Origin of the sequence: Fulvimarina thalattae (assembly GCF_040239565.1) — a bacterium.
Taxonomy (GTDB): Bacteria; Pseudomonadota; Alphaproteobacteria; order Rhizobiales; family Rhizobiaceae; genus Fulvimarina.
The window spans coordinates 1-55,382 of record NZ_JBEHWS010000007.1; the positions used below are offsets into that span (position 1 = coordinate 1).

At 62.2% G+C, this 55,382-nt stretch carries 54 protein-coding genes (1 of these 54 running past the window's edge); 23 read left to right on the top strand and 31 right to left on the bottom strand.

Going from position 1 to position 55,382, the window contains the following annotated elements; translation table 11 throughout:
• Positions 1-458: 458 nt before the first annotated feature.
• The gene (locus ABRA89_RS10675; protein ID WP_349941459.1) at positions 459-605 is read left to right on the top strand and encodes a hypothetical protein; all 147 of its coding nucleotides are present in this window, start codon (positions 459-461) and stop codon (positions 603-605) included.
• A 90-nt stretch (positions 606-695) separates the two neighbouring features.
• Here ABRA89_RS10675 and ABRA89_RS10680 read toward each other — a convergent pair whose 3' ends face one another.
• A complete protein-coding gene (locus ABRA89_RS10680) occupies positions 696-1,184 on the bottom strand; it encodes a YbaK/EbsC family protein (RefSeq protein WP_349941460.1) in 489 nt (162 codons plus the stop codon).
• Between the two features lie 158 nt (positions 1,185-1,342).
• On the opposite strand from ABRA89_RS10680, the gene ABRA89_RS10685 reads away from it, so the two are divergent.
• A complete protein-coding gene (locus ABRA89_RS10685; RefSeq protein WP_349941461.1) occupies positions 1,343-1,657 on the top strand; it encodes an SH3 domain-containing protein in 315 nt (104 codons plus the stop codon).
• Between the two features lie 81 nt (positions 1,658-1,738).
• On the opposite strand, the gene rho is transcribed toward ABRA89_RS10685, so the two are convergent.
• Entirely contained in the window at positions 1,739-2,998 is a 1,260-nt protein-coding gene (rho, locus tag ABRA89_RS10690; RefSeq protein WP_349941462.1) for a transcription termination factor Rho, read from the bottom strand.
• A 406-nt stretch (positions 2,999-3,404) separates the two neighbouring features.
• On the opposite strand from rho, the gene ABRA89_RS10695 reads away from it, so the two are divergent.
• Positions 3,405-3,950: a response regulator gene (locus ABRA89_RS10695; protein WP_349941463.1), complete on the top strand. Its 546-nt coding sequence runs from the start codon at positions 3,405-3,407 to the stop codon at positions 3,948-3,950.
• A gap of 241 nt (positions 3,951-4,191) precedes the next feature.
• A complete protein-coding gene (locus ABRA89_RS10700; protein WP_349941464.1) occupies positions 4,192-4,401 on the top strand; it encodes a YMGG-like glycine zipper-containing protein in 210 nt (69 codons plus the stop codon).
• A gap of 100 nt (positions 4,402-4,501) precedes the next feature.
• Here the strand turns inward: ABRA89_RS10700 and ABRA89_RS10705 are convergent, their stop codons facing one another.
• Together ABRA89_RS10705 and ABRA89_RS10710 are read right to left on the bottom strand one after the other, a co-directional pair.
• Positions 4,502-5,281: a TorF family putative porin gene (locus ABRA89_RS10705; protein ID WP_349941465.1), complete on the bottom strand. Its 780-nt coding sequence runs from the start codon at positions 5,279-5,281 to the stop codon at positions 4,502-4,504.
• A 273-nt stretch (positions 5,282-5,554) separates the two neighbouring features.
• Positions 5,555-6,220 carry a YiaD family glycine zipper/OmpA-like lipoprotein gene (locus ABRA89_RS10710; protein ID WP_349941466.1) on the bottom strand — a complete coding sequence of 222 codons (666 nt, stop codon included), beginning with the start codon at positions 6,218-6,220 and terminating at the stop codon, positions 5,555-5,557.
• Between the two features lie 323 nt (positions 6,221-6,543).
• Here ABRA89_RS10710 and ABRA89_RS10715 point away from each other — a divergent pair, with 323 nt between their 5' ends.
• Positions 6,544-7,455: an aldo/keto reductase gene (locus tag ABRA89_RS10715; protein ID WP_463671279.1), complete on the top strand. Its 912-nt coding sequence runs from the start codon at positions 6,544-6,546 to the stop codon at positions 7,453-7,455.
• Between the two features lie 3 nt (positions 7,456-7,458).
• Positions 7,459-8,151, top strand: a complete 693-nt coding sequence (locus tag ABRA89_RS10720) for a DUF6064 family protein (protein ID WP_349941467.1) — start codon at positions 7,459-7,461, stop codon at positions 8,149-8,151.
• Here ABRA89_RS10720 and truA read toward each other — a convergent pair.
• From truA to rpmH, 8 genes are all read right to left on the bottom strand, one after another.
• Complete coding sequence (truA, locus tag ABRA89_RS10725; protein WP_349941468.1) at positions 8,133-8,918, bottom strand: tRNA pseudouridine(38-40) synthase TruA; 786 nt, start codon at positions 8,916-8,918, stop codon at positions 8,133-8,135. The two genes, ABRA89_RS10720 and truA, sit on opposite strands and share 19 nt — an antisense overlap.
• Positions 8,918-9,877: a methionyl-tRNA formyltransferase gene (gene fmt / locus ABRA89_RS10730; RefSeq protein WP_349941469.1), complete on the bottom strand. Its 960-nt coding sequence runs from the start codon at positions 9,875-9,877 to the stop codon at positions 8,918-8,920. The genes truA and fmt overlap by 1 nt, the downstream gene beginning before the upstream one ends.
• Positions 9,878-9,967: 90 nt before the next feature.
• Complete coding sequence (gene yihA / locus ABRA89_RS10735; RefSeq protein ID WP_349941470.1) at positions 9,968-10,645, bottom strand: ribosome biogenesis GTP-binding protein YihA/YsxC; 678 nt, start codon at positions 10,643-10,645, stop codon at positions 9,968-9,970.
• Positions 10,642-11,289, bottom strand: a complete 648-nt coding sequence (locus ABRA89_RS10740) for a CatB-related O-acetyltransferase (protein ID WP_349941471.1) — start codon at positions 11,287-11,289, stop codon at positions 10,642-10,644. Before ABRA89_RS10740 ends, yihA begins: the two co-directional genes overlap by 4 nt.
• 54 nt (positions 11,290-11,343) lie before the next feature.
• Positions 11,344-11,778 carry a VOC family protein gene (locus ABRA89_RS10745; RefSeq protein ID WP_349941472.1) on the bottom strand — a complete coding sequence of 145 codons (435 nt, stop codon included), beginning with the start codon at positions 11,776-11,778 and terminating at the stop codon, positions 11,344-11,346.
• 24 nt (positions 11,779-11,802) lie between these two features.
• Positions 11,803-13,629 (bottom strand): membrane protein insertase YidC, encoded by a 1,827-nt coding sequence (yidC, locus tag ABRA89_RS10750; RefSeq protein WP_349941473.1) that lies wholly within the window; start codon positions 13,627-13,629, stop codon positions 11,803-11,805.
• Between the two features lie 4 nt (positions 13,630-13,633).
• Positions 13,634-14,020: a ribonuclease P protein component gene (gene rnpA / locus ABRA89_RS10755; protein ID WP_349941474.1), complete on the bottom strand. Its 387-nt coding sequence runs from the start codon at positions 14,018-14,020 to the stop codon at positions 13,634-13,636.
• A gap of 81 nt (positions 14,021-14,101) precedes the next feature.
• A complete protein-coding gene (gene rpmH / locus ABRA89_RS10760) occupies positions 14,102-14,236 on the bottom strand; it encodes a 50S ribosomal protein L34 (RefSeq protein WP_349941475.1) in 135 nt (44 codons plus the stop codon).
• Between the two features lie 262 nt (positions 14,237-14,498).
• Here rpmH and ABRA89_RS10765 point away from each other — a divergent pair, with 262 nt between their 5' ends.
• From ABRA89_RS10765 to ABRA89_RS10775, 3 genes are all read left to right on the top strand, one after another.
• On the top strand, positions 14,499-15,263 hold the full coding sequence (locus ABRA89_RS10765) for a TVP38/TMEM64 family protein (protein WP_349941476.1): 765 nt from the start codon (positions 14,499-14,501) through the stop codon (positions 15,261-15,263).
• 16 nt (positions 15,264-15,279) lie between these two features.
• The gene (locus ABRA89_RS10770) at positions 15,280-16,707 is read left to right on the top strand and encodes a dihydrolipoyl dehydrogenase family protein (RefSeq protein WP_349941477.1); all 1,428 of its coding nucleotides are present in this window, start codon (positions 15,280-15,282) and stop codon (positions 16,705-16,707) included.
• Positions 16,708-16,798: 91 nt separating this feature from the next.
• The gene (locus ABRA89_RS10775; RefSeq protein ID WP_349941478.1) at positions 16,799-18,349 is read left to right on the top strand and encodes a sensor histidine kinase; all 1,551 of its coding nucleotides are present in this window, start codon (positions 16,799-16,801) and stop codon (positions 18,347-18,349) included.
• 235 nt (positions 18,350-18,584) lie between these two features.
• Here the strand turns inward: ABRA89_RS10775 and ABRA89_RS10780 are convergent, their stop codons facing one another.
• The gene (locus tag ABRA89_RS10780) at positions 18,585-19,046 is read right to left on the bottom strand and encodes a YaiI/YqxD family protein (protein WP_349941479.1); all 462 of its coding nucleotides are present in this window, start codon (positions 19,044-19,046) and stop codon (positions 18,585-18,587) included.
• A 136-nt stretch (positions 19,047-19,182) separates the two neighbouring features.
• On the opposite strand from ABRA89_RS10780, the gene ABRA89_RS10785 reads away from it, so the two are divergent.
• Positions 19,183-20,139: a DMT family transporter gene (locus ABRA89_RS10785; protein WP_349941480.1), complete on the top strand. Its 957-nt coding sequence runs from the start codon at positions 19,183-19,185 to the stop codon at positions 20,137-20,139.
• 60 nt (positions 20,140-20,199) lie between these two features.
• Here the strand turns inward: ABRA89_RS10785 and ABRA89_RS10790 are convergent, their stop codons facing one another.
• From ABRA89_RS10790 to ABRA89_RS10820, 7 genes are all read right to left on the bottom strand, one after another.
• Positions 20,200-20,619, bottom strand: a complete 420-nt coding sequence (locus ABRA89_RS10790; protein ID WP_349941481.1) for a hypothetical protein — start codon at positions 20,617-20,619, stop codon at positions 20,200-20,202.
• Between the two features lie 304 nt (positions 20,620-20,923).
• A complete protein-coding gene (hemA, locus tag ABRA89_RS10795) occupies positions 20,924-22,258 on the bottom strand; it encodes a 5-aminolevulinate synthase (RefSeq protein ID WP_349941482.1) in 1,335 nt (444 codons plus the stop codon).
• A complete protein-coding gene (locus tag ABRA89_RS10800) occupies positions 22,258-23,505 on the bottom strand; it encodes a geranylgeranyl diphosphate reductase (protein ID WP_349941483.1) in 1,248 nt (415 codons plus the stop codon). Before ABRA89_RS10800 ends, hemA begins: the two co-directional genes overlap by 1 nt.
• The gene (locus ABRA89_RS10805) at positions 23,502-24,872 is read right to left on the bottom strand and encodes a BCD family MFS transporter (protein ID WP_349941484.1); all 1,371 of its coding nucleotides are present in this window, start codon (positions 24,870-24,872) and stop codon (positions 23,502-23,504) included. The genes ABRA89_RS10800 and ABRA89_RS10805 overlap by 4 nt, the downstream gene beginning before the upstream one ends.
• A complete protein-coding gene (gene chlG / locus ABRA89_RS10810; RefSeq protein ID WP_349941485.1) occupies positions 24,872-25,789 on the bottom strand; it encodes a chlorophyll synthase ChlG in 918 nt (305 codons plus the stop codon). Before chlG ends, ABRA89_RS10805 begins: the two co-directional genes overlap by 1 nt.
• 108 nt (positions 25,790-25,897) lie before the next feature.
• Positions 25,898-27,322 (bottom strand): transcriptional regulator PpsR, encoded by a 1,425-nt coding sequence (ppsR, locus tag ABRA89_RS10815; protein ID WP_349941486.1) that lies wholly within the window; start codon positions 27,320-27,322, stop codon positions 25,898-25,900.
• Between the two features lie 43 nt (positions 27,323-27,365).
• Positions 27,366-28,319: a cobalamin B12-binding domain-containing protein gene (locus ABRA89_RS10820; protein ID WP_349941487.1), complete on the bottom strand. Its 954-nt coding sequence runs from the start codon at positions 28,317-28,319 to the stop codon at positions 27,366-27,368.
• Between the two features lie 344 nt (positions 28,320-28,663).
• Here ABRA89_RS10820 and bchF point away from each other — a divergent pair, with 344 nt between their 5' ends.
• Genes bchF through puhE form a run of 13 tightly spaced genes read left to right on the top strand, consistent with a single transcriptional unit; the run spans position 28,664 to position 44,210 of the window.
• Positions 28,664-29,236 (top strand): 2-vinyl bacteriochlorophyllide hydratase, encoded by a 573-nt coding sequence (bchF, locus tag ABRA89_RS10825; protein ID WP_349941488.1) that lies wholly within the window; start codon positions 28,664-28,666, stop codon positions 29,234-29,236.
• On the top strand, positions 29,233-30,543 hold the full coding sequence (locus tag ABRA89_RS10830; RefSeq protein ID WP_349941489.1) for a ferredoxin:protochlorophyllide reductase (ATP-dependent) subunit N: 1,311 nt from the start codon (positions 29,233-29,235) through the stop codon (positions 30,541-30,543). The genes bchF and ABRA89_RS10830 overlap by 4 nt, the downstream gene beginning before the upstream one ends.
• A 17-nt stretch (positions 30,544-30,560) precedes the next feature.
• On the top strand, positions 30,561-32,129 hold the full coding sequence (gene bchB / locus ABRA89_RS10835) for a ferredoxin:protochlorophyllide reductase (ATP-dependent) subunit B (RefSeq protein WP_349941490.1): 1,569 nt from the start codon (positions 30,561-30,563) through the stop codon (positions 32,127-32,129).
• Positions 32,101-35,871, top strand: coding sequence for a magnesium chelatase subunit H (locus ABRA89_RS10840; protein WP_349941491.1), 3,771 nt, complete (start codon positions 32,101-32,103; stop codon positions 35,869-35,871). The genes bchB and ABRA89_RS10840 overlap by 29 nt, the downstream gene beginning before the upstream one ends.
• Positions 35,871-36,782 (top strand): ferredoxin:protochlorophyllide reductase (ATP-dependent) iron-sulfur ATP-binding protein, encoded by a 912-nt coding sequence (gene bchL, locus ABRA89_RS10845; RefSeq protein ID WP_349941492.1) that lies wholly within the window; start codon positions 35,871-35,873, stop codon positions 36,780-36,782. Before ABRA89_RS10840 ends, bchL begins: the two co-directional genes overlap by 1 nt.
• An 8-nt stretch (positions 36,783-36,790) precedes the next feature.
• The gene (bchM, locus tag ABRA89_RS10850; protein ID WP_349941493.1) at positions 36,791-37,495 is read left to right on the top strand and encodes a magnesium protoporphyrin IX methyltransferase; all 705 of its coding nucleotides are present in this window, start codon (positions 36,791-36,793) and stop codon (positions 37,493-37,495) included.
• Entirely contained in the window at positions 37,492-38,958 is a 1,467-nt protein-coding gene (locus ABRA89_RS10855; RefSeq protein WP_349941494.1) for a BCD family MFS transporter, read from the top strand. The genes bchM and ABRA89_RS10855 overlap by 4 nt, the downstream gene beginning before the upstream one ends.
• 18 nt (positions 38,959-38,976) lie before the next feature.
• The gene (gene puhA, locus ABRA89_RS10860) at positions 38,977-39,750 is read left to right on the top strand and encodes a photosynthetic reaction center subunit H (protein ID WP_349941495.1); all 774 of its coding nucleotides are present in this window, start codon (positions 38,977-38,979) and stop codon (positions 39,748-39,750) included.
• Positions 39,747-40,409 carry a photosynthetic complex putative assembly protein PuhB gene (gene puhB / locus ABRA89_RS10865; protein WP_349941496.1) on the top strand — a complete coding sequence of 221 codons (663 nt, stop codon included), beginning with the start codon at positions 39,747-39,749 and terminating at the stop codon, positions 40,407-40,409. Before puhA ends, puhB begins: the two co-directional genes overlap by 4 nt.
• Positions 40,406-40,903 (top strand): photosynthetic complex assembly protein PuhC, encoded by a 498-nt coding sequence (gene puhC, locus ABRA89_RS10870; RefSeq protein WP_349941497.1) that lies wholly within the window; start codon positions 40,406-40,408, stop codon positions 40,901-40,903. Before puhB ends, puhC begins: the two co-directional genes overlap by 4 nt.
• Positions 40,903-41,205 carry a hypothetical protein gene (locus tag ABRA89_RS10875; protein WP_349941498.1) on the top strand — a complete coding sequence of 101 codons (303 nt, stop codon included), beginning with the start codon at positions 40,903-40,905 and terminating at the stop codon, positions 41,203-41,205. Before puhC ends, ABRA89_RS10875 begins: the two co-directional genes overlap by 1 nt.
• Positions 41,202-42,290, top strand: coding sequence for a magnesium-protoporphyrin IX monomethyl ester (oxidative) cyclase (acsF, locus tag ABRA89_RS10880; RefSeq protein WP_349941499.1), 1,089 nt, complete (start codon positions 41,202-41,204; stop codon positions 42,288-42,290). The genes ABRA89_RS10875 and acsF overlap by 4 nt, the downstream gene beginning before the upstream one ends.
• Before the next feature lie 60 nt (positions 42,291-42,350).
• The gene (puhE, locus tag ABRA89_RS10885; RefSeq protein WP_349941500.1) at positions 42,351-44,210 is read left to right on the top strand and encodes a putative photosynthetic complex assembly protein PuhE; all 1,860 of its coding nucleotides are present in this window, start codon (positions 42,351-42,353) and stop codon (positions 44,208-44,210) included.
• Between the two features lie 204 nt (positions 44,211-44,414).
• Here the strand turns inward: puhE and ABRA89_RS10890 are convergent, their stop codons facing one another.
• The 11 genes from ABRA89_RS10890 to bchC all read right to left on the bottom strand — a co-directional run.
• Entirely contained in the window at positions 44,415-45,803 is a 1,389-nt protein-coding gene (locus ABRA89_RS10890) for a TrkH family potassium uptake protein (protein WP_349941501.1), read from the bottom strand.
• A 284-nt stretch (positions 45,804-46,087) separates the two neighbouring features.
• A complete protein-coding gene (gene pufC / locus ABRA89_RS10895) occupies positions 46,088-47,878 on the bottom strand; it encodes a photosynthetic reaction center cytochrome PufC (RefSeq protein WP_349941502.1) in 1,791 nt (596 codons plus the stop codon).
• Positions 47,875-48,858, bottom strand: a complete 984-nt coding sequence (gene pufM / locus ABRA89_RS10900) for a photosynthetic reaction center subunit M (protein WP_349941503.1) — start codon at positions 48,856-48,858, stop codon at positions 47,875-47,877. Before pufM ends, pufC begins: the two co-directional genes overlap by 4 nt.
• A gap of 11 nt (positions 48,859-48,869) precedes the next feature.
• On the bottom strand, positions 48,870-49,709 hold the full coding sequence (gene pufL, locus ABRA89_RS10905) for a photosynthetic reaction center subunit L (RefSeq protein WP_349941504.1): 840 nt from the start codon (positions 49,707-49,709) through the stop codon (positions 48,870-48,872).
• Between the two features lie 96 nt (positions 49,710-49,805).
• Positions 49,806-49,997: a light-harvesting antenna LH1, alpha subunit gene (pufA, locus tag ABRA89_RS10910; protein WP_349941505.1), complete on the bottom strand. Its 192-nt coding sequence runs from the start codon at positions 49,995-49,997 to the stop codon at positions 49,806-49,808.
• 14 nt (positions 49,998-50,011) lie between these two features.
• Positions 50,012-50,236: a light-harvesting antenna LH1, beta subunit gene (gene pufB / locus ABRA89_RS10915; RefSeq protein ID WP_349941506.1), complete on the bottom strand. Its 225-nt coding sequence runs from the start codon at positions 50,234-50,236 to the stop codon at positions 50,012-50,014.
• Positions 50,237-50,317: 81 nt separating this feature from the next.
• Complete coding sequence (locus ABRA89_RS10920) at positions 50,318-50,545, bottom strand: hypothetical protein (RefSeq protein ID WP_349941507.1); 228 nt, start codon at positions 50,543-50,545, stop codon at positions 50,318-50,320.
• A 52-nt stretch (positions 50,546-50,597) separates the two neighbouring features.
• Positions 50,598-52,043 (bottom strand): chlorophyllide a reductase subunit Z, encoded by a 1,446-nt coding sequence (gene bchZ, locus ABRA89_RS10925; RefSeq protein ID WP_349941508.1) that lies wholly within the window; start codon positions 52,041-52,043, stop codon positions 50,598-50,600.
• Complete coding sequence (bchY, locus tag ABRA89_RS10930) at positions 52,043-53,641, bottom strand: chlorophyllide a reductase subunit Y (RefSeq protein ID WP_349941509.1); 1,599 nt, start codon at positions 53,639-53,641, stop codon at positions 52,043-52,045. Before bchY ends, bchZ begins: the two co-directional genes overlap by 1 nt.
• Positions 53,642-53,651: 10 nt before the next feature.
• Positions 53,652-54,668, bottom strand: a complete 1,017-nt coding sequence (locus ABRA89_RS10935) for a chlorophyllide a reductase iron protein subunit X (RefSeq protein WP_463671280.1) — start codon at positions 54,666-54,668, stop codon at positions 53,652-53,654.
• Positions 54,665-55,382, bottom strand: the 3' portion of a protein-coding gene (gene bchC / locus ABRA89_RS10940) for a chlorophyll synthesis pathway protein BchC (protein WP_349941510.1). 221 nt of this gene lie beyond the right edge of the window; only the last 718 of its 939 coding nucleotides appear in the window; its start codon lies off the right edge, out of view; its stop codon occupies positions 54,665-54,667. The genes ABRA89_RS10935 and bchC overlap by 4 nt, the downstream gene beginning before the upstream one ends.

The window sequence follows — 55,382 nt, forward strand, 5'->3', positions numbered from 1 at the left end:
TGTTCTCTTTCGAGAGATGAAAGATGGACGTAGGATGGCAACGCAACACTCCAATTGGTCTGGACAACCGAGCCGATCATACATCGGCTCTGGGGTGTTGCACTTCGCGCTGGAAATCAGGGACGGGGCCCCCGAGCGACTGTTTTCGGTGCGGACGCCGTCCGGGCAGATTTTTATACTTGCCATCTGCAATTAGGCTCGTGCTGAAAAGACATTACAAAACAAATAGTTAATCTTCGCTCAATTGGCCGTAAGCATTGATGAAGTCGATTTCACGCAAAATTCTCGATCTCGTGATCGTATGCAGCGAAACCTTCCTTCATCCCGTAACGAACATCAAAGCATCTGGCAAGCAAAAGTGATCTTGTCCGGAGGATAAGCCGCAAATTCGGCTGTTTAGAGCGTCGGATCATCATGTCCGCGCGCAAATAAACTTTGTCTCTTGAAAGGAAGAACTCATGAAAACCGCCATAACCGCCGCCATCCTGGCAACGCTTTCGATCTATGCAAGCGCCGCTTCCGCCGGCGGCCTCGTACCCGGCTCCGAAACGAATGAGCGCATGATGGAGGAGATGACCCGTTCGGATATCGCTAGGGGCAAGTAAGCCGGAGTTCGGAACGCAAACTGATAGGCGGCGGCGGGAACGCACATCTCGGCGTCGCCTATCGTTGATTGAACGAAGGCTCTTCGCTGGTTATTTCACCGGACCCAGGATTGCCCCGGTCGCGCTTCTCAGCTGGAGCGGGACGACTTCGAAGACGTCGTTCGGCGTGCCGGCGGCGGCCCAGACGGACGCGAAGCGAAAGAGGTCTTCGTCCATGTAGGCGGTGACCTCTCCGGTTGATCCGAAGGGCGAGACGCCGCCGATGGCAAAGCCGGTCGCCTCGCGCACGAAGGCGGCATCCGGCCGCGCGAGACCTTCCCCCAAAGCACTGGCGACCGTCGTTTCATCGACGCGGTTGTCGCCGGAGACGAGGAGCAGATAGGCCTTGCCGCTGGATTCGCCCTTGAAGACGAGGGATTTCACGATTTCACCGACCGAAACGGAAAGCGCCTTCGCCGCTTCTTCGGCCGAGCGTGTTGTCTCTTCGGTGTGGACGATCTTGGCTTTCACCCCTTTTCCCGCGGCATCGGCGACCACGCGGGCAACGGCGGGGTGGAGCTCTTTGGGGGCTTCGCTCATGAATCTCATTGCGTCTTGAATGGTCTCGAACGTGTGATGCACGGGCGATCGGGACCGGTCAACAAAAAGCACTTTTCGATGCGTTCCAAAAAATAATATTTCCGTTAGGGAAATACGGTGGCAAACTCGATCTGTCTTAAAATGATCCGAGGTGTACCATGCCGCAATTTCATATCGCCGCGACGCTCGGTCTCTTGGCAGGCTTCTTCACTACGCAGGCGGCAGCGCACGACTGGCGCTACCATGTCAGCACCGAAATCGGCTATCGGGTCGTCGGTGTGTCCTACAACGACGTCCTGAACGTCAGAACCGGTCCGTCGACACGCTATCCTATCATCGCCGGCCTTCGGAACGGAGAAGGCGGTCTCTACATCCAGCGCTGCGCCCGTCATGCCACCTGGTGCCTCGTCTCTTTCGGCGGAGGCCGGCAGGGTTGGGTGTCCACGCGCTTTATCGCCGGCTACGCGGATTGAGCAGCGACTTTCTCCAAAAGAAGAGCCCGACCTCGAAGATGAGGCCGGGCTCCAACCATGCCGGACGATCCGATGTCGCGATCAGGTGTTCATCTGATCGAAGAAATCGGCATTGGTCTTGGTCTGCTTGAGCTTGTCGTTGAGGAACTCGATCGCATCCGTGGTGCCCATCTGGGAGAGGATGCGGCGCAGGACGAAGATCTTCTGAAGGTCCGAGCGCTGGATGAGGAGGTCCTCCTTACGCGTGCCGGACTTGAGGATGTCCATGGCCGGATAGGTACGCTTGTCGGCGACCTTGCGGTCGAGCACGATCTCCGAGTTACCCGTGCCCTTGAACTCCTCGAAGATGACCTCGTCCATGCGGCTGCCCGTATCGATGAGCGCCGTCGCGATGATCGTCAGCGAGCCGCCTTCCTCGATATTGCGGGCGGCGCCGAAGAAGCGCTTCGGCCGCTGAAGGGCGTTGGCGTCGACACCGCCGGTCAGCACCTTGCCAGAAGACGGAACGGTGGTGTTGTAGGCGCGGCCGAGGCGGGTGATCGAATCGAGGAGAATAACAACGTCGCGGCCGTGTTCCACGAGGCGCTTGGCCTTCTCGATGACCATTTCCGCGACCGCCACGTGGCGCTGGGCCGGTTCGTCGAAGGTGGATGAGACCACCTCGCCGCGCACCGAGCGCTGCATGTCGGTCACCTCCTCCGGGCGCTCGTCGATGAGGAGCACGATGAGATAGCATTCGGGATGGTTCGCCGTGATCGAGTGGGCGATGTTCTGAAGAAGAACGGTTTTACCCGTACGTGGCGGGGCGACGATGAGTCCGCGCTGGCCCTTGCCGAGCGGGGCGACGAGATCGATCACGCGGCCCGACAGGTCTTTCTTCGAGGTCGGGTCGCCGAGCTCCATCTTGAAGCGCTCGTCGGGATAGAGTGGCGTCAGGTTGTCGAAGTGGCTCTTGTGCCGGATCTTCTCCGGGTCGTCGAAATTGATCGTGTTGACCTTGAGAAGCGCGAAATAGCGTTCGCCTTCCTTCGGTGAACGGATCGGGCCTTCGACCGTGTCGCCGGTCTTCAGCTGGAATTTCCGGATTTGCGAGGGCGAGACGTAGATGTCGTCGGGACCAGGCAGGTAGTTGGCGTCCGGCGAGCGCAGGAAGGCAAATCCGTCCTGGAGAATCTCGACGACGCCCTCACCGATGATCTCTTCATCCTGCGAAGCGAGCTGCTTCAGGATGGCAAACATGAGCTCCTGCTTGCGCAGGACCGAGGCGTTTTCGACCTCGTTCTCCTCGGCGAAAGCGATGAGCTCGGGCGCGCTCTTATTCTTGAGGTCTTGGAGTTTCATGGGAGGCTTCAGACTTGTATCGGGGGTGGGGTTCGGGGCCCGGAAGCAAGCCGTCCGTGGCCGGGAAGGGGTGGCATTTCGAGGAAGGACGTATGCGGTGCACGAGACGTTCCGTCACAATGACGTCGGTCGAGCCTATGATCGTCGTTCGCAGGGCCGGATGATGTAAGGGTAGCGCTAGGTCTTCAAGAATCGACAGAGCGTGAATAGGAAGGAGAGAACGATATAGCTTCGGGCTCAGTTCGAAGCAAGAGGACGAGGCCTGATAGGCTCGGAAAAATCCGACGTTACGGTATGCAAGCGCTGGTTTGGCGGCGTGGACCGAGCCGACTTGGTCCATCCGGTACGCGCCTCGGGTGTGGATAGCCGGTTAACGAAATGATTCTGCCCGTGGACTTCGCTGGCCTTGATCGTTCACGCCTCTCATCCATTATTTCCTCATCAGCGACGGGGACTGGTTTCGGACGCGGTGCAAACACAAGTTTGTGATCGTGACGCAACCTTTTTGCGTCATGCGCGATATAGCGCAATGACCCAACACCCATGCTCTTCCAAATCCATGATTGAGGTTCTTGTCGTCGAAGACGATCCGCTGCTTCGCATGGATGCCATCGATATAGTGGAAGATGCCGGTTATCGTGCTCATGAGGCGGCGAATGCTGACGAGGCAATGGAGCTTCTCTGCGAGCATCCGAGCGTTCGCGTTCTCTTCACCGATGTGGAAATGCCGGGAAGCATGAACGGTCTGGAACTTGCCGAAAGAGTTCATCGTCAGTTTCCAGAGATGGGTATCATCATTGTTTCGGGTCATCCGAAGATCACGAAAGCCTCACTGCCGATCGATGTCGATTTCTTCGCCAAACCCTACCCAGTCGATCGATTTACGGAGACACTAGACCGGGTTGTGAGCCTTTCGATGAAGCAGGGAGAGGGTAGTTACGCGCTCTCGTGAGAACGTGAATTTTGCATCTTGGCCCGGGAATTCACGCTTTCGCGTTGTTCCAGAGCTATGAGGATAGCAGTCAGTTCGACTGGTAACGTTCCAGCCCCGTCTTTTCTGATTGGCAGTCTGTTTGCCGATTGCTCGAACCAATCTGGTCAGCATGAGATCACCGAGAATTGGTGCCGACATTCCCTCTGATTCGTTGTATAATCATGGTCTTGACTGGAGACCTTGAGGAAAGAATCAGACAATGACCATGCGTATGATCTTCACGGCGGTGATCGCCATCGCGCTGGCAGCTTCGGTCGGTTGCAGCCGCACCCAGCGCACTCTCGCAGGCGCCGGCATCGGCGGTGCATCGGGCGCTGTGATTGGTAATGCAATCGGCGGCGATGGCGGAGCGGTCGTGGGTGCTGTCGCAGGTGGCGCGACTGGCGCTTATGTCGGCCGCAATTACTAAGCTTTTTAGCAGCCAATCCCGAATTGATGCGCCGGGACGGATGACCTCCGCCCGGCGCATTTCGTTTTGGTCAAGGAGATTCAGTGAAACCAATCTGAAATCAGTTCCCGCTGGCCATTTTGCTCAGCGCCTTGAGCCCGGTCGTGAAGGTAACGGTTCCGACAATCGTCGCATCACACTTGAAGGCGCCGGTGCACTGGGTGTCGGCATCGAGATCGGTGTCATGATAGCGAACGTCGAAGGAGAAGGTATCCTCGAACGTGTAGGTCAGTCCCGCGTCCCAGACGAGGTGGCGATCGAAGAAACCGCGATCGAAATCCTGATACCCCACCGAGCCGGAGAAGCTGAAATCGTTCGGCAGCGGAACCGAAAGATTGGCCTTATAAAAATAGCCCGTTTCCCGATCGTCGCCGAAATAGTTCGGCGCATAGGCAAAAGTCGCGCCGACCGTGGCGATATCCTCGAAATTGTATGACGCCGTGGAGAAGATTTCTGGATAGTTCAGGTCTTCGTTGTCGAGATAGAAATAGTAGTAAGCTGTGACATCGAACGACCAATTACCAACCGAGGGCCGGTAGGCGATGAAGGGGTCTAACTCGGTATCAGGTTCCGGCGTGCCGAAATCGACGTTCGAGGCAAAGAAGCCCGCGTGGAAATCGTAGAGCGACAGATCGAGGGTGCCTTGGAGGGCGGGGTCGCGCTGCGTCTGGGTGTATCCGCGGAGTGAGACATAATCCGTAACAGCATCGATCGTGATGTTCGCATCGAACGGGCTGTCCTCGATCGACTGCGCCGCGCTTGGCTGGGCGAGGACAAGGCTCGCTCCAAGAGTGAGCAGGGTCGTTGCAGCGCGTGTACCCGTAAAGATATGGAGATTCATGCGTTGATCCGGTTTTCGAGATGGCGGAGCGGAATGCCTCGCCATCATGAGACCGGAAAGACGACTTGCTAACCCCTTGGCGGATTAGTGAAAATTCGATGTTGCAATAAAAGCACGCTTATAGTGGACATCTTGCAACATGCTTGGAGCTGTCATCTTCTGACGCATCAGATGGCTTCCGCTACTGCCAACTACGGCCCCAAGCCAATTATCCGCAAGCGGCGAAACCAGAGTTTGGCGCATGCCGAGCATCCCCGACATGCGCCTTTGATATCAGCGGGTCGAGAGCGGCGAAATCTGCACTTCGACGCGGCGGTTGCGGGCGCGGCCTGCTTCCGTCGAATTGTCGGCGATCGGCTGGCTCTCGCCGTAGCCCTGCGTATTGAGCCGGTTCGGGTTGACGCCGCGGCTGGCGAGGAACTGGCTGACCGACGACGCGCGCTGCTGCGAGAGCGTCAGGTTGTAGCCGTCGCTGCCCTGGCTGTCCGTGTGTCCGTAGACGTTGACGATCGTCTCGTCGAACTTCTGGAGGACGATCGCGACGGAATCGAGCGTCGAGTAGAAGGCCGGCAGGATCTGCGACTGGTCGGTCGGGAAGGTGACGTTCGACGGCATGTTTAGGATGATCCGGTCGCCGACGCGGGTGACCGAGACGCCGGTGCCCTGAAGCTGCTGGCGCAGCTGGGCTTCCTGATTGTCCATGTATGCGCCGATGCCGGCGCCAGCGAGGCCGCCAAGTCCAGCGCCGATCGCGGCTGCGGTCGCTTCGTCCGAACCGGTCGCACGTGCGACGAGATAGCCGCCGGCTGCGCCAAGGCCCGTGCCGAGGCCCGCACCGCCAAGCGTGTTCGAAATCTTCATTTCGCCCGTATAGGGATCGGTCGTGCAACCGGCCAAGGCGACGGACAGACAGAGGACAGTGGCGATCTTCTTGATCATTCTTCAGCGCTCCAGCAGACTCTTGTTTTTTGCTGTGGCCGCGTGCTTTTCGGCGGCCTTTCCTACGCGCGTCTAGAGAGCGCGCGTGTCGCAAATACGGCTATTCAGCGGGCCGTGAACTGAAGCTGAATGCGTTGCAGGCGTGCAACGATCGTGAATGTCCCGTGACCGGATTGCGTCAGCAAGCGCGCAGAACTCTTGCCTCCTCGCTGAGGCACGATGTCCCTTGTCGCAGCGCGGGTGGAGCGAAATTCTTCGTAAAGCGTCATCTCCAGAACCACTGAGCATGCTGAAGAAACACAACGGCTAGGAACGAGCGAACCATGCGCAATCTGAACCGTCGACTTTTCCTGCAAGCGGCTGCGGCTGCCTCTCTATGGCCTCATACGCCTGCCCGCGCGCAGTCGGCAGATGGAATGACCCGGACGGTGCCGGGATCGGGCGCGACATTGCCCGCCGTCGGCCTCGGCAGCTGGATCACCTTCAATGTGGGGAACGATCCGGTGCTGCTCGATGAATGCGCGGCGGTGATGGAGGCGTTCTTCGCGGCGGGCGGTCAGGTGATCGATTCCTCGCCCATGTACGGCTCGTCGCAAGGGACAATCGGATATGGGCTCGAAAAGCTCGGACGCTCGGATGTCTTTTCCGCCGACAAGGTGTGGACGCCGCTCGGCTCGGAAGGGCGCGAGCAGGTGGCCGAGAGCCGGTCGCTCTGGGGTGTGCCTAACTTTTCGCTGCTGCAGGTCCACAATCTGGTGTCGTGGGAAGAGCATCTGCCCATGCTCTTCGAGATGAAGGAAGCGGGAGCGCTAAGCCATGTCGGGATCACGACCTCGCATGGGCGGCGGCATGGCGAGTTTGCCCGGATCATGGAGGAGCATCCGCTGGATTTCGTGCAATTCACCTATAATCCGGTGGATCGCGAGGCGGAGGAGCGCTTGCTGCCCTTGGCCGAGGAGCGCGGCATGGTCGCCCTTATCAACCGGCCGTTCCGGCAGGGCCAGCTGACGCGACGGCTGGAGGGCGAGCCTCTGCCAGGATTGGCGTCTGAGCTCGGGGCCGAGAGCTGGGCGCAGCTGATCCTGAAATTCATCCTCTCCCACCCGGCAGCGACGCTACCGATCCCGGCGACGACCATTCCGGCTCATGCGTCGGAGAACGCGGCGGCCGCTTTGGGACCGCTGCCGGACGAGGCAATGCGCGAGGAGATTGCTGCGGCGATCGCAAATCTCTGAGCCATGGAGACCTGGGCGACCTACCAGCTTCAAGACTTTCTGCTCTTTTCCGAGCGGGTCTATCGACGTCTGTTCGAAGCGCAAAACGAGGCATGGCGGCCGCTGCCGATTGTTCTGACGTTTGTCGGCATCGCCATCGCGGCGGTCTGGCTTTTCCGGTCCCGAAAGAGGATCGCTAGGCTGCGGCAGGCTTCGTGGATCGGCCTGATCTTCATCCTCGTCTTCGTCGCGGTCACATTCCTGCGGTCCCACTACGCGCCGATCAGCCCGATTGCCTCAGTGGGCTACTGGGCCTTTCTCGGCGAGGCACTGCTACTTGCGCTCGTCGCAGCGACCGAGGCATCGACGCGCCGTCTACCTCTTGTGCGTATGGCTATCGGCGGTCTTCTCTCAGCTGTCGGGGTGCTGGTCTATCCGGCGATCGGATACGCACGAACCGGCTCGCTGGCCGGGGCCGAGTGGTTCGCCATGGCACCCGATCCGACGGCCATCGCGTTGCTCGGCATTCTTGTCATGGCAGTCGCCAGCCGGCTCAGGCTCGTCGTGCTGATGATCGTACCGATTGTTTGGCTGTTCCTCTCGACGCTGACGCTTCAAGTGTTCGGCGATCCGGTCTCGTGGCTCCTCTTCGCCTCGATCGCGCTCGCCATTTTCGCGGCCGTCATCCCCGCGCGGCGTCAGTCCTTGCCCGAATAAGGCGGCAGGGTCCGCTTGGGTTCGTTCGTGTATTCGACCGCCGTGAGATAGAGACCATAGGGTGGGGCGACCGGGCCGCAGTCTTTGCGGTCTTTCGCCTTCAGTGCCAGCCGCACGTCTTCGCTCGTCCAGCGGCCTTCGCCGACCAGCTTCAGCGTGCCCGCGAAGGAGCGGATCTGGTTGTGCAGGAAGGACTGGGCCATGGCGACGATATGGATTTCCTCGCCCTCAGCCTTCATGACGTCCAGCTTTTCCAGCGTGCGGATCGGGTTTTTCGCCTGACAATGGGTGGACCGGAAGGTGGTGAAGTCGTGGGTTCCGGCGAGCACCTGTGCCGCCTCGTTCATGGCGTCCGCATCGAGCTGTTTCGACACCCACCACACTTTTCCACGGAGAATTGCGGCCGGGGCGCGGCGGTTGAAGATGCGGTAGCGATACCAGCGCTTGCGGGCCGAGAAGCGGGCGTCGAAATCCTCGGCCACCTCTTCGGCGTGAAGGATCACCACCGGCTCGTCGCGCATATGGGCGTTGAGGGCATCGCGCACCGTGTCCCCGCCATAGGGTTTCGGCAGATCGATATGGGCGACCTGACCCGTCGCGTGGACGCCGGAATCGGTGCGGCCAGCCCCGAACAGCACCGGATTCGTGCCGCAAAGCCGGTGGGCGGCTTCCTCGATCACCGCCTGCACGGAAGGCTCGTCCGCCTGCCGCTGCCAGCCGGCATAGGGGCTTCCGTCGTATTCGATCGTCAGCTTGTAGCGCGGCATTACTCTTCGCCGAGACGCGTGCCGGCCGGGACCGCGACGCCGCGCAGGAGATCGCCTGCCGCCATCGGCTTGCCGCCGGCCCGCTGCACTTCGAGAAGCCGAACGGCACCGGACTGGCAGGCGATCAGGAGGCCGTCGTCGAGCGCCGTGCCGGGCTCGCCCTCGCCATCCTCGGCGCGGGCACGAAGCACCTTCACGCGCTCGGTCTTCTCGCCGATGGGCAGCATGGTCCACGCCCCGGGGAACGGCGAGAAAGCGTTGATCTGCCGGGCAACATCCGAGCCGCGCAAGTGGAAGTCGATCCGCGCCTCGGCCTTGTCGATCTTGCGGGCATAGCAGGCATCGCGTCCGGTGCGCGCGGCGATCGCGTCCTGAGCCTCGAAGTGGAGAACGCCAGCCTGAAGCTTGGAGAGGGCGTCGACCATCAGATCGGCGCACATCGCCGCCATGCGGTCGTGGAGTTCGCCTGCGGTCTCGGTCTCGCCGATCGCAGTTTCCATGGTGCGGGCGACAGGGCCGGTGTCGAGGCCTGTCTCCATCTGCATGATCATCATGCCGGTGGTCGCGTCGCCTGCCTGGATCGCCCGCTGGATCGGTGCGGCACCCCGCCAGCGGGGCAGCAGCGAGCCATGACCGTTGAGGCAGCCATGTTTCGGCGCTGCTAGCACGGCTTCCGGCAGGAGCAGGCCGTAGGCGACGACGACGGCGACGTCGAATTCGTGGGCCGCAAACGCCCAGCGCTCGGCCTCGTCGCGAAAGTTGAGTGGCGTGTGGACGGTGAGCCCCAGCGCCTCGGCCTCGCGCTGAACCGGGGAGGGCGTAACGCTCAAGCCACGTCGTCCAGCCTTGCGCGGCGGCTGGGTGTAGACCGAGGCCACCTCGTGACCGGCCCGGTGAACGGCCTTGAGCGTCGGGACCGCGAAGTCGGGCGTCCCCATGAATGCAAGCTTGAGCAACATGGGATGGTGTTAGCTGCGATGGATGGGGCTGGCAATCGGGATGTTTACTCGGGACCGGGCCCGGGGATGACGAAGGAAGTTTGGGGTGGCCTACTCCGCCAACCTCCCCAGCGCCGCCTGCAAATCATCCAGTCCCGACCGTTTCTCCGACGACGTCGCCAGAATGCCCGGATAGGCAGCCGGACGCTTGCGGATCGCCTCCTCGGTTGCTGCGATGAGCTTCGGAACGCCGGTCGGCTTGATCTTGTCGATCTTGGTCAGCACGATCTGATAGGACATCGCCGCCTTGTCGAGCAGCTTCAGAACCTCCTCATCGTTTCCCTTGATGCCGTGGCGGGCGTCGATGAGGACGAAGACGCGCTTCAGGGTCGGGCGGCCGCGCAGATAGTCGAAGACGAGCTCGGTCCAGGCGTCGACCTTTTCCTTCGGAGCCTGGGCGTAACCATAGCCCGGCATGTCGACGATGGCGATGGGGGGCAGTTCGGTGGTCTCGCCGCCGAAGCCGTCGGGCACGAAGAAGTTGAGCTCCTGCGTGCGGCCCGGTGTGTTCGAGGTGCGCGCGAGGCCTTTCTGGCCGAGGAGCGCATTGATGAGCGAGGACTTGCCGACGTTTGAGCGGCCAGCGAAGGCAACCTCCGGCGGACCTTCCGGCGGGAGGAACTTCATTTCCGGCACGCCTCGCACGAAGACCCATGGCTGGCCGAAAAGCTTCGGGCCCCCGTTGCGGCCGGAATCGGTTTTCGGCGATGGTGCCGACTGGTCGCTCATGGAGTCTCCGAAGCTTGGGTCAGGGCGTTGAGGTCTGCCCCGCGAATGGCATTGAGATTGCGCGAAATCTTGTCCGCCGGCCAGTGCCACCATGCGATCTCGCAGAGCGCAGCGATCGTCCCATCGTCGAAGCGCTGCCGGATCACCTTCGCAGGATTGCCGCCGCTGACGGCATAGGGCGGCATGTCCTTCGTCACAACCGAATGAGCCGCGACGATGGCACCGTCGCCGATTGCTACACCGGGCATGATGACGGCCTTTTCGCCAATCCAGACATCGTTTCCGATGACCGTATCGCCCCGAAGGCCGGCGGTGATGGTCGAGAGATCGAAGCCGTCCTCCCAGCCCTTGCCGAAGATGTTGAAGGGATAGGTCGAAAAGCCTGTCATCGCGTGGTTCGCGCCGTTCATTACGAAGCTGACGCCGGAGCCTATCGCGCAGAACTTTCCGATGATCAGCTTGTCGCCGAGAAAGTCATAGAAATGGCCGACGCAATTTTCGACGAAATGCTCAGGGCCCCGTGGGTCATCGTAATAAGTGAAGTCGCCGATCTCGATCTGCGGATGATCGACGAGCGGCTTCAGAAAGCCGACCCTGTGGTGTCCCGGCATGGGATGGGAATCGGTCGGATCGGGGCCATGCATGGCATTGTCCTCTCAGGGATCGGATCAGGGAGGCCGGGCGTTCTGTCGATCCGCTCAGGCCGGGGCCGGAATCGTCACCCGCCCGGCCTCGTCCAGATGCCAGAACGGATTGTGGGCGAGCTCCCAGACATGGCCGTCCGGATCAGCGTAATAGCCCGAATATCCGCCCCAGAAGACCTTCTCGTGCTCTTTGAGACCGGTGGCTCCGGCGGCGAGCGCCGTGGCGTAGGCCGCATCGACGGATTGGACATCCGCAAAGTTCTGCGCCAGCGTGATCGCTCCGGTCCCGAGTTGGGCTCCGGGTCTGGCCTGATCCTTTGCGAGATCATCGAGACCGAAGAGCCCAAGCGCCAGACCGTCCATTCGATAGAAGGTGACACCGGGCCCTTCGTGAGGCACCGGCTGCCAGCCGAGCGCCTCATAGAAGGACCGGCTTCTCGCCATGTCCCGAACGCCGAGGGTGATCAGGCTCACGCGCTGCGGGGTCATGGCTCGCCTCCGATCAGAGCAGCGTCAGGAGGACGACGTCTTCTCTTTTCGTTTGAACATGCCGCGGAGATTGTCGAAGAGCTCGATCTTTGCGCCGTTGCGCTTCATGATCACGCTCTGCTGAATGATCGAGAGGAAGTTGTTCCAGGTCCAGTAGATCACCAGGCCGGCCGGGAAGGCGGCGAGCATGAAGGTAAAGACCACCGGCATCCAGGTGAAGATCATCGCCTGAGTCGGGTCCGGCGGCGTCGGGTTGAGGCGCATCTGGATGAACATGGTGAGGCCCATCAGAAGCGGCCAGACGCCGATCATCAGGAACTGCGGTACGTCGTAGGGCAGCGCGCCGAAGAGGTTGAAGAGGCTCGTCGGGTCCGGCGCGGCCAGGTCCTGAATCCACCCGAAGAAGGGCGCGTGACGCATTTCGATCGTCACGTATAGCACCTTGTAGAGCGCGAAGAAGACGGGGATCTGGATCAGGATCGGCCAACAGCCTGCTGCCGGATTGATCTTCTCCGATCGGTAGAGCTGCATCATTTCCTGCTGCTGCTTCTGCCGATCGTCCTTGAAACGCTCGCGCAGCTCCATGACCTTAGGCTGGATCGTCTTCATCCGCGCCATGGACTTGTAGGACTTGTTGGCGAGCGGGAAGAATATGAGCTTCAGAACGACAGTGACAGCCAGGATCGCGATGCCGAAATTGCCGACGAGGCGGTAGATGTAGTCGAGCGCCGTGAACATCGGCCGGGTGATGAAGTAGAACATGCCCCAGTCCATCAGCTGGCCAAACTGGCGGATGTCCAGCTGCTCCTCATAGGCGTTGATCTTGTCCACTTCTTTCGCGCCGGCGAAGGTGCGGTTGACCATATTGGCCGACTCGCCCGGCGCGATTGAGACCGGGTCGGATACGAACTCAGTCTGGTAATGGGTTCGTCCATTGGTGCGGTAGAGGAACTGGGATTCGAAATCGCGCCCGACTTCCGGGACCATCGCCGTCGCCCAGTATTTGTCGGTGATGCCGAGCCAACCGCCGCTCGAGGATTTCGGCTGCGGCAAGCGGGTGTCTTCCTCAACTGTCGAGTAGGATACCTCTTCAAGGCCCTCCTCGCCGAAGACGCCCAATAAGCCTTCGAAGAGGATGTATGCTGATGCGACCTGCGGCTTGGAATAGCGGGCGATGCGACCATAGGGAGAAACCTGAACCGCTTCTTCGCCGGTGTTCTCGACCGAGTCTTCGTAGGTGAACATGAAGTTGTCGTCGACCGAGATCGTGCGGGTCACGGTGAGCCCGTTCTCGGTGTTCGCGGTGAGAGTGACCGGCGTATCCTGGGTCAGCTGCGCGCCGTCTTCGGCCTGCCACTCGGTATTCGCGTTAACGAGCTGGCCCGCACCGGTCTGGATCAGGCCGTATTCGGCGAAATAGCCGTTCGGCAGCTCTTCCGGCGAAAGGAGAACGATGGTGGGCGAAGAGTCGTCCACCGTCTCGTGGTAATGCTTGAGCCGAAGATCGTCGAGCCGGGCGCCGGTGAGATTGATGGAGCCTGTCAACTCCGGTGTGTCGATGGCGATGCGGTTGCCGCCAGCAATCACCTCTTCACGCGACTGGTTCTGCGGCAGGTCGGGGCTCGGCACCATGCTTTCGCGGCCGGCCGGCGCAGTCAGGCTCTCCTGATTGGTGCCGGCTGCGGTCTGGGGCGTCTGCAGCGAACCATCATTCTGAGTCGCTTCGTTCTGCGCGATCTCGTTCTGGCGCTGTTGCTCGTCCATCCGCGGGCCGATGACCAGAAACTGCCATCCGACCAGAACGAGGATCGAAAGAGCCATCGCGATCAGGAAGTTGCGGTTCATTTCCATCGGGCTAGACCTCTGACGCGGACGCGCCTGTACGCTGTTTTCTGGACGGCCCGGATTTGACTGGATCGATACGGCTGAACCGCCGGGACAACTCGTCTTTCAGGGTTTCGAACGCGACGTCGAGCACATCCCGACGTGCGACGATCACGTAATCCACACCGTTCTTCATCTCGGTACTTGCAGCAGTGCGGATGGCTTCGCGCAATCGCCGCTTGATCCGATTTCTGACGACGGCATTGCCAACCTTCTTTGTCACCGTCAACCCGAAACGGGGTGCTTCCTCATCGCCGCGAAGATGCGTCTCGATAAAGAAATAAGGGCCGTTCAGACGACGGCCCCGGCGCGCGGCAAGGAATTCGGAGCGTTTGGTGAGCCGCCCGGCCTGGGTCAAACCGTCACTCTCTTAACGCAGGGGAGCCACCTCTGGGACAAGGCCGATGTGTTCCGCCCTGTGGTCGGCTAGCTTCGTGCCTTAGGCCGAAAGGCGCTTGCGGCCCTTGGAACGACGCGAGGCAATGACCTTGCGGCCGCCGACGGTGGACATGCGCGAACGGAAGCCGTGACGGCGTTTGCGAACAAGTTTGGAGGGCTGGTAAGTGCGCTTCATCGATTTTTCCCGCAGTCGAGAAACATGCGGGCCTTTCGTGTCGAATAGTCTCTTGAACTGGTGTGGATCGGCCGTTCGCTGCGCGCAACAAAACCGCGCACGTGGTGCCGTCCGCTCGTGGGGCGCTTATAAGAGCGATCCATCCCGAAAGTCAACGAACCGAATGCCCTCGATCGGGAGGCGAACGTGACTGTATCACGATTTTCGGCTTCGTGCGGCGCAGCGGATGGTCGACAATGGATGGGAGAAGGGACGAATGACGATGTCTGTGAGCGAAGAGCAGGGTGTAGGCACTGAGAAGTCCTGGTTCCAGCGGCTCTGGCCGATCGCCCTGATCTTGGCCGTTCTGGCGCTCGCCTATAGCTTCGGGCTCCATCGCTATCTTTCGCTTCAGGTGTTCCTTGAAAGCCGCGAAGTGCTGAAGAGCTTCGTGACGGACAATCTCCTCATCGCCGGGCTCGGATTTATCGTGCTCTACGCCCTGCTCGTCGCGATCGCCTTTCCTGCGGCCTCCATTATCACGATTGCGGCCGGTTTCGTCTTCGGCTGGCTCATCGGTGGCATCCTGACTGTTGTCGGAGCGACGATCGGCGCTGCGGGTATCTTTCTCGCTGCGCGCCATGCCTTCGGCGACGTTCTGCGCAGGAAAGCCGGGGGCGCGATCAAGCGGTTCGCCGAGGGCTTCCAGAACGATGCCTTCTCCTATCTCTTCGTTCTGCGACTTACGCCTGTTCTTCCGTTCTTCGCGGTCAACATCGCGCCGGCCTTCGTGAACATCTCGTTGAGGACCTATGTGCTTGCGACCTTCTTCGGCATCATGCCGGGGTCATTCGTCTATACGTTCCTGGGGAGCGGCATCGATCAGGCCGTCGCCAATGTCTCCCATGACGGGCCGGTGGTGGTCGGTGATCTCGTGACGACGGAAATGACGATCGCGCTCTTCGGGCTCTGTGCGCTGGCCGTCCTTGGTCTCATCCTCAAGAAGACGTTCCTCAAGGGCCGCGGCCCTGTCGAGAGCCAGGCATAGGAAGGGCGCTGCACACATGGCTTCTGATTCAACCAAGCCCGATATCTGCGTTATCGGAGCGGGTTCGGGCGGCCTGACGGTCGCTGCAGCCTCGGCGGCCTTCGGGGTCTCTGTCACGCTGATCGAGCGCGACAAGATGGGCGGAGACTGCCTGAACTATGGCTGCGTGCCCTCCAAGGCGCTGATCGCTTCAGGCAAGACCGCGCAAAGTTTCCGAAAGGCGGACCGGTTCGGCATCGCATCGGTGGAACCGCAGATCGATTTCGCTGCGGTCAACCGCCATGTCCACGACGTGATCGGCGCGATTGCGCCGAACGATTCGGTCGAGCGGTTCGAGGGGCTCGGCGTTCATGTGATCAAGGGCGATGCGCGGTTTGTCGATGGCGAGACGGTCGAGGTGAACGGCCGCCGGATCAAGGCGCGCCGATTCGTCGTTGCGACGGGGTCCCGGCCGTTCGTTCCGCCGATCGAAGGTTTGAAGGAAACGCCCTATCTCACGAACGAGACCCTCTTCGACCTCACCGAATGCCCCGTGCACCTCATTGTCATCGGCGGTGGCCCGATCGGCATGGAGATGGCGCAGGCCCATCGCCGCCTCGGTGCCAAGGTAACCGTGATCGAAGGTGCCAAGCCCCTCGGCAAGGACGATCCAGAACTCGCCGCAGTGGTTCTTGATCGACTCGAGAAAGAGGGCATCCAGATCGAAGCCGGGGCGAAGGTCGTCAAGGTTGGCGGGGCCGCAGGCGCTATAGACGTGACGGCCGAGCGTGGCGGCGACACGCTCACGGTCTCGGGCAGCCATCTTCTCGTTGCTGTCGGGCGCCAGCCGAACGTGGACACTCTCAACCTCGAAGCGGGGGGCGTCGAATACCAGCGGTCCGGCATCAAGGTCGGCAAGGATCTGCGGACGACGAACAAGCGTGTCTATGCGATCGGAGATGTGGCGGGCGGTCCGCAATTCACCCATGTCGCCGGCTATCACGGCGGCCTGGTGCTGAGGCCCTTGCTGTTCCGTCTGCCTGTCAAGACCAAGCACGAGCAAATGCCGCATGTCACCTATACCGACCCGGAACTCGGTCAGGTCGGCCCGACAGAGCAGGAAGCGCGGGATGCCGGCCAGGATGTGACGACGGTCTCCTGGCCCTATGCCGAGAACGATCGCGCTCAGGCCGAACGCGAAACCGAGGGCCTGATAAAGATCGTCGTCGGCAAGCGCGGCAAGATCGTCGGCGCGGGCGTCGCGGGCGCCAAGGCCGGCGAGATGACCAACCTTCTCGCGCTCGCCGTATCGAAGGGCATGAAGCTCTCCGATCTTCAGGGTTTCGTCTCGCCCTATCCGACGCTTTCGGAGATCGCGAAGCGAGCCGCCACCTCCTATTATGCGTCGTATACGAAGAAGCCGGTCGTGCGCAGCGCCATCGCTTTTTTGCGCCGCTTCGGCTAAATACGGTCTTAGTCTTTGGGGAAAGACTGGAGTTGGGCCGGTATCGAATTCAACGCGGATTCCGGCCCTGCGGGGGAAGGCCGTCGGCGATTTGAGTGATCCTCAAACCAGCGAGTTCGTAAAGCTTGAGCGAACGCCACCAGTGCGTGGCGGCAGGATCGCGCGTTCGCTTTCCGCAAAATTGCTGCTCCTTGCGATCCTAGCGGTGATGCTGGCCGAAGTCGTCATCTTCGTGCCGCTGCTTTCCGGGTTCCGTGACAGCTATCTGAGCGAAAAACTCGAGGGCGCGGCGGTTGCGGCTCTCGCCACTGCGGGACCGGGCCAGCCCGGGGCGAGTGGTGCCGGCGCGATGCCGGGGAACCAGCAGATCGCGTTGCTCGATGCTCTCGGCCTGCGCCTCGTCGCGATTTCCGACGGAGTAAGCAATCGCCTGATCGCTCGTGACCCGACGATCGCTTTGGTCGACCGCACAATCTCTCTCGACGACGAGACCGGTTTTCAAAGCGTGAAAGAAGCCTTCAGCGAATTCGCTTTCGGCGGAGACCGTACGCTCCGGGTTCTCGGAACGACTGCGAACGGCTCCTTCCGGACCGAGGTGGTCCTGACCGACGGCGATCTCCGCAGAGCGATGTTCGCCTATGCCGGCCGGGTGCTTCTGTTTTCCTCGATTCTCGCCGCCGTCACCGCGCTTCTTCTCTGGGCGGTGATCAACCGGATGATGGTCGTGCCCATTCGCCGAATGACGAATGCGATGGTGGAATTCGGCGAACGTCCATCCGATCCGACGCGGATCATCGTGCCGGAAGAGCGGGCCGACGAGCTCGGCATCGCATCGCGCGAGCTCGCCGCCATGCAGGCCAAGCTCTCCGAAACCCTGAAAGAGCAGCGGCGGCTGGCCAATCTCGGTCTCGCGGTGTCGAAGATCAATCACGATATGCGCAACATTCTCGCATCGTCTCAGATGATTTCGGACCGGCTCGTCACGCTACCTGATCCGAAGGTGCAGCGCATGGCGCCGATGCTCATCAAGAGCCTCGATCGTGCACTTCACTATACCCAGTCGGTGCTCGCTTATGGCCGCGCTGTGGAGCGCACGCCGGAATGGCGTCAGGTCGATCTCAAAGCGACCGTCTATGATGTGTGCGATCTGCTGGCGCTGGGCTCGGAGCAGTCCGAGATCGAATTCGTCAACGCCGTTCCCGATCATTTCGAAGTAACGGCCGATCCCGAACAGATCCATCGTCTGCTCACCAATCTCTGTCGCAACGCGGTGCAGGCGCTGATCTCGGACGATATGGAGGGGGTCGGCATTGTGCGCCGGCTGACCGTCGGGGCCGAGCGGCTCAAGAGCGGGCGCGCCCTGATTTCCGTCGAGGATACCGGGCCGGGACTGCCTCAGAAGGCAAGGGACAATCTGTTTCAGGCGTTTCGCGGATCGGCGCGTTCGGGTGGCACCGGGCTGGGGCTCGCGATCGCCATGGAAATCGTCGAAGCCCATGCTGGTGAACTGCGGCTCGCCCAGACCGGGACAACCGGCACACGCTTCGAAATCGAGCTTCCGAGAAAAGCGCCTTCGGGCAATTCCGAAGGTGCTGGCAAGGACGGCGCAGCGGGCAGGCGGAACTCCGAAGACGAAGACTGATACGCTTCAGGATCGATTGCCGATCGGCGGGGCAAAAAGAAACCGCGACAGGAAAACCAGCGCGGTCAAAGTCTAGGGAGGAAACGCCCCGTGAGGCGACAGTCGCGAGACTGTGTCATAACTGTATGCTGCTCTGCACATTGGGTCAATCGGCAAGAAACGATCCGCGGACGGCTGTTGCATTTTTGCGGTTCCGCTGCGGAATGGGTCGCTTCTGCCTGCGTCCAGTCACGCCTTATCCGCGCGGCAATCGCCGCATCAGCACGTCCATCGCGCTCATGAAGCGCGAACGGTCGGCGCCGGTGAAGGCGGCGTTGTAACCCTTCGATACACCGGTCTCTCGCAGATGTTCGGAGAAACTTCGCATGGCGAGGGCCTCGCCGATCGATTCCTGCGTGAACGGGTGGCCGGTAGGGCGCAAGGCGTGTGCGCCCTTTTCCAGCGCACGGGCCGCAAGCGGGATGTCCGTTGTGATGACAAGACTGGTTTCGTCGGCGGCCTCCACGATCCAGTCGTCTGCCGCGTCCGGGCCGGATGCCACGGTCACGATTCTAGCGTCAGGAAAACGCGACGGCCGCATGCCGCCGTTCGATACCAGGATCGGTTGAGCACCATAGCGACAGGCGATGTCGATCGCCTCGTCCTTCACCGGACAAGCGTCCGCGTCGATCAGAACCTTGAGATCGGAGTTCGGCATGCTGGGCGAGGTCCGTCCTGTCTTGTCCATCCATCACTTAAGCCGAAGGCCATATCACGAAATGAAATGGCGGCATGCATGGCGTTTGGCTTCGGGGAATGTCAGGAAGGGTCCTACATTTCCCGGAAGAAGCGTCATGACCCTGCGCGCCGATCTTGCCAACCCGTCTGCCGGGACAATGCGCGGTATCGCAATCCTCCTCGTGGCAACGGCCGTATTCCCGCTGTTGGATGCGGGTGGCAAGGTATTGATCAACAGTTACGGCATTTCGGCTGGAGAGGTTGCGCTCCTCCGGCTGTTGCAGCAGTCGCTATGGATGGTGCCGTTCATGGCGATGCGGGGTGGGGCCGGCATGTTTCGGGTTTCCCAACCGGGGCTCAACCTGTTTCGCGGTGCATTGCTTGGGGCCGGTGGAATCCTGTTTTTCGCTGCCCTCGGCTTCATGCCGCTTGCCGATGCCGTCGCGGTCTTCATGGTCGCGCCGATGCTGCAGGTGCTCCTCGCAGTACCGGTCCTGCGCGAGACGATCGGCTGGAGGCGAATACTGGCGATCGCCATCGGTTTCGTGGGGGCGTTGATCATCATTCGCCCGAGCTATGCAATCTTCGGTCTGCTTTCACTCCTGCCGCTGGCGACTGCGCTCCTGGTCTCGCTCTACATCATTCTCAGCCGTTTCGCTTCACGCGGCGACGAGCCTCTTGCGATGATGTTCTATGCCGGAATCGGTGGAACGGCGACCGTCGCTGCCATAATGCTGATGGCATTGCCACTTGATGTTCCGATCCTCGCCTTCTCCTGGCCGGAAGAAACGCTTGCGATCTGGCTCATTCTCGGGGTCGGTGTCGTCGGCACGATTGGTCACCTCTTGATCGTCGAGGCTTATGCACGGGCGCCGGCAGCAGTTCTCGCGCCCTTCAGTTATGCCGAACTCGTCTTCGCGATCATCGCCGGATACGTCTTTTTCGGGGACTGGCCGGACGGTCTCAAATGGGTCGGAATGGCGATTGTCGTCGGTTCGGGGCTTGTCGTCTACGTGCTGGAACGACGCAGCGCTGCGCGGATCGCAAGACCGGTTCTGACCCGCGCGCAGTAAAAACGGCGGTACGGGGAAGCCCGCACCGCCGTATCGGCTCTATTAGCTTTGAAGGCTAGATTACTGACTGGTTTCCTCTGGATCTTCGGACTCGCTCGCAGCTTCATCCGGGGAGTTGGAAGAACCTTCTCCGCCCGTCGAGCCATCGCCGCTGCCGACATCGGTCGCCATGCTCGAATCGCTCGATCCGCTGTCGCTCGATCCAGTCGTCGAAGACGAGTCGCTGCCGCTCGTTGCGCTGTCACTTGATCCGGTCGCCGCAGCATCCTCGCTCGAAGCGCCGGCAGCCGCATCGCCGCTATCAGCCGAGTTGCCGCTTTCTTCCGTCGCAGCGCTCGAGTCTTCGCTCGTCGCCGATCCTTCGGTCTCGGTTGATTCGGTCGCGGAGTCTTCGCTCGCCTCTTCGGATTCACCGCAGGCTGCGAGGCCAAGGGTAAGCGGAATGACACTGGCAAGCATAAGATGGCGTAACGGGATCATGGAATGTCTCCTGTTGGGTCCTATTAACCGTAGGCCGTAAACAGCGGCGAATGGTGTTTGGTTCCAGCAGGGCAGGTGGGAGTGCTGTCTCTTGCGACCGATCTCGTACAGCCGCGAGGAGATCCAGTTTGAGCGCATAACGCGGGTAGCTCGGCACCTCGGGCTCACCCGCTAAGGGACAATCCAGACCCTACAACAAGAGTAGGGTGATCATCGCAGATCGCGTTTTCTGCCAGCCGTACCGGACGCTTTGTTGGCCCATACCGCCAAGGTAATCCCGAGTGCGAGCCCGGGACTGCAAAACCTATTCGGCTGCCTGCAAGGATGCTTGCTGTGAAGCGAACGGGATTCGAACCGCGTTCCACGTTTCGACGAGGGCATCCTTGAGGTGTTCGATGCGGGTGTCGTCGTGGAGCGGCGTCGGCGTGATGCGCAGGCGCTCGGTGCCGCGCGGTACCGTCGGATAGTTGATCGGCTGGATGTAGATGCCGTGCTTGGCCAGCAGATGATCCGAGGCGCGCTTGCAGAGGTCTGGATCGCCGACGAGGATCGGTACGATATGCGTGTCCGACGGCATGACGGGAAGATCGGCGCCGCCGAGAACCTCTTTGGTGCGCGCGGCCTGGCGCTGCTGGCCGTCGCGCTCGGCCTGTGAAGCCTTAAGATGCCGGATCGAGGCCGTGGCCGCCGCTGCGAGCGCCGGCGGAAGGGCGGTGGTAAAGATGAAACCCGGCGCATAGGAGCGGACCGCATCGATCACGTCCTTCGTGCCGGTGATGTAGCCGCCGAGCGTGCCGAAGGCTTTCGCCAGCGTGCCCTCGATGACGTCGATGCGGCGGGCCTCGCCGTCGCGCTCGGAGATGCCGCCGCCGCGTCTCCCATACATGCCGACGGCATGGACCTCGTCGATATAGGTCATGGCGTTGTATTTCTCGGCGAGATCGCAGATCGCGCCGATCGGGGCGATGTCGCCATCCATGGAATAGACGCTCTCGAAGACGATCAGCTTGGGCTGGTCGATCGGTGCGGCCTTCAGCAGTTCTTCCAGATGTGCGACGTCGTTGTGCCGGAAGATCTGCTTCTTCGTGCCGGCCTTGCGCACGCCTTCGATCATCGAGGCGTGGTTCAGCTCGTCGGAGAGTATGAGGCAGCCGGGAAGGAGCTTGGCGATGGTCGAGATCGAGGCCTCGTTGGAAACGAAGCCCGAGGTGAAGACGAGGGCGGCTTCCTTGCCGTGCAAGTCGGCGAGCTCGCGCTCCAGCTCGACCAGCGGATGGTTGGTGCCGGAGATGTTGCGCGTGCCGCCGGCGCCCGAGCCCATGGCCGAAACGGTGTTCTTCATGGCCTCGACGACATTTTCGTTCTGGCCCATGCCGAGATAGTCGTTCGAGCACCAGACGGTGATCTCTCGCGCTTCGCCCTCATGCCGCCAGATCGCCTGGGGAAAACGGCCTGCGATCCGTTCCAGATCGGCGAAGACACGGTAGCGCTTTTCGGCATGAAGAGCCTCGATCGCTTCCGAGAAATGGCGGGCGTAATCGACCGGCAGAGCAACGCGCTCGTAACCCAGCGGGCAATTCGTCTTCGAGGATTTCGATGTCTTGCCGTGGAGAGCGGCTTCCTTCGTCCAATCGTACATTATGCCGTTCTCCATCCAAGATAGTGTCCGAGATTCTGCCAGAGGATTCGCGCATGCGCCGTCGGGCTCGCCTTCGACATTCGCTTGTGCATGTACGACTCCCATGTCAGTCGCTGTACGTCAGGGTCGCGGCAGATCGAGACGAACCGCTCACGCAGCCAATCGGACCGATACCACACAGTCTGGAGCAATTCCAAAACAAGAAAAATCTTTCCGTGATCGCCCATGAATTGCTTGCGCGCGTTGGCAAGCTCACGGGCATCGCCAGACGCGAGAAACGCGATACCGGCATCCGCGACCATGCGGGCGCTTTCCATCGCGTAGTAGATGCCTTCGCCGGAAGCCGGCGCGACCACGCCGGCTGCGTCGCCCGCGACGATCACGTTCTTCCCGTCGTCCCAGCGTTTCATGGGTTTGAGCGGAATCGGCGCGCCCTCTCGGCGCACCGTGCGGGCCGCGCCATACCCGGAGGCATCCCTTAGATCGCCGACCGCCTTGCGCAGGCCATAGCCCTTTTTCGCGGTGCCGGTGCCGATGCTGACGGTCTCGCCATGGGGAAAAACCCAGCCATAGAAATCCGGTGAGATGGCGCCTTGATAAAAAACGTCGCAGCGATTGGCCCGTGCGGCGGCGGGTTCGGAGGAGCATCCCTTTGCGTCGACGATCTCGTGATAGGCGAAGACCGATTTCGGCTGCTTCTGGTCCGGCAACGCGGCTTTCGCGACCGAAGAGCGGGCGCCGTCGGCGCCGATGACGAGGCGGGCCGAGAGTGTCCGCGTCTCGCCCGATTTCGCCTTGATGCGGATTTGCCGGTCCTCGCCGGATGCCGGCTCCAGACCGTCGAACATGGCAGTGATTCGGGTCACGCCTTTCGAGGCTGCGCGCTCGCGCAGCCATTCGTCGAATTCCTCGCGATCGACCATACCGACATAGCCGCCATCGATGGGCATATCGACGGTCTTCCCCGATGGCGCAATCATGCGGGCCGACGAAATCGCGGCCTTGAGCAGATGGCCGGGAATGGCGAAATCCTCGATGAGGCGAGGGGGAATTGCCCCACCACAGGGCTTGATCCGGCCGCCGCGTTCGACGAGGGCCGTGGAATAGCCGGCTTCCGCTAGCCGAAGGGCCGCTGTCGAGCCGGCGGGCCCGCCGCCGATTACGATGGCATCGAAGCGCTCCGCGCCATCAGGGAAATGGGCCTGTGATGTCGAAGCGGACGAGTGCGTTTCGCCGTGGGGGGTCATGCCGCAGCTCCCGAGAGAGTGTTGGAAACAGGTCTTTGGGTCTTTGCGATCTCGGCGCGATCGCCGACGCAGCGCCAGGCGAGGAGGGCGGAAACCACGAAGCCGATCCCTTCGAGGAGGAAGACGCCGCCATAGGCGTCCGCGTTCGAGCCCGTGAAGTGTACGGTGATGTCGACGAGTGCCGTGCCTGCGAAACCGCCGAGCGCGAAGGCGATGGCCTGGGCCGCGCCCCAAAGTCCCATGCGGATACCATGGCGCGGGCTTTCGTCGGAGCCGCTGCCTGAGGCAAGGCCCATCATCGAGCCGATGGCCGCGACAGCGAAGACCCCATTGAAGAAGCCGAGCGTGGCGACGGTCGGTACCAGCGGAAAATCGTTACCGATCCGAGATGCCGAAAAGAGCGCCGCGAAAGCCACCGCCGAGCCGAGACAGCCCGTGACGCAGAGCAGCCTGAGAAGGCCGGGATGGGTCTTGGCGAAGAGGAAACCGGCGACCGCGACGGCGATCATGCCGATGAAGGTGCCGCCATGCTGCATTCCGGCGAGCTGCGTCGTCTCGCCGGGCGACATTGCGAAGATGAGGCCGGCGAAAGGCTCGAGGACGAGATCCTGAGCGCTGTAGGCGAGCATGGAGATGAAGACGAAGACCGTGAAGCGGCGGGTCGCGCTTTCCTGCCAAACATCCTTGAGGGCGGCCGAGAATTCGCCGGGCGCGGAGCTGCGCGTCTTGCCTTTCGATGGCGCCTTCATGGTCCGCTCGATGCCGAGCGTTGCCAGCGTTCCGACGGCGAGCGCCAAGCATGCCGTGACGGTGGTCACCATGACGAGGCGGCTCTCGGAGAACGGATCGAGGAAACTTCCGGCTATCCCAGCCGTCAAGGCGAAGCCTGCGATCATCAGCGTCCACATCAGGGTCGCGGCCGGACCGCGCCGATGCGGCGCGACGCCAGCAGCGACGAGGGCGAGAAGGTTGGTGCCCGAAGCACCGACGCCAGCACCGATCAGCAGGAAGGCAAAGGTCGCGAGCGACAGACCAAGAATTTGGTCGGAGCCGGCGAGTCCGGTTGCGATCGAGGCTAGCACCGTTCCGAGTGCGAGGATGCATAGCCCGCCGATAATCCAGAGCGTTCGGCTCCTGCCGCGATCGGCGCCGTGGCCAAAGCGGGGACGCAGCATCTGGACGGCATAATGAAGGGCGACGAGTGCACCGGGGATCATCGCGGCAAGGCTGAGCTCGACGACCATGATGCGGTTCATCGTCGAGGTCGTCAGCACGACCATCGCGCCGATCGCGGTCTGGACGAGTGCCAGCCTGAAAATCTGCGGCCAGGTAAAGCCGGCCATTGGATCGGAAACCCGGGACCGCATCACGACACCCCGAGCGCGACGGCGGCGACCATCATGCCGAGCACATAGAGCCCGGTGCCGGTCGCGTTATAGCGGATCGCCTCGGCTTGCGGATCGGCGAGGAACCGGCGCATGAGCGCGAACTGGCCGAGAAGAAGCCCGGAGACGATGAACGCCGCGATGCCGTAACCCCATGCAACGAGGCAGGCGACGACCGCAATCTGGGCGCCCGCCATGACGAGGCAGGCGATCCAGCTGGCGGCGCTGACGCCGTAGCGTGCGGGTAAAGTGCGGATGCCGAAGCGCAGATCGCCCTCGATCGACTTGAAGTCGTTGAGGGTCATGATCCCGTGCGCGCCGAGGGAATAGAGAAGCGCCAGAATAAGCGTTTCGGTAGAGGGCATGCCCTGTGCCACGAGGGCTGCGCCGGTAATCCAGGCTAGGCCCTCATAGGAGATCGCGACGCTGGCATTGCCGTACCAGCCATTTTTCTTCAGGCGGAGTGGCGGTGCGCTGTAGGCCCAGGAAAAGGCGCAGCCGATGGCCGCTGCCGCGAATACGATCGGTCCGAGGAAAGAAGCAAGCAGCAGGGAGGCGGCCGTCCACAGGATCGCAATAGCAAGGCCGGATCGGCCGGGAAGGCGACCGGAGGGAATGGGGCGATCCGGTTCGTTGATCGCGTCGACATGACGATCGAACCAATCGTTCACCGCCTGGCTCGCGCCGCACAGCATCGGGCCGGCGAGGACAAGGCCAAGCAGGACGTCGCGAATGACGAGGAGGTGGTTGCTGTCCGGCCCCAAGGTTCCGAGCGCGGAAATGCCGCCGCAGGCAAAGGCCCAGACGGGCGCGAACCAAGTCACAGGCTTCAGGACGGCGATGAGGGCCGATGCCTGGATGCGAGGCGCTGGGGTGAGTGGGGCGACCGTTCGGCTCATGCCGATGATGCTAGGTCGAATTCGGCCTATGTGTCAACCAAACTTGACATGTTCTAAGTTCGGAACACGATTGCCGATGAAAATCGGCTCGGATGGGCTCAACTGCGCCTAGCCAGCTTCGCCCATGATTCCGAAGCGGCGCAATTTCGTGTAAAGTGCCTGCCTGCTCAGGCCCAAGAGCTCGGCGGCCGATGCCCGATTGTTACCGGTAAGTTCGAGGGCGGCTTCGATACATAGCCGTTCGATAATGTCGGTCGTGTCTCTCACGATATCGCGAAGTGGCATCTGTCCGACGAGGCCGATCATATCGTTAGCCGGGCGCATCTCAGATTTGCCCGACTGCGGAAGCGAGGTCACCCCACGCTCGCTGCGGCGAATAGCGAGCCCATAGAACCGGGATCCATCGACCTCGATCGCTGTTCCGCCGATCTCCACAGGGACTGTCGCGCCGTAGGTCTGGGTCACATAGGTCGTGAGAGTTCGCACGATGCCCTGATTGTCGATCGCATTCTTCAAAACGCGCATCTCGACGCCGCGTTGACCGATCCGATCCGACTGATTCTGGCCCTGGATCTGAGAATGTTCGGCGATCTGGAGCAGATCGAGATAGCTCTGATTGGCCGATACGACGCGCATTTCCCCATCGAGGATGACGATGGCATCTGGCGAGGCTGCGCCGAGACCGGCGAACAATCGCTCGGCGAGATCACCGGAATAAAGATCGCTCGAACCACTTTCCGGCTCGATCTGGATCGACAGGCGGGAATTGCCCAAGTGGCGGAAGAAGCGAAGATTGACGGAAACGCGGCCGCCGTCCTCACCTCGGCGGCGTAGGGTGCCATGCTCGCTTTTGCCGGATGAAAAGGCTGTCGCGATCAGGTGATCAAGCTCGACGAGGTCATGAGGTGCGAAATGCTCTTCGAGATTTGTGCCGACAGGATCACGATCGCAAAAATTCTTGCGCGCAGTGGCGTTCGCTTCGATGATCCTCCGATTTCCGGGATCGACGATCAGATAAAACTGAGTGCTGGTCTCGAACAGAACCCGATACTGTGCTTCGACGCTTCGGACCTGTTCGAACTCGTGGTCATAGGCGACTTGAGCGGAGATGAGGCGTTGCTGGAGGTCCGCGACGGATCTCAGATCTCGGCCAAGGGCGACATGCCCGCTGTCTTTGGTCAGCGGCAACATGACGTAGCTGACAGGGAGGTCGGGCGCGTCCGGTATGGGGTGATTGATCTCGCGCCGCGTCTCGGAGTGATCCGCGCCATCCGCCAGGAGCCGCTTTGCCTTCAGACGGCATTCACTGGTCACAGTCTCGATAAACGGGCGGCCGATCCATTCGTGATAGACTTCCGGGGGGCAGACGTCCTGGCGCATGGCCACGTCGACAACCGTGCCGGCGTCGTCGATCAGCAGAGCGAAATCGGCGGTAGCCGTAACCAGAGACGCAATGATCCCGGGGTCCAAATTGGCGAATGTGCGATCCGGATTGGAAAACGCCCGGCCGCCTTCGGCGAAATTTACTCCCATGGCATACCGGTCCGGTTGCTTGGTCTAGCGAATGCGTGCGCCCTCAGAACCCGAGCTCGAACCGCTCAACGATAGCGTCCATCGCGTTGCGATCTTTGGTCACGACCAGATCGGCGCCGAGGGTATGTAGCGACTCATTGTCCTCCTGCAAAGCCCAGCCGCCGATCATAATGGCAATCGAGCGATTGCGGCTGGTTTCCCGCAGGTCCCTGATGAGCCCTTTCACGAGCGGCAAGGTTCTGTCGCTGTTGCAGGAAAGCCCGACCGCAGCATAGTCGTAAGCCTCCACCTGTTCGCAAAGCTTGCGCGGACTTGCGTCGAGTATCGCATCGGCGCGGTAGCCCTGCGCGATCAGAAGGCTCGAGAGCACGGCCGAGCCGAAAACATGCTGTTCGCCAGGAACTGGCGAAACGAGAAAACGCGGCGCATTGTGCCGGGATGCGATGGACAGTGTCTTGGAGGTGAAGTTCGAGACGGCGGTCTGCATCAGGCCGATCTTAAGGGTGACCTCCGCGAAGCTCATGCGGTCTTCGACCCAGGCAGACCCGATCTCGTTGGCGACGGGGACAACGATATCCTCGATCAGGGCGCGCACAGGCACCGCTTGTTCATGAAGATCGTTGAAGAAAGCTTCCTGAGCCGAGGTCTGTCCCGAAAGCACAAGGCGTAGGAGCTGATCGACCGCACCATTGGCGATGATGGCCTGAGCTCGATCTTCGAAGGGGGTGCGCTCCGGCGGCTCTTCGGCGTGCCGCATGCGCTGGGCATATAGACGCGGAATGACTGCCTGCCTGACAGCGTCTTCGAGGCTGCGGCACGCACCCTCGCGGCCACCCTTTTCCACGTGCAGGTCGCCGATCTCGATCGTCTTCCGTGAGCGATCCTTTTCGGTTTTCGCCCCGGTGTCACTCGTGTCAATGTCGGTTGACGCGATCGAATGCTTGCCCCCCTCTCTTGCAGGTCGGGAAAGCTGGGCACCATTGGCGAAGTATGCCATAGCGTTCCTCCCGCTTCGAAGATGACGGTGAGCTGATCTTTATTGCAAGCGATCTCGTGTCACGGACCGCGATCTTGCTCTCATCGAATTTCCAGCCAAAGCCTTGTGGCGCAATGGCAATTCGGGATGGCGTTCCGTTTTCGAGCGGTTCTCCGACCCCATCGGCCAAGTCTATCTCAGTATCGATGGCCGTATTGATGATCTTTGCCCATTCTTAGAATTCTTGCAACCGGGCACCGCCATTTTTCGAATGGACGTCAACGGATAGCGAGAATGAGCGTCATGATTCCGCAAGTGTAAAGTTGACTTGACAGTATCGGTCGGCCGGGTTCACACTGCCAGCCATGTCGAGCTTGAAAACCAACGCGTTGCGTTCAGGCTGCCGCCTCCCGGATCAAGGGCCGCAGCAGGGTATCGCCCGTGCCGGACTTTACACTCCAGAAGAGCGTGCCCGGCGTGACGCGTCCGGCTGGACGCTCGTTCAAGGCCTTCTCGCCCCGTTCCAGTTTCTCGTCTTTCTGGTCTCGCTCGCCCTTGTGCTGCGGGCGATGTGGACGGGCGAGGGGCACGGCATCGCCATGGCTTCGGTCGTCGTTAAGACCTTCGTTCTTTACACAATCATGGTCACCGGCTCGATCTGGGAGAAGGTCGTGTTCGGCAAATGGCTCTTCGCGCCGGCTTTCTTCTGGGAGGACGTCGTGTCGATGGGCGTCATCGCGCTGCACACGGCCTATGTGGTGATGGCGCTGTCGGGGATCGGCACGCCGCTTCAGCAGCTCAGCGTCGCGCTCATTGCCTACGGGGCCTACGTGATCAACGCGGCGCAGTTCCTGATCAAGTTGCGGGCAGCGCGGCTTCAGGCGAAGCGCGCCGAGGTTCCTGTCGGCCGGGCTCCGGTGGGTGGGGTGCCGGCATGAACGGTACGGTTTCTCTTCTTCCCGAGCGCAAGACGTCCGCGCCGACCGTGCCCTCTTCCGGCTGCTCCGAGCCGACCGTTCTGCGCGAGCGTGGCCAGCATGAAGTGTTCTGCGGCCTCACCGGCATCGTCTGGATGCACCGGAAGATTCAGGACGCTTTCTTCCTCATCGTCGGATCGCGCACCTGCGCCCATCTGATGCAGTCGGCGGCGGGTGTGATGATCTTCGCCGAGCCGCGCTTTGGCACCGCCGTGATGGAGGAGCGCGATCTCGCCGGCATGGCGGATGCGAACGAGGAGCTCGACAAGGTGGTCGCGCGACTTCTGGAGCGCCGGCCGGACATCAAGATGCTGTTCCTCGTCGGCTCCTGCCCGTCGGAGGTGATCAAGCTTGATCTCTCCAAGGCAGCCTCGCGCCTGTCCAAAAGCTATGCGCCGGACGTGCGCATCCTGAATTACACGGGCTCCGGTATCGAGACGACTTTCACCGAAGGCGAGGACCGCTGTCTTGCCGCGCTGGTCCCGGAGCTCCCGCAATCCACGAGCGCTGAGCTGGAGCTTCTCGTCGTCGGTGCGCTGGCCGATGTGGTGGAGGACCAGTTTGCCCGCATCTTCAAGGCGATGGGGCTGGAGCGCGTCAGCTTTCTGCCGCCGCGCAAATCGAGCGAGCTGCCGGCGGTCGGGCCTAACACAAAGGTTCTGCTCGCCCAGCCCTTCCTGACCGAGACTGCGCGCGAGCTTTTAGAACGCGGCGCAAAGCATATTCCGGCTCCGTTCCCGCTAGGCGCGGAGGGCACGACGGCCTGGTTGAAGGCGGCGGCGGATGTCTTCGGCGTCGATCCGATGGCCTTCCGCTCGGCAACGGCAGCGGCCGAAGCGCGGGCGGTGCGGGCGCTGGAGCCGTTCCGCGAGGCGCTTTCAGGCAAGCGCATTTTCTTCATGCCGGACTCCCAGCTCGAAATTCCACTCGCCCGCATGCTGTCGCGCGAGCTCGGCATGGAGCCTATCGAAATCGGCACACCCTTTATCCACAAGGCGCACTTGGCCGAGGAAATGCCGCTTTTGCCGGAGGGCACGGCGCTGTCGGAAGGTCAGGACGTCGATCGCCAGCTTGACCGGGTGCGGGCCGAAAAGCCTGACCTCACGGTCTGCGGGCTCGGCCTCGCCAATCCGCTGGAGGCGGAGGGCCTCACCACGAAGTGGTCGATCGAACTCCTGTTCACGCCGATCCAGGGCTACGACCAGGCGAGCGATCTTGCGAACCTGTTCGCCCGGCCCTTCGATCGCCGCACGCGGCTTCAGGTCTGAGAGGGAGGCTCCGGAGGATGCAGCTCACCGTATGGACATATGAAGGGCCGCCCCATGTGGGAGCGATGCGCGTCGCGACCGCGATGAAGGACGTCCATTACGTTCTTCATGCGCCACAGGGCGATACCTATGCCGACCTTCTCTTTACGATGATCGAGCGGCGCGACAAGCGCCCGCCGGTGACCTACACGACGTTCAAGGCCCGCGATCTCGGCAAGGACACCGCCGAACTCTTCAAATCGACGCTGATCGCCGCGCATGATCGCTTCCAGCCGGCCGCAATGCTGGTGGGGGCTTCCTGCACGGGCGAGCTGATCCAGGACGACCCGGCGGGGCTGGCCAAGGCCGCTAATCTGCCCTGCCCAACGATTCCGCTGGAGCTTCCCTCCTATCAGCGCAAGGAGAACTGGGGCGCGGGCGAGACCTTCTACCAGATCGTCCGCCATCTTTCCGGCGAGCGCGGTGAAGAGCCGGCGAAGGCCGAGGGCGCACGACCCAGCTGCAATATTCTCGGTGCGACGGCACTCGGCTTCCGGCATCGCGACGACGTCACCGAAATCCGCAAGCTGCTCGGCGAGAACGGCATCGACGTAAATGTCGTCGCGCCGCTCGATGCGAGCGCTGAGGATATCGGCCGGCTGAAAGACGCGGACTTTAACGTCGTCCTCTATCCCGAGATCGCTGAACAGGCCGCGCGGCTTCTGAAAAAGAATTTCGGCCAGCCCTTTACGACGACGGTGCCCATTGGCGTCAGCGCCACGCGTGAGTTCGTCGCCGAGGTGCGCGTTTTGGCGGGTCTCGATGCGGTCGAAGGCGCGACCGGCGGATCGCGCCTGCCCTGGTTCTCGCGGTCGGTCGATTCCAACTATCTCACCGGCAAGCGGGTCTTCGTCTTCGGCGATGCGACACACGCGATCGCGGCTGCGCGTGTCGCCAGCGAGGAGTTCGGCTTCGAGGTCGTCGGCCTTGGCACTTATAGCCGGGAATTCGCTCGCGGCATTCGCGAGGCCGCAAAAGCCTACGGCGTCGAGCCGCTGATCACCGACGACTATCTCGATGTGGAGCAGGCGATCGCCGAGGCCGAGCCCGAACTGGTGCTCGGCACCCAGATGGAGCGGCACATCGCCAAGCGTCTCGGCATCGGTTGCGCGGTGATTTCCGCGCCCGTCCATGTGCAGGATTACCCGGCGCGCTATTCGCCGCAGATGGGCTTCGAGGGCGCGAACATCCTCTGGGACTCATGGGTCCATCCGCTGGTCATGGGGTTGGAGGAGCATCTCCTCGGCATGTTCCGCGAGGATTTCGAATTTTCCGACGACGCGCTGCCCTCCCATCTTGGCCCCGGCCACCGGGTTGCGCCGCAGGAAACGGACGCGATCCGCGTGCCGGAGACGGCCAAGACCGCTGAAGAAGCGGCTCCAGCCGCTGGCATCTGGGCCTCCGCTGCGGAGGCCGAACTCAAGAAAATACCCTTCTTCGTGCGTGGAAAGGCGCGGCGAAACACCGAGAAATTCGCCTCAGACCGAGGTTTGAGCGAAATCACCGTGGAGACGCTCTATGACGCCAAAGCCCACTTTGCGCGCTAACGGCGCATCCGGAGCCGCGAGCGGTCGGAAAGGTCCGCGCATCGCCGTCATCACGCTCGATGGCCACATGGGTGGTGCGGTGGCGAGCGCCCGCGATGCGCTCAAGGCGGATATGCCGGGCCTCGAAATCGGCTTCCACGCGGCGACGGATTTCGACCGCGACCCGGCGACTGTGGATGCCTGCATCCGCGATATCGAGCGGGCGGACATCATTTTCGCCTCCATGCTCTTCATGGAGCCGCATATCCTGCCAATCCTGCCGGCGCTGGAAAAGCGGCGCGGCGAATGTTCGGCCTTTTTCGGCATCCTGTCGGCCGGTGAGGTCGTCAAGCTGACGCGGGCGGGCAAGCTCGACATGAACAAGGAGGCGGGCGGCGTGCTCGGCCTCCTCAAGCGGCTGAAGGGTGCGGGCAAGAAGGACAATAAGCCGGCCTCGGGCGCGCGGCAGATGACCATGCTGCGGCGTCTGCCGAAGATTCTGCGCTATATCCCCGGTACAGCGCAGGATCTGCGCGCATACTTCCTCGTGCTGCAATACTGGCTCGGCGGGTCGAGCGACAATCTGACGAACCTGATCCGCTTCCTCGTCGGTCGCTACGGACCGGACGCGAAGGCGGGCGGCGAGAGCCATGCCGCCCCGGAGCCGATCGAATATCCCGATACCGGGCTCTATCATCCCCGTATGCGCGGCCGCATCGCGACGCGGCTCGAAAGCCTGCCGAACCGCGGCGAGGGGCGGAACGGCACGGTCGGCATCCTGATCATGCGCTCCTATGTGCTCGCCGGCGACACCGCACATTATGACGGGGTGATCGCGGCTCTCGAAGCCAAGGGACTGAAGGTGGTCCCGGCCTTTGCGAGTGGTCTCGATTCGCGCCCGGCGATCGACGCCTATTTCAAGACCGCCGAAGGCAAGCCGACGATCGATGCGCTGGTCTCGCTCACCGGTTTCTCGCTGGTCGGGGGCCCGGCCTATAACGATGCGAATGCCGCGAAGACCGCGATGCGCGAGCTCGACGTTCCGCTGATCGCCGGGCAGGCCGTGGAGTTCCAGTCGCTCGAAGAATGGCAGGCCTCAGACACCGGCCTCTCGCCCGTCGAGGCGACGATGATGGTCGCGATCCCAGAGATCGACGGGGCGATCGGCGCGAACGTCTTCGGCGGACGCTCCTCGCTCTCGCTCCCGACCGGTCACAGGGCGATGGCCTCCGATCCGAAGCGGGCCGAGGTCCTGGCGAGCCGCGCGGCAAAGCTCGTCGCCCTCCGCCGCAAGGCGAAAGCCGAGCGGACGCTGGCGGTGACGATCTTCAACTTCCCGCCCAATGCCGGCAGCGTTGGCACAGCGGCCTACCTCTCGGTGTTCGAATCCCTCTTCAACACGCTGAAGAGCCTGAAAGCGGATGGCTATCAGGTGGATGTGCCTGAAAGCGTCGATGCGCTGCGCGATGCGATCCTGAAGGGGAACGCCGAAACCTCCGGTACGCCGGTCAACGTCTTCGCGAAGATTCCTGCCGACGACCATTTGCGCCGCGAAAAGCATCTCGCCGAGATCGAGGCACAGTGGGGGCCGGCTCCCGGCAAGCATCAGACGGATGGTGCGAACCTCTTCGTCTACGGCCAGCGCTTCGGCAATGTCTTCGTCGGTGTGCAGCCAGCTTTTGGCTACGAGGGCGATCCGATGCGGCTCCTGTTCGAGCGCGGCTTCGCCCCGACCCACGCCTTCTCGGCCTATTATCGCTGGCTGCGTGAGGACCTGAAGGCGGATGCGGTACTGCATTTCGGCACCCATGGCGCGCTGGAATTCATGCCGGGCAAACAGGTAGGCCTCGGCGAAACTTGCTGGCCGGACCGGCTGATAGGCGATCTGCCAAACGTCAATCTCTATGCCGCGAACAATCCATCGGAAGGTGCGCTCGCAAAGCGCCGCGCGAACGCCGTTCTAGTCTCGCACCTAACGCCGCCGCTCGCCGAGGCCGGACTCTACAAGGGCCTGATCGACCTCAAATCCTCGCTCGACCGGCTGCGGTCGCTGGAGCCGGAAGCGGTCTCCGAGCGGGCCGATCTCATCGCCCTGATCGGCGATCAGGCCGCGATGCTCGATCTTAACTTCGAAGTGGGCGAGGCGGGCGTTGCAAAGCTTTCGAACGCGCTTGCGGAACTCGAAGCGACGCTGATCCCGAGCGGGCTTCATGTTCTCGGTAAGCCGGTCTCGCGTGACGATCGTGCCGGCTGGCTGAAGGCCGTGGCGGAAGCGCAGCTTGGCGCGCCGATCGCGATCGAGACGGCGGAAGCTATCGCCGAAGGGGATGCGGAGGCGGCCTTGTCCGGCGAAGCAGCCTATCGCGAACTCAGTTCCACTGACGCGGAGAGGGCGAAAGAGGCGGCCACCACACTCGGCAACTTGTCCCGCGATCTTGCCACCGACCACGAGACCCCGGCGCTGCTCAAGGCGCTCGACGGGCGTTATATCGAGCCGGTCCCGGGCGGCGACATCCTGCGCAATCCGGCGATCGTGCCGACGGGGCGCAACCTCCACGGCTTCGACCCCTTCCGCATCCCGAGCACATTTGCGGTGCAGGAAGGCCGGCGGCAGGCGGATCGGCTGCTCGAACGCCATGCGGCCGGTGGCGGCGCGCTGCCGGAGACCGTGGCGCTCGTGCTCTGGGGTACGGACAATCTGAAGACCGAGGGCGTGTCGCTTTCCCAGGCTCTGGCGTTGATCGGCGCGGTGCCGCGCTTCGATGGCTATGGCCGGCTCGCGGGAGCTGCCCTTGTGCCTCTCGAAGAGCTCGGCCGGCCGCGCATCGATGCGCTGGTGACGCTCTCCGGCATCTTCCGTGATCTCCTGCCGCTCCAGTCCAAGCTTGTCGCGGAAGCGGCCTATCTCGCAGCAACGGCCGACGAGCCGGACGAGAAGAACTTCGTTGCCAAGCATGCCCGTGCCCATGCGGCTGAAGAGGGCTGTGACCTGGAGACCGCCTCTCTGCGCGTCTTCGCGAATGCCGACGGGGCCTACGGCTCGAACGTCAATCTGATGATCGATGGCGGAGCATGGGAGCAGGAGGGCGAGTTGGCCAACGCCTATACGCGGCGCAAATGCTTTGCGATCGACCGCAAGGGCCATTCGAGCGAGCAGAAGAAGCTCCTCACCTCGGCCTTCAAGACGGTCGATCTCACTTATCAGAACCTCGAATCGGTCGAGCTCGGCGTCACCACGATCGACCATTATTTCGATACGCTGGGCGGCGTCAGCCGCGCGGTCGCCGAGGTTCGGGGCAAGTCCGTGCCGGTCTATATCGGCGACGACACGCGGGGCAAAGGCACGGTGCGCACCCTCGAAGAGCAGGTGGCGTTGGAGACCCGCACCCGCGCCCTCAATCCGAAGTGGATCGAAGGCATGCTCGCCCACGGCTATGAGGGCGTGCGCCATATCGAGGCGCATCTGACGAACACGCTCGGCTGGTCGGCGACGACTGGGCAGGTGAGCCCCTGGGTCTACAAGCGCTTCGCCGAGACCTTTGTTCTCGACGAAAAGATGCGCGAACGCCTCGCCGAACTGAACCCCACCGCATCGGCCCGCATGGCCGAACGCCTGATCGAGGCGGACGAGCGGCAATACTGGCGTCCGACGGATGCCGAACGGGAGGCGCTCGCCGATGCAAGCGCCGATCTCGAAGACCGTCTGGAGGGCATCCTGCCCCAGCCGGCGACGAAACCCAAAAGCGAGATGGAGGCTGCGTAATGAGCTCCTTGAAGACGACGCTGCCGCTGCCGAAGACCGTCTATCGCCGTGAGGATGGCGAAGGCAGTGTTCAGGTTAAGATGAACACCGGGCCGAAGATGGACGGGGCCAAGGTGTTCGCGATCTACGGCAAGGGCGGGATCGGGAAGTCCACGACCTCGTCCAACCTGTCGGTTGCATTCTCCAAGCTCGGCCACCGCGTCTTGCAGATCGGCTGCGACCCGAAGCACGATTCGACCTTCACCCTCACCAAGCGGCTCCAGCCGACGGTGATCGACATCCTCGAAACGGTCGATTTCCATGCCGAGGAGCTGCGGCCCGAGGACTTCGTCTTCGAAGGCTATAATGGCGTGATGTGCGTCGAGGCCGGCGGGCCGCCTGCCGGCACCGGCTGCGGCGGCTATGTCGTCGGCCAGACGGTAAAACTCCTGAAGGAGCATCACCTTCTGGAAGACACCGATGTGGTCATCTTCGATGTTCTCGGCGATGTCGTTTGCGGCGGTTTCGCCGCGCCGCTGCAGCACGCAGACCGGGCGCTGGTGGTGACGGCGAACGACTTCGATTCGATCTTCGCCATGAACCGCATCGTGGCGGCCATTCAGGCGAAGGCGAAGAACTATGACGTGCGTCTCGGCGGGGTCATCGCGAACCGCTCCGCCGGCACGGACGAGATCGATCGCTTCGCAGCCCATACCGGGCTCAACCGGCTGGCTCACTTCCCTGATCTCGACGCTATTCGACGCTCACGGCTCAAGAAGTCGACGCTCTTCGAGATGGAGCCGTCGCCGGAGCTGGAGGCCGTACAGAACGAATATCTCCGTCTTGCCGCCGCGCTTTATGCCGGCACCGAGCCGAACGAGGCGAAGTCGATGAAGGACCGGGAGATCTTCGATTTCCTCGGCTTCGAATAGGATCGCCCATGAGCGACGTCATGACATATGAGCGCCGGCGCTCCGAGATCGAAACCTATTTCGATCGCACCGCCGCGGAGACCTGGAAGAAGTTGACGTCCACCGCGCCGGTCGGCCGCATCCGCGCGAGCGTTCGCCGGGGCCGGGACGGCATGCGCAAGACACTTCTCTCCTACCTGCCGGACGACCTCACAGGGCTGCGGCTGCTCGATGCCGGCTGCGGAACGGGCGCGCTTGCGATGGAAGCTGCACGGCTCGGGGCCGAGGTCGTCGCCGTTGATCTCTCGCCGACACTCACCGCCCATGCGCAGGAGCTGGCGAACGCTGAAGGGCTCGGCAGCCGCATCCGCTTCGTCGCCGGCGACATGCTGGACGAGAGCTTCGGCCTCTTCGATCACGTGGTGATGATGGACTCGCTCATCCATTACGAACCGGCCGACGCCGTGATGACCTTGGCAAAGCTTGTCGAGCGAACCGAAGGATCACTCGCCATCACGTTTGCGCCGAAGACGCCGCTTCTCGCCGTCATGCACAAGGCCGGCAAGCTCTTCCCGCGCGGCGATCGCTCGCCGGCGATCGTGCCAATTGCGCGATCGAGGTTCCTTGCCGCGATCGAGCGCGATCCCGCTTTCGCCGCCTTCGCGATCGGTCGCGATCGGCGGATCGATACCGGTTTCTACAAGAGCCATGCGCTGGAGCTGAGGCGCAGATGAAGACGCTGGACGCAGACAAGGCGAATGTGAAGGCCGACGTCCTCGCGGCGTGGCGCAGGATCATGCCGTTCGCCGATATCGGCACGAACGAGCTTCCGCTGTCGCGTCTCTTGCGTCTCTCCCTGTTTCAGGTGTCCGTCGGCATCACGCTTGTGATCCTCGGCGGAACGCTGAACCGGGTCATGGCCATCGAACTCGGGATCCCGATCTCGCTGATCGCCGTCGCGCTTGCTCTGCCTCTGCTGCTCGCGCCGGCCCGGGCGCTGGTCGGCTTCAAGTCCGACAATCGCCGCTCCTTCATGGGCTGGCTGCGCACGCCCTATATCTGGACTGGGGCGATGACCCAGTTCGCCGGCCTTGCGATTATGCCGTTCGCGCTTTTCATCGTCTCTGAAGGCAAGCCTGACGGCCTGCTGATCGGTCAGAGCGCCATGCTCTTGGCCTTCTTCCTGGTCGGTCTCGGGGTGCATATCGTTCAAACGGCCGGGCTGGCACTCGCCTGCGATCTCGCGACCGACGAGAAGCGCCCGCGCATCGTCGCAATGCTCTACACCATGCTGCTCGTCGGCATGCTCGGCGGGGCGGTCGTCATCGGCCAGCTCCTCAAGGACTTCACCTATCTCGGGCTCATTCAAGTGCTTCAGGGATCTGCCGTCGTGACGATCCTGATGACGACGGTCGCGATCTGGCAGCAGGAGCCACGCCGCCGTGATCTGGTTCCCAGCGAAGAGGTCAAGAAAAACGCGCCGCGCTTCCTGACCGTCGTCCGAGAGCTTCTGGCAGGCCAGGCCGATCTCAAACGGCTGCTGCTCGCGCTGGCCATCGGGACCGCAGCCTTCGGCATGCAGGACGTGCTTCTCGAGCCCTATGGCGGCGACGTCTTCGGCATGGGGGTCGGTTCGACGACGCTACTGACCGCATTGTTCGCCGCCGGAAGCCTGATCGGCTTCTTCTTTGCGGCTCGGCTGCACAGCCGTTGGAACGCCAATCCCAATGTGGTCGCCGCGATCGGCCTGATGGGTGGCATCCCAGCCTTTTCTCTTGTCGTGCTTGCCGGCGCGCTTGGCTCGATCGCGATGTTTTCCGCTGGTGTCTTTGCGATCGGACTGGGCTCCGGGCTGTTCTCGGTCTCGATGCTTGTCGCTGTCATGGAACGGATCGGACACGCAAAGCTCGGCAGCGGCCTCGTCCTCGGCATCTGGGGCGCGGTACAGGCGATCGCCCTTGGGCTTGCCGTCTTTACCGGTGGCGCGTTGCGCGATCAGGTGGCGCTGCTTGCCGAGGCCGGTGTCCTCGGTCCCGCCCTGCAGGGTCCGGCCGCCGCCTATGGTGTCGTCTACCATCTCGAAATCGGGCTCCTATTCGCCGGACTTCTTGTCCTCGGACCGCTCGTTCGCCCGCAAATGCTTGAACCCCGTGCCGCTCAGCCCGAGCGCTTCGGGCTGCCCGATTTACCGAACTGATCGAAGGAGAAGCAAACCATGCCGACTGGAGCCTTTACCGAGCAGCTCGATTTGCCGCTGCTTCTCGTCATCGCCTTCTTTCTGTTCTTCCTCGCGCTCGTCTATTACTTGCGCTCGGAGGATAAGCGCGAGGGCTATCCGCTCGTTTCGGATCGTACTCGGGGCACAGGGAACCGCATGCAAGTCGTCGGATTTCCGCCGATCCCGAAGAAGAAGGCGTTTCTTCTGCAGGACGGCAGCGTCCATTACGCGCCGCATGCGGACAACGAGCGAGAACTCAACGCGCGGAACGCTTACAACATTCCGGGTTCGCCGATTATGCCACTGGGCGATCCGCTAGCCGATGGCGTCGGTCCAGCCTCATACGCCCTGAAGCAGGACAAGCCATTCCGGACAATGGACGGCGAATTGACGCTCGCTCCATTGCGGACGAAACCGGAATATCACCTGGAGGATACCGGCCCGAACCTGATCGGCATGCCCGTCTACGCAGCGGATGGCGAGCCCGTTGGGACCGTCAGAGACCTCTGGGTCAACGATATCGAATACTTCATCCGCTACGTTGAGATCGACATGACAGGCAAGCCGGGCACCTTTCTTGCGCCCTTCGCCTTCGCCGATACCCGTAAGGGCCGCATGAAGTTCGGGATGCTCAGCCGGGAGCAGCTTCTCGCCGCTCCGGCGCTCGGCAATGACGAGTACATAACGGCGCGCGAGGAAGATCGGCTCAACGCCTATTTCGCGGGCGGTACGCTTTACTCCAAGAACGGTTCACAGGCACCTTTCCTATGAAACACGTAGAGCTCGACGAAACCGACGACATCAAGACGCATGTCGCCGAAAGTGAACTCCCGGCCGGCGAGCGTATTCTCTGGCAGGGCAAGCCGGATTGGTGGCGGCTTGCCGTCAGGGCGTTTCGGGTGAAATGGGTCATCGCCTATTTCACCGTCTTGATCCTCTGGCGGCTGGGATCGGTCCACAACGATACCGGCTCCTGGGCGATGGCCTTTGCCAAGACGATGCCGCTGGTCGGATCGTTCTTTGTCGTGGGAGCGATTTTGATGCTGCTGTCGCTCCTCTACGCGCGGAGCACAGGTTTCCTCGTGACGGACCGGCGGGTCGTGATGCGCTACGGGGTGGCGCTGCCCTCGCAGCTCAATATTCCGCTGAAGGATATCGAGGCTGCGGGGCTGCGCGTCTATAAGGACGGTACCGGCGATATTCCGCTGGTTCTGCCGAAAAAGGGCCGGCCCTTCTACTTCCAGATCTGGCCCTTCGCCCGGCCGTTCAAAGTTCGGGCGGCGGAGCCGATGCTGCGGGCGATCCCCGATGCTGAGAGGGTGGCACAGACGCTTTCTCGCGCACTTGCGGCAACAGGCGGCACGGCAACGCGCGAGGGAGTGCGTGACCGCTCGGCTGATGCAATCGGGCAGGGGGCCGCGCTGGCGTGACGAGTAAAATCCAAAGCGCGGACGGCAAGCCGCTGAAGCTCTACCCGACACCCGATCGGCCGATTCCGCTGGTGATCCTCCTCGGCGCCGGCTTGCTTGCCGCCGCGACCGTTGGCCTCGGCCTCGCGAGTAATCGCACCGGCGTCGGCGCCTTCGGGACGCCGGACATCGAGACGGTCGCCTCGCGCCCGTTGGCGCTCGATGACAGCATGCCGAAGACCGCAGTGATTTCCGATGCCGGCACGGGCGAGACCTTGCTCAGTCTTCCGACCGAAAGCGGCGGATTCGCCCTTGAGTCCTTGCGCAATCTTCAGCGGTACCGCACAATCCGAGGCGTGCCCGAAGACGGCGCGTTCCTGCTTGCTCTGAAGGCCGACGGCCGCCTGGTCGTCGAGGACCCGAAGACGAGCCGACAAGTGGAACTGAGAGCGTTCGGCAAGGAGAATACGGAGGTCTTCGCCGGGTTGCTCGATTGGGAGGAAGTGGTCGACTGATGCTGCGTTCGCTGCTTGGTGGAACCGAAGAGACCGTCGATTGCACGGTCGAGATATCGAACACGTTCGACAGTCTGCACGCTCATGTGCGGTTCGACGGCGGTGTGACGGTCGAGCCAGGCGACGAGGTCATCGTTCACGGAAAACCGATCGCAGTTCCTTACGGGGACGAGGCCGAATTCAGGCGCACGGCGACGATCCGCCGGGCCGGTTGGCTCGAACGCCAATGGACCCGAGCGACCGGCGATTTCGAGTTCATGGAACTCTGCGAATTCTCATTTTCCGAAAAGGCAACGCTATGAACGCCCCGGCGAAGATCGACGGTGCTCGGCCCATCAAGGGTGACGTCAACGAGACTACCAGAACGGCCCAGGAAGACACGCTCCTTTCCCCGCGCTTCTACACGACGGATTTCGACAAGCTGGATAAGGTCGACGTTTCCGGCGTTCGGCCGCAATGGGACAAGCTCATCGCAGAGATGAAGTCGGACCCGAACAAGGGCCATTTCAAGCGCGATGAGAACTGGGACAAGATTGATCTTCAGGATTTGCCCGAGGGCTTGCGCAAGGAGTTCGTGGACTTCCTCGTCTCCTCGTTGACGGCCGAATTTTCGGGCTGCGTTCTCTATAAGGAGATGAAGCGGCGCGGGACGAACCCCGATATCTGCGAGCTCTTCTCCTATATGAGCCGCGACGAGGCCCGCCATGCCGGCTTTATCAACGACGCCCTCAAGGAGTTCGGCATCGGCGTCAATCTCGGCTTCCTGACGAAGGAAAAGAAGTACACCTTCTTCCAGCCGAAGTTCATCTATTACGCCACTTATCTCTCCGAGAAAATCGGCTACGCCCGTTACATCACGATCTACCGGCATCTTGAGCGCCATCCCGACAAGCGCTTCCATCCGATCTTCAAGTGGTTCGAGAAGTGGTGCAACGACGAGTTCCGCCACGGCGAGGCCTTTGCGCTGTTGATGCGCGCGGACGACCGGGTGCTGAAGGGGCGCAACAAGCTCTGGATCAAGTTCTTCCTGCTCGCCGTCTTCGCGACCATGTATGTACGCGACCATGCGCGGCCGGAATTCCACAAGGCCTTCGCCATCGACCCGTCCGAATACGGCATGAAGGTCTTCCGCATCACGACGGAAATCTCCAAGCAGGTCTTCCCGCTTTCGCTCGACATCGACAATCCGAAATTCAAGCAGAAGCTGGACAGGCTTCTGGTCGCGAGCCGTGAGATCGATGCGGGACGGAAGGCCGGTGGGCTCGGCGGGAAAGTTCGGATGATGCGTGGGCGCGCGATGGCGACGGCGACCTTTGCAAGCCTTTACGCGATGCGCACCGTGCCCAACGCCATCCCCGAGGACGGGACGCTGGTCCCGGCCTACTGAGTCGCCGTCCGTTCAGGCGGCTCAGACGCAAGACATGCATTTCAAGCGAAAGGCCACCCCATGATCGAATATGTCCTGCCGGCTCTTTTCGCGCTCGTCGTCTGGTGGGCGTCCACTGTCGTGATCATATATCTCGACGGCCTGCCGCAGAAGACGTTCAAATACTCGATGATCGGGGCGACGGTGGTGTTCGCCCTCTCGCTGTGGGGGCTGAACTGGTCGGCGCAGGATACGAGCGTCACCGGGGCCTATTACGCCTTCACCTTCGGCTTGCTGGCCTGGGGCTGGCAGGAAATGAGCTTTTACATGGGCTATGTCACCGGCCCGCGGAAGCAGCCTTGCCCCGAAAGCTGCCGGGGATGGCCGCATTTCGTCCATGCCGTGCAGACGAGCCTCTGGCACGAGCTCGCGATCATCGCCGCGGCGGTGGTGGTTGTCTCGCTCACCTGGGGCGCACCGAACCAGATCGGTATGTGGACCTTCATGGTGCTGTGGTGGATGCACCAGAGCGCCAAGCTGAACGTGTTCTTTGGCGTGCGGAACCTGAATGAGGAGTTCCTGCCGGAGCATCTGGAGTTCCTGAAGGGCTTTCTCAACAAGCGTTCGATGAACCTCCTTTTCCCGTTCTCGGTGACGATCTCGACCGTCATCACCGTCTTGCTTTTCGCGTGGGCCTTCGCTGACGGTGCGAGCCAGTTCGAGATGGCGGGCTACACATTTCTCGGTGTCCTGATGGCGCTGGCGATTCTCGAGCACTGGATGCTGGTTCTGCCGATGCCCTCCGGTGCGATCTGGGCGCCCGGCCTCAAGTCGCGCGGCGAGAAGAAGCCGTTCGCGGTAGATATCGTCGTCGGCTTCCTCGGCGCCGGCAAGACGACGACGCTTCGCCGGATGCTCTCCGAGGCAAATCCGGCCGAGAAGACCGTCGTGCTCGTCAACGATTTCGGCGAACTCGGGATCGATGGATCGCTGCTCTCGGGTCAGGGTGCCGATGTGGTGGAACTGCCGAACGGATGCATTTGCTGCTCGCTGCGCAAGGACCTTTCAGCTCAGCTGCGTGAGGTGGTCGCCAACATGGCGCCGGACCGGGTGCTGATCGAGCCATCTGGTGTCGCCGATGTCGCCTCGTTGTTGCAGGTTCTGGCCGCGCCGGAGATCGCGACCAATGTGAAGGCGACCAAGCTGTTCACGGTGATCGACGCGGGGGCTTTCCTCGCCGACTATGCGCGCATGCCGGACTATTTCGATGTGCAGGCCCGGATCGCGCCTGTGTTTATCCTCAACAAGATCGATCTCGTCTCGGACAGCGAGCTTTCAGCCGTGCGGGAGACGCTGATTGCGCTCAATCCGAAGGCGAAGATCCTGCCGGCCCGTTATGGTGCAGTGGAAGAGGAACTCATACCGAGCCAGGCGATTTACGTGCATTCGGGCGCCAACGAAGAGCTCGATGCAGGGAATGATCACGAAACCCATGGCCATCATCATCACGACCATGGTCCCGCTCATCATGAGCACGGCCACGAAGGGCACGATCATCATCATGGACACGGCCACCATCATCCAGAGCCCGGCCTCGGTCTTGGCTCATGGAGCCGGTCGCTGACCCGGCCGATCGCGACGGACGAACTTTCCGCGCGGCTGCACATGGTTGCGCGTGGCGATGCCGGGCGGGTCGACCGGATGAAGGGCATCGCGAAATCCGGCGAGGGATGGATGCGCTTCGACATCGCCGGCGGACGGGTTTCGATGTCGGTTCACATTCCGCAGAAGAACGAGGCTGCGAGGGCTCTGGCGATCGGGAAAGACCTCAACGCTTCCAAGCTCGACCGGCTCTTCGAAGTAGCGGCGAGCGAGGCACGAGACGAGGCCGAGACGCAGCCGAAAGGGGGCTTCGGCGCGGAACCGGCGCTCGCGGTGTAGGTCTCGCAGAGGCATGACGCCGCCGACTGCCGGCGGCTCTCATATGTGTATGAAAAGCGGGCGTGTTCTTCGGAGCGCGCCCGCTTTCCCTTTGAAGGCTGTTTTTTCGAGTTGTGGCTCCGGCCCTTAGGCTGGGAGCAAGAACAGTGGGGCGGTTTTGAGCCCGCTCGGAAGTTTGAGCGTTGGAGAGACAGATCTTTTTTCTCACATCGCGAGTTCGTTATCGCTTTCTTCTTCGGGCGTTTCGTCGGGAATGGCGAGGGCGAGGCCGAAGGTGAGGACGCCGAGACGGCCAATGATCATCAGGGCGATGATTGTCAGCTTGCCAAGTTCACTGAGATCACCGGTCACGCCCATGGAGAGGCCGACCGTGCCGAGTGCGGATATCGCCTCGAAGGCTATCGCGTTGAAGGCGACGCCGGTTTCCGTGAGGAAGAGGACGAAGAGCGCGATCGAGAGGCAGGCGAGGTAGCAGAAGAGGGTCGTGCCTGCGAGATTGAGCTGCGTGTCCGGCACGCGGCGCTTGAAGAAGCGGATGCTGTCCCGGCCCTTCAGGGTGGAGCGGGCGAGGCCGACGAGTGCGGCGAAGGATGTCGTTTTCATGCCCCCGCCCGTGCCTGATGGCGATGCTCCGATCACCATCAGGACCAGAAGCACCATGATGATTGCGTTCGATATGCTATCGATGGGTATGGTGTTGAAGCCGACGGTCGTCGAGGCGCTCATCGCCTGAAAGAAAGCGGTCATTAGCCGGTCCGAGGGCGGGAGGGTCCGGATCGTCGGTTCCGCAAGAAAGATCAGTAGCGTGCCGATGCCGATCAGGATGGCGGTCATGCGAAAGATGACCTTGCTCGTAAAGCCGAAATGGCTGGCACGGCCGATGACCCTTCGCGCGGTATCGGCAACAATGATGAAGCCCATGGCGCCGAGGATGCTTAGAACCGAAATAACGATATTGATTCCGACATCGTCCGAGAAGCTCTCGAAGCTGTCCGCATTCAGCGAGAAGCCCGCGGTGCAGAACGCCGAAATCGAATGGAATACGGCGCTCCAGAGCGGCTGATCGACGTCTTCGGCGACAAAGAACGGGTAGAGGCACGCGGCGCCGATGAGTTCCGTCGCGAAGGTGAAAAAGACGACGGATCGAATGAAAAAGCCCGGAGACAAGTTGGCGGGCAGCGCGAAGGCGGTGCGGGCCGTCTTCTCCTGCGTATCGCTCAGCCGCGCTTGGATGGCGAGGAAGGCGAAAGAGCTCATCGTCATATAGCCGAGCCCGCCGAACTGGATGAGGAGCAGAATAACGAGTTCGCCCAAGAAGGTGTAACTCGTGCCTGGATCGACGGTAATCAGCCCGGTGGTCGAAACGGCGGAGACCGCCATGAAGAAATTGTCGAGCACGCTTACCGGCTCGCCTTCATGAGCCCATGGAAAGCAGAGCAGGATCCAGCCGATGACCATGTAGGAGAGATAGCCGAGCATCAGTAGCTTGGCGGGGCCGGCACGCTTGCGAGAAACATCCGCAGTGGTTTCCCGGCCTTCTTTCAATTGTCGAAGCGACTCGATCGCCTGCTCGACGTTCAGCGGAACACGCATAACACTCTTCGTCCCATTTCAGTCGTTTGCGGAAATAAATCGAGCTCGTCTTCCGGAAAGTGAGCTGTCAGATCAATTCGATGCGACCGGAATGAGCAAATGGCGGATGGGAGTCGCCGCCGATTCGCTTGCTCGCTGACGACGAAATTTCTGAGCGACCTCAGGGATGGCGCAGACTGTCGACGTTCTCTTCAGAAGCCGAGCTGATTTTCGTCGCAAAAAATCCCCCGAGCCGGCGGCACGGGGGATTCGGTATTTTCCTCAGGTCCGCCGTCTGACGATCGTCAGTTCGACGACCGCGGCACGATCACGATCGACGGGCGCGACCCGCTTTCGGACTGACCGCCCGAGCTGCCGGAAGCTTCGCCACCTTCGGCCGAACCACTTCCGCCAGAGCCTTCGCCGTCATTCGAAGAGGACTGGCCTTCGGAAGCGCTGCCGGCTTGCCCGCCATCGCTGCCTTCGCCCGAACCTTCGCTCGAAGACGACTCGGCGGCACCAGTCTCGGTGCTGCCTTCGTTTTCGGGCGGCGTCGCGGTTCCTGCGTCAGAGCCTGACTTGCCAGGAGCGGTCTCGCCTTCGCCCTCGCTCGACGTTCCCGTTCCGGGATCGCCTGCCGACGGCGCATCGTTGGTCGAGCCACTTTCCTGCATGGACGTATCGGGATTGAGCTGCTGAGGATCCGAACCGGAAGGCGCATCCGCTCCCGTCGGCTCTTCGGCCTCGGACGATCCCTCGCCAGACGTTTCCGCAGGAAGTTGCTCCGTGGTTTCTTCGACGGCCTGAGACCCGCCTTCTTCGTTTGGCTCCTGTTGCGACTCGTATCGGACGCCTTCGCCCGACTGGCCTTCGGAATCTTGGCCCTCGGCTTCAGGAGCTACAGACCGTTCGACGGCCGTCTCGTTGACGGGTGCCGGCTCTGGTTGCGCTTGGGCGTCGGTGTCCGGCCCGGTCTGGGCGACGGGCATCGCTTCGCCGAGAAGGATCGCTTCCTTCGGGCCAGGATCCGGCACTTCGCCATTCTCGCTGAGACCGGCAGTGAAGGAGTGCATCAACTCATAGCCCTGAAGCGGTTGCGGTTCGCCGCGATGGCAGGTGCCACAATGGACCTTGGCTGGATCGCCGAGCGGACCAAGCCTTTCGGGCGGGAAGATGCCCTGCAATGGCTCGATGTAGCTGACATTGATCTCACGCGCCATCCGTATGCCCCAGTAGCCGATCCAGCGGAACGGAGTGGATTGGGACCAATCGGCGAAGGCTCGCGAGTTGTGGCAGTAGGTGCAGTTGACGCCGAGCGCGTTCGACTGCTGCATCATGAAAAGATAGAGGTTCTCCGCAGTCTGCTCGCGCGCGACTTCCGCGTCACCCGTATCGCTGACCAGCGGGTCCTGCGACTGGATATTGGCCGGTGCCGGGTCTTCTGAGAGGTAGGCCGCATAGGGAACGGCGGGGAAGAACTGGCGGATGGTCTTGGCTTCGAGATACCAGGGCCGCGGCTTGCCGAGAAACTGGTTGCCGCCCGGCTCTTCCTGTTCGTACCAGCTCTGGGATGGGACGTTCTCGCCACGATGGCAGGTGTAGCAGGTGACGCCTGCCGGGGCGACGTGTTCCGGCCAGTTCGTGTTGATGTTGCGCGTCATCTGCAACATCATTCGCGCCACCGTCTTCTGGTAGACGCTGTCGGACGCAAAGCCCTCTTCCACATTGTGGCAGTATTCGCAGCCCTGTTCCGGTGCGACCCATTCGGTGATCGCCAGCATCAGGCGGGTGAATTCGCCTTCCGAAAGATCGCCGAGAACAACGACGTTTTCATAGGCTTCGCTGGCTTTCAGCTCGCCCTCGTAGGGCTCCGCCGGCGGCGGGGCCTCTGGCAGAAGATAGTCCGGCTGCCGGTCGCCATCCTTGAATTGCACCATCTCGATGGCTGCCGGGCCGGTCTCCGTTGCCTCGATCGGCGGGATGACCCAAGGCGGTACCGTGAGGAGGATGAGACCGAGGGCGAGAGAGAAGACGCCCGTGATGATGGGGGCGACGCGATATCTGGGCGCTATACGCTTCTTGCGTTCGTTGCTCATTGTCCTGCTCCCGGAGTTGCGCCGCTAGGGATCGGGAAGTCTGGATAGACCGACGGGTAGCTCGGTGCGATGCCGTGCTTGACACCCCAGAGATACCAGTTGTCGACCACGGTGCCGGTGAGGAGGACGCCGATCGCACCGGTGAAGGTGGTGAGGACGGCAAACCACCAGGCCCAGCGGTGGATGGACTCGTAGGATGCGTTGAAACCCATCGTCCAGCGCCAGAAGAGGCCGGCGCGTTCCGCGGCTGTGCCGCGATCGACGATTTCCTCTGCCTCGCGTTCGCCGCCGAAGCGGGAGACCGCAAGAATGGTCGCACCGTGCATGGCGAACAGCATCGTTGAGCCGTAGAGGAAGACGATCGAGAGCATGTGGAATGGATTGTAGTACCAGTTGCCGTAGAGCACCGAGACCGAGGCGGTCCAGTTGAGATGCGTGATCAGGCCGAATGGCACGGCCTCCGACCAGGAGCCCATGAGGATGGGCCGGAAGAGGCCGAGGGACAGATAGAGGAAGATCGCCGAGGCAAAGGCCCAGGAGGTGTGCGTGCCGAGACCGAGCGCTCTCGCTCGGGTGTAGCTCCTCACCCACCACAACAGGATCGAGGCGGTGAGGAAGAAGCCGGCGAGGATCCACCAGCCGCCGTCACCGAGGGGAACGAGCGGGTTGAGGCCGTATTTCGCCGGCGGCGGATCGAGCGACAGGAAGGCGAGGTTGCGCACGAAGGCGTAAGGATCCCACCCGACCGACGCCCACATGTTGAGACCGATGATCTCGATGGCGATGATGCCGAAGGCGAACGACAGGGCTCCGGACCAACCGAGATAGAGAGGGCCGAGCTGTGGATCGCCGATCTTTCCGAGCCAGTAACTGAATCCTGTCGCCTGGATGCGCGGCAGGTTGCTCTTCGGCAGAGGGACGCCGGGATCATAGGGGCCACGGATTTGGGAACGGAAGTATATGGAAGAGTAGTAGGCCATGGTTCACCCCCTCAGTAGGAAATGTTGCCGATAGCGGCAGGCGTCTGGAGGAAGAAGTCGTAGAAATACGGCCAGCCCCGATCCCAGAAGGGGCCGGAAATGATGATGCAGACCGCGCTCCAGAACCCTGCGTTGAGGGCGAAGAACAGACCCAACCGGTGGATGCCATAGGGGCCGACCGAATAGGCGATGTAGTCGCGGAAATAGGCGTTCTCGGTCTCGCCGTATTTGACCGGCTCGCCTTTCGGCGGGTTGACCGCACCGAGGATGACGCCTGCGTGGAGGCCGAGGAACATCGTCGTGGTGAAGAAGAAGGTCACCGCGAGCATGTGCGCCGGATTGTAGTGGAAGTGCAGGAATTGGTAGCCGACGTTCGACACCCAGTCGAGGTGGCTCATAATACCGTATGGGAAGCCATGCCCCCATGCGCCCAGAAGCAGAGGGCGGATGACGACGAGGGATACATAGGCGAAGACGGCTGTGGCGTAGGCGATCGGGACATGCCAGCCGATGCCCAGCTTGCGGCAGATCTCGATTTCGCGAAGGACCCAGGAGCCGAACGCCCCGAGCGCACAAATTGTGACGATCTGCCAGATGCCGCCCTCGTTGAGCGGTGCGAGGCCAAGGCCGTATTTGATGGATGGCGGGTTGACCGAGAACGCGAAGATATTCGTCTCCGTTCCCTGGCTGATATCGTAGAAGATCAGGAGCGAGCCGAGGAGCGCGAAGAAGATCGCGGTGACGCCGAAAAAACCAACGTAGAACGGGCCAACCCAGAAATCGAACAAGTCGCCGCCGACCAGCGTGCCGCCACGGACCCTGTATTTTCGTTCAAATGACAGCATCGCCATGGCGTCTGCCTCCTTCAAGCGGTGACATGCTTCTTGGTTGAAAAACCCGGGGCCGGCGGATTGGCGTCGCCCCCGGTGGGATCAAGCGCTACGTCGTCAGGTGATCCTGCGATCGATGACGAGCGAGCTCGACTGCTGGCTGCCGCCTTCAGCGGACGGATTGGCCAGCCAGTTGAAGCGGGCCGTCGACAGCAGGATGAAGTGGATGAGGAGCGCCAACACCAGAAGGAAGGTGAAGAGCCCGATCAGCGCGCGGCGCGGATCGAAGAGTAGCCAAATCTGGGCCATTGAATTCGCCTCCGTTAGGTGAGCATCGAAAGCAGCGGCCGAGCGATATCTAGGCTCGCCGAAACTTCGGGGGTCTGAAGCCAGGGACGCCACGTCCAGACGAGGATGTGAGCGATCACGGCGACGAGGGTGAAGCCGGCGAAGGACTTCAGGAAGAGCGAGTTGAACTCGTTCGCTTCCCTCTCGGTCAGGCCGGTGAGCGTGCCCGCGTCAGACGCGGTGCTGGTTGTATTTGACATTACCTTTCTCCGTTGTTTCGGATGCCTTCACGTCGCCACGACCAACTCGAAAGATCTGGCGAGGGAAGCTGGTCACGAGCGTCAGCGCATGAATGCGAAGGGCAGCACCGAGTGCGCCGCCTGGCGCGCGTCGGACAGGACCGCGAAGAAGCGGCCACGCTCGAAGGGTAGCGGCCTCAGTGAGGCCGGCAGGAGGCGCGATAAGAGGGCTACCGCGACGAAAAGCGGGAAGCTGAGTGCGTAGATCAGCCGATATTCACGTCGCTCCGACGAAAAGAGCGAGGGCGCATGTCGGTTCATCAGGCTCATCGGATATCCTCCTTGGTTGTGGGACGGGCGAAACGTGAAGCGGAGGGCCTGATCATTCGGAAACCTCCTCTTCACGGAGAAGGGCTGGATCGAGGTGCTTCACCTCGACGGCGATCGCATCCTCGGCGAGCGCGCGGCGCTCGGCATCGTCGCGCCATCGCTTGGCGGCGGAGATACGGGTGAGGATCGGCTCGTTCGCCATGGCGCGTTCGAGGGCAGCGGAGGCGGTGCGTGACCAGCCGACGCTTGATTTTTCGCGGGCTGGCGTCGCCGGGATCGCGTCCATTTCCGTACCGAGCGGCAGGATGAAGAAGAGCGCGTCGAACAGGGAGTTGCAGACTTCCTGTACGAGATAGGTCGCGCCGGCATAGCCCATGAAGGGCGTACCGGTGGCGCGCCGGATTGCGGCTCCCGGGAATGACGCCGGAATGAAAGCCGAACGCCCGCCGGATTCGGCGAGATACATGCGCTCGTTATAGCTGCCGAAGATAATCAGCGGCTTGCTGTCCTTGATCTTGGCGCGAACCTCGTCGTTGAGGGTTTTCGCGCCAGCCTTGCGGGGGACAGCGAATTTGCAGGGCAGGCCCATCTCGTCTTCGAGGAAGAGACGGATTCCGCGGGCATGCGTCTCGTTTGCGACGATGCCGAAGCTTGCAGTGCCGAAGAAATCCTGGGTGACCGAGCGCCAGAGGTCCCAGAGCGGCTTGATGGTGGTGTGCTTCTCGCGCTCGATGAAGGGTTCCGGATCGAGGCCGGTGAGTTCGCCGAGCGTGCGAAGGAACGCCGTCGTCGAATGAAGGCCGATCGGAGCCTGGAGATAGGGCTTTTCGAGCGTTTCGCAGAGCTGGCGGCCGAACTCGCGATACATGCAGATGTTGACGTCCGCATCGTCGAGCTTGGCGGTGTCCTTCAGATGACTGCCTAGCGGGTAAACGAGGTTGATCTCGGCCCCGATACCTTCGACGAGGCGGCGGATCTCGGCGAGATCGGAGGGCATGTTGAACATGCCATAGGCAGCGCCGAGGATATTGACCTTCGGCTTCGCGTCCGCCGCCTTCTCCTTCGGCTTGCGCTTCTTCGGCCCGTATTCCGTATAGAGCCATTTCAGCGCGCGATCGGCGGCCTGCCACTGGTCCTCGTCGATAGTGCGCGGCAGGAAGCGCTTTAGATTGGTGCCTTCCGGCGTGACGCCGCCGCCGATCATCTCGGCGATCGAACCGGTGACGACGACCGAAGGCTGCTTCGGATCGAGCTTGGAGTGCGCACGTTTCATCGCGCCTTCGGTGCCGGTCTGGCCGAGATTTTCCTCCTCGAGACCGGTCACGACGATCGGAAGCTCATGCGGCGGCAGCGCGTCGGTGTAATGGAGCACCGAGGTGACGGGCAGGTTCTCGCAGCCGACCGGGCCGTCGATGACGACCTGAAGGCCCTTGATGGCAGTAAAGACGTAGATGGCACCCCAATAGCCGCCGGCGCGATCGTGATCGAGGATGAGCATCAGATGCCTCCCTCGCTCGATGCGACGCTGTCCGGAACGGAATCGAATTTGGATTTCGCGCGGATCGGCACGTCGTCGCGTCGCGAGACCGGCTTCCTCTTTTCCGGCGCGGTTGGCCAGACGCCTGTGTTGTCGCCGGAGCCGACGCCCTCAAAGAAGGCCTTCATCGTGTCGAAGCGAGACTTCGAGCCGATGGCCGTGTTGATGACTTCGGCGAGCGAGCCCGCGCCGGCCGGACCCATCAACGGGCGGGCCGAGATGAGATTGGTGAAGTAGAGGGACGGCGTGCCGCTCTCCTTGGCCTTCTGGACAACCGGCGTCGTGCCGATGGCGATATCAGGCTTGAACTCCTCGAAGGCGGCGAGATCGTCTTCCAGCGAGGCGCGGAACTTGACGTGGATGCCCTTCGCCTCGAGCCATTCGCGGTCGTGATCGGACCATTTCGTTCGCGGGCAGGCGGTGCCGACATAGCGCAGATCTGCGCCGCTCTCGACGAGGAGGCGGGCGACCAGGAGTTCGGAGCCCTCATAGCCGGACAGCGTGATGCGTCCATCGATCTTGGACCCGGCGAGCGCCCCCCTGATCGCTGGGAGGATTGCGTTCTGGGCTGCCGCGACCTTGCTCGCCGGGACGGCGGCGGCTTCGCCGATCCGAGACAGCCACTCAGCCGTGCCCTCGGCCCCGACCGGTGCTGATCCCACCACCGGTCGACCGGCCGTCTCGAATTCCCGAATGCTGGCAGTATAGAAAGGATGGATCGCAGCGACCGCATCGCAGTCGAGCGCGCCGTAGAGTTCGCGCCATTCGCGGGTCGGAACCACCGGCCCGGCGGCAAGGTCCATGGGCTCCAGAAGCTGACCGATGATCATCGGATCGGCCGGGAACATCTCGCCGAGAAGGGCGATCTCCGGCTTGTCGGTTCCGGCGCGGTTGGGCCGGGAGACGGGGCCCGCCTCGGCCTCTTCCCGAGCGCGCTTGAGCATGGCACCGGCGAGGATGTCCTTCGCCTCGGCGTGAGTCGGAACGCCGAAGCCCGGAACGTCGATGCCAATGATGCGCACGCCGTCGATGGTTTCCGGCAGGAGACGCAGCGGGACGCCGGAGGCTGTCGGCACGCAGAGATTGGTGACGACGATCGCGTCGTAAAGCTCGGGATCGGCGAGGTCGTGGACCGCGTCGCGGATGTCCTCGAAGAGCTTGCCGGTGACGAGCGTCTCCGACGAGAACGGCACATATCCGACGGTGCGGCGCGCGCCGTAGAAGTGCGAGGTGAAGGTGAGGCCGTAGACGCAGCAGGCCGAGCCGGAAAGGACTGTCGCCGTGCGGCGCATCCTCAGGCCGACGCGCAGGGACCCAAAAGCCGGGCACATGGATTGCGGCTGGTCATGCGGGCCGGTCGGGTAGTCCTTGGCGTATTGGTCGAGCGCCTCGCTGGCTCCGGCCTTTTTCGCAGCGGCGAGCATTTCGGCCTTGCCGCCATGGCAGCCGGCATCACCCTCCTTCGCCTGGGTGACCGGACGAGCTGGTGCGGTATCGATGGCCGCAGCGGAGCCGCCGGGGCTCTCGTCTTGCGGAAAGTCTCTGGGTTCGAAATCCATCTCTACGGCCTCACGCGTTGTCGTAGACGACTTCGAGGGTGGGCTTCGGCTTGATCGGCCGGCCCATCATGTCCTCCTGGCTCGCAGGCTGGAGGACGTAGTCTCGGCCCGTATCCTCGTCATCGAAGAGGCCGAGAAGGCCGTCCTGATCGAGCGGGGTCGGGTGAAGGGGTGGCGCGTCGGCGACGCCGGCAGCGAGCTCCTCGAAGAGCGAAGCCCACTGGCCACCGGGTCGGCCGACAATCTGATAGTTCGCGCTCTTCTTGCGGATGTCCTCGTCGGCGGGGATCGCAGAAAGGATCGGGATGCCGACGGCTTTTGCGAAAGCAGCAGCCTCGCCGGTGCCGTCGTCCTTGTTGACGACCATGCCGGCGACGCCCACATTGCCGCCGAGCTTGCGGAAATATTCGACCGCCGAACAGACATTGTTCGCGACATAGAGCGACTGGAGGTCGTTCGAGCCGACGACGATGACCTTTTGGCACATGTCACGGGCGATAGGGAGGCCAAAGCCGCCGCAGACGACGTCGCCCAGGAAGTCGAGGAGGACGTAGTCGAAGCCCCAATCGTGGAAACCGAGCTTTTCGAGAAGCTCGAAACCATGAATGATGCCGCGCCCGCCGCAACCTCTGCCGACTTCGGGACCGCCGAGTTCCATGGCGAAGACGCCGTCACGCTTGAAGCAGACATCGGAGATGTCGACCTCTTCACCGGCCGCCTTCTTCTTGGAGGACGTCTCGATGATCGTCGGGCAGGCCTTGCCGCCGAAGAGCAGCGAGGTGGTATCGGACTTCGGATCGCAGCCGATGAGGAGGACGCGTTTGCCCTGCTGGGCGAGCATGTAGGAGAGGTTGGCGAGGGTGAACGACTTGCCGATGCCGCCCTTGCCGTAGATCGCGATGATCTGGGTTTCTTTGGTGACCGGACCGCTCGCGGGCGTGTCGACCGGTTCCTGCGCTTCGGCCCGGAGGGCGGAATGCATCTCGGCCTGACCCGATTTGGCTTCGGTTCGTGCGAGTGCGCTCATGCGCCTCTCTCCCATTCAATGATCATTTTCAGGCAATCGGCGTCGTCGAACGCCGTGCGATAGGCCTCGGCCGCGTTTTGCGGCGGGCTTGAGTGCGTGAGGAGGCCGTCGAGAGCGAGCGTGCCCTCAGCGACCATGGAAGCGGTGCGCTCCATGTCGCCCGGAGCCCACTCGGCCGCGATCCTCATGCGCGTCTCGCGCATGAAAGCTGGCGGGAAGGTGAAGGCGAGCTTTTCTTTGTAGAAGCCTGCGAGGACGATCTCCGCGCCACGCGCCGACTTCGCGATCAGTGTGTCGAGAATGGCGGAATCGCCGCTGACATCGAGGATCGAGCGGTAATCGCGCCGGTCGTCTTCCGCCGGATCGACCACCTGATAGCCAGCCTCACCGGAGCGGCGGGACGGATTGGTCTCCCAGACCGTCGGGCTCGCACCCTCTTGCGCCGCGATGCGGGCACAAAGGCGGCCGAGCACGCCATGACCGACAATGAGATCGGGAAGCGTATCGCCCGCCATCACAGCGTGATGGGCCGTCGCGGCGAGCGCCAGGAGAACGGCCTCTTTGCCGCAGCGGTCCGGGACCGGAACGAGCTTTTCGGCTTTTGCGACCAGATGGCCGGCCTGAGCCCCGAAGAGACCGTGCGCGTCGGTAAAGCCGTGCGAGCCGGGCACGAAGACGCGGGTTCCGACAGCCGGTCCGCTCTCGGATTCGCTC

What these genes read in the sequence shown, in the direction of transcription:
- ABRA89_RS10790 (WP_349941481.1), bottom strand. Translation starts at nt 20,619, where the DNA reads ATGATCCCGTTACGCCATCTTATGCTTGCCAGTGTCATTCCGCTTACC.
- hemA (WP_349941482.1), bottom strand. Translation starts at nt 22,258, where the DNA reads ATGTACGATTGGACGAAGGAAGCCGCTCTCCACGGCAAGACATCGAAA.
- rpmH (WP_349941475.1), bottom strand. Translation starts at nt 14,236, where the DNA reads ATGAAGCGCACTTACCAGCCCTCCAAACTTGTTCGCAAACGCCGTCAC.
- ABRA89_RS10820 (WP_349941487.1), bottom strand. Translation starts at nt 28,319, where the DNA reads ATGGCATACTTCGCCAATGGTGCCCAGCTTTCCCGACCTGCAAGAGAG.
- ABRA89_RS10800 (WP_349941483.1), bottom strand. Translation starts at nt 23,505, where the DNA reads ATGACCCCCCACGGCGAAACGCACTCGTCCGCTTCGACATCACAGGCC.
- puhA (WP_349941495.1), top strand. Translation starts at nt 38,977, where the DNA reads ATGCCGACTGGAGCCTTTACCGAGCAGCTCGATTTGCCGCTGCTTCTC.
- ABRA89_RS10765 (WP_349941476.1), top strand. Translation starts at nt 14,499, where the DNA reads ATGTCTGTGAGCGAAGAGCAGGGTGTAGGCACTGAGAAGTCCTGGTTC.
- bchY (WP_349941509.1), bottom strand. Translation starts at nt 53,641, where the DNA reads ATGGATTTCGAACCCAGAGACTTTCCGCAAGACGAGAGCCCCGGCGGC.
- ABRA89_RS10720 (WP_349941467.1), top strand. Translation starts at nt 7,459, where the DNA reads ATGGAGACCTGGGCGACCTACCAGCTTCAAGACTTTCTGCTCTTTTCC.
- yidC (WP_349941473.1), bottom strand. Translation starts at nt 13,629, where the DNA reads ATGGAAATGAACCGCAACTTCCTGATCGCGATGGCTCTTTCGATCCTC.
- ABRA89_RS10935 (WP_463671280.1), bottom strand. Translation starts at nt 54,668, where the DNA reads ATGAGCGCACTCGCACGAACCGAAGCCAAATCGGGTCAGGCCGAGATG.
- pufL (WP_349941504.1), bottom strand. Translation starts at nt 49,709, where the DNA reads ATGGCGATGCTGTCATTTGAACGAAAATACAGGGTCCGTGGCGGCACG.
- ABRA89_RS10780 (WP_349941479.1), bottom strand. Translation starts at nt 19,046, where the DNA reads ATGCCGAACTCCGATCTCAAGGTTCTGATCGACGCGGACGCTTGTCCG.
- yihA (WP_349941470.1), bottom strand. Translation starts at nt 10,645, where the DNA reads ATGAGCGACCAGTCGGCACCATCGCCGAAAACCGATTCCGGCCGCAAC.
- acsF (WP_349941499.1), top strand. Translation starts at nt 41,202, where the DNA reads ATGAACGCCCCGGCGAAGATCGACGGTGCTCGGCCCATCAAGGGTGAC.
- ABRA89_RS10745 (WP_349941472.1), bottom strand. Translation starts at nt 11,778, where the DNA reads ATGACCCCGCAGCGCGTGAGCCTGATCACCCTCGGCGTTCGGGACATG.
- bchB (WP_349941490.1), top strand. Translation starts at nt 30,561, where the DNA reads ATGCAGCTCACCGTATGGACATATGAAGGGCCGCCCCATGTGGGAGCG.
- chlG (WP_349941485.1), bottom strand. Translation starts at nt 25,789, where the DNA reads ATGAGCCGAACGGTCGCCCCACTCACCCCAGCGCCTCGCATCCAGGCA.
- bchZ (WP_349941508.1), bottom strand. Translation starts at nt 52,043, where the DNA reads ATGCTCATCCTCGATCACGATCGCGCCGGCGGCTATTGGGGTGCCATC.
- pufC (WP_349941502.1), bottom strand. Translation starts at nt 47,878, where the DNA reads ATGAGCAACGAACGCAAGAAGCGTATAGCGCCCAGATATCGCGTCGCC.
- ABRA89_RS10770 (WP_349941477.1), top strand. Translation starts at nt 15,280, where the DNA reads ATGGCTTCTGATTCAACCAAGCCCGATATCTGCGTTATCGGAGCGGGT.
- ABRA89_RS10715 (WP_463671279.1), top strand. Translation starts at nt 6,544, where the DNA reads ATGCGCAATCTGAACCGTCGACTTTTCCTGCAAGCGGCTGCGGCTGCC.
- ABRA89_RS10700 (WP_349941464.1), top strand. Translation starts at nt 4,192, where the DNA reads ATGACCATGCGTATGATCTTCACGGCGGTGATCGCCATCGCGCTGGCA.
- ABRA89_RS10685 (WP_349941461.1), top strand. Translation starts at nt 1,343, where the DNA reads ATGCCGCAATTTCATATCGCCGCGACGCTCGGTCTCTTGGCAGGCTTC.
- pufM (WP_349941503.1), bottom strand. Translation starts at nt 48,858, where the DNA reads ATGGCCTACTACTCTTCCATATACTTCCGTTCCCAAATCCGTGGCCCC.
- ABRA89_RS10805 (WP_349941484.1), bottom strand. Translation starts at nt 24,872, where the DNA reads ATGCGGTCCCGGGTTTCCGATCCAATGGCCGGCTTTACCTGGCCGCAG.
- ABRA89_RS10840 (WP_349941491.1), top strand. Translation starts at nt 32,101, where the DNA reads ATGACGCCAAAGCCCACTTTGCGCGCTAACGGCGCATCCGGAGCCGCG.
- ABRA89_RS10785 (WP_349941480.1), top strand. Translation starts at nt 19,183, where the DNA reads ATGACCCTGCGCGCCGATCTTGCCAACCCGTCTGCCGGGACAATGCGC.
- ABRA89_RS10855 (WP_349941494.1), top strand. Translation starts at nt 37,492, where the DNA reads ATGAAGACGCTGGACGCAGACAAGGCGAATGTGAAGGCCGACGTCCTC.
- ABRA89_RS10740 (WP_349941471.1), bottom strand. Translation starts at nt 11,289, where the DNA reads ATGCATGGCCCCGATCCGACCGATTCCCATCCCATGCCGGGACACCAC.
- pufA (WP_349941505.1), bottom strand. Translation starts at nt 49,997, where the DNA reads ATGGCCCAGATTTGGCTACTCTTCGATCCGCGCCGCGCGCTGATCGGG.
- ABRA89_RS10875 (WP_349941498.1), top strand. Translation starts at nt 40,903, where the DNA reads ATGCTGCGTTCGCTGCTTGGTGGAACCGAAGAGACCGTCGATTGCACG.
- fmt (WP_349941469.1), bottom strand. Translation starts at nt 9,877, where the DNA reads ATGTTGCTCAAGCTTGCATTCATGGGGACGCCCGACTTCGCGGTCCCG.
- ppsR (WP_349941486.1), bottom strand. Translation starts at nt 27,322, where the DNA reads ATGGGAGTAAATTTCGCCGAAGGCGGCCGGGCGTTTTCCAATCCGGAT.
- rho (WP_349941462.1), bottom strand. Translation starts at nt 2,998, where the DNA reads ATGAAACTCCAAGACCTCAAGAATAAGAGCGCGCCCGAGCTCATCGCT.
- puhE (WP_349941500.1), top strand. Translation starts at nt 42,351, where the DNA reads ATGATCGAATATGTCCTGCCGGCTCTTTTCGCGCTCGTCGTCTGGTGG.
- bchM (WP_349941493.1), top strand. Translation starts at nt 36,791, where the DNA reads ATGAGCGACGTCATGACATATGAGCGCCGGCGCTCCGAGATCGAAACC.
- ABRA89_RS10680 (WP_349941460.1), bottom strand. Translation starts at nt 1,184, where the DNA reads ATGAGCGAAGCCCCCAAAGAGCTCCACCCCGCCGTTGCCCGCGTGGTC.
- ABRA89_RS10890 (WP_349941501.1), bottom strand. Translation starts at nt 45,803, where the DNA reads ATGCGTGTTCCGCTGAACGTCGAGCAGGCGATCGAGTCGCTTCGACAA.
- ABRA89_RS10920 (WP_349941507.1), bottom strand. Translation starts at nt 50,545, where the DNA reads ATGAGCCTGATGAACCGACATGCGCCCTCGCTCTTTTCGTCGGAGCGA.
- pufB (WP_349941506.1), bottom strand. Translation starts at nt 50,236, where the DNA reads ATGTCAAATACAACCAGCACCGCGTCTGACGCGGGCACGCTCACCGGC.
- truA (WP_349941468.1), bottom strand. Translation starts at nt 8,918, where the DNA reads ATGCCGCGCTACAAGCTGACGATCGAATACGACGGAAGCCCCTATGCC.
- ABRA89_RS10710 (WP_349941466.1), bottom strand. Translation starts at nt 6,220, where the DNA reads ATGATCAAGAAGATCGCCACTGTCCTCTGTCTGTCCGTCGCCTTGGCC.
- ABRA89_RS10830 (WP_349941489.1), top strand. Translation starts at nt 29,233, where the DNA reads ATGAACGGTACGGTTTCTCTTCTTCCCGAGCGCAAGACGTCCGCGCCG.
- bchF (WP_349941488.1), top strand. Translation starts at nt 28,664, where the DNA reads ATGTCGAGCTTGAAAACCAACGCGTTGCGTTCAGGCTGCCGCCTCCCG.
- bchL (WP_349941492.1), top strand. Translation starts at nt 35,871, where the DNA reads ATGAGCTCCTTGAAGACGACGCTGCCGCTGCCGAAGACCGTCTATCGC.
- ABRA89_RS10675 (WP_349941459.1), top strand. Translation starts at nt 459, where the DNA reads ATGAAAACCGCCATAACCGCCGCCATCCTGGCAACGCTTTCGATCTAT.
- puhB (WP_349941496.1), top strand. Translation starts at nt 39,747, where the DNA reads ATGAAACACGTAGAGCTCGACGAAACCGACGACATCAAGACGCATGTC.
- ABRA89_RS10705 (WP_349941465.1), bottom strand. Translation starts at nt 5,281, where the DNA reads ATGAATCTCCATATCTTTACGGGTACACGCGCTGCAACGACCCTGCTC.